Source organism: Streptomyces sp. NPDC002690, from assembly GCF_053592415.1.
In genome coordinates this window covers 1-45,369 of record NZ_JBSFVR010000023.1, presented here as the reverse complement: position 1 = coordinate 45,369, position 45,369 = coordinate 1, and the positions used below count along the sequence as shown (strand labels likewise).

The window sequence follows — 45,369 nt, the reverse complement described above, 5'->3', positions numbered from 1 at the left end:
CCACTGGGGAATCTGGCTCAACCCGCACACGCCCGGCGGCGGCGTGGGCATCCCGTGGCTGGATCTGCGCCGGATCGCCAACGGGCTCGACCGGCCCCCCGGGACCGGCTCCGTCCGAACCGCCCCGAGCCGCGCACCCGGCCGGTGCCGGCGCCACGCTTCCCGAAGACTCCCGCACCGTTCCCCGTCCCGCTTTCCGCCCCGCTTTCCGCCCCGCTTTCCGTCCCGCTTTCCGTCCCGCCTCCCGCACGGCTTCGCGTACCGCCTCCCGCACCGCCGCCGGGCCTCCGGCCACGAGGGGGAGCCGCCGAGCCAGCCCTCTCCGCCAGTTCGTCCAGCGCCTCGGACAGGCCCTTCGCCCCGTTGTGCGCGGCTTCGCGCACGGCCTGCGCCCACGGGTCCGGGAGCCCTGCGGCGGCGTCGTCCGCCACGATCCGTACCGCCTGTTCGACCCGCTGCCGCGCGGTCGTCTGCTCCTCCTCGCGCGGCGGAACCAGGACTTGGCCGATCCGTTCCAGACTTCCGAGCCTGCGCGTCGACTCGTACCAGCGCCAGAGCCGCAGCCACGGCGTGCCGCAGGCCCGGCCCGCGTTCCTGCGCCACTCCCGCTCGGCCGCCTGCCCGGCCGCCGAGGCGCCGACCGCGTCGGCGAGCCGGTCGGTGAAATCCTCCCGCGCCCGCTCGCCCAGCCCTGGCCGCCCCTCGGCGACGTACACCGGGCGCAGCCGCGCTGCGGCGGCGTCCACGTCGGCGGAGAGCCTGCGCTGTGCGGCCGTACGTTCCTGCACGAACTTGCCCAGCAGTTCGCGCAGTTCGCCCACCCCTTCGCCGGTGAGGGCGGACAGGGCGAGCACGGTGGCGCCGGGGTCGCCGTGCTCGCCCACCGCCATGCCGTCCTCGTCGAGCAGCCGACGCAGATCGTCGAGGACCAGGTCGGCGGCTTCGCCGGGCAGCCGGTCGATCTGGTTGAGCACGACGAAGCTGACTTCCGCGTGTCCGGCGAGCGGGCGCAGATAGCGCTCGTGCAGAGCCGCGTCGCCGTACTTCTCCGGGTCCACGACCCAGACCACCGCGTCCACCAGCGCGAGGACCCGGTCCACCTGCTCCCGGTGTCCGACGGCTGCCGAGTCGTGGTCGGGGAGGTCCACCAGGACGAGCCCTTGGAGCGCCGGGTCGGCCGCAGCCGTCCCCGACTGCGGCCTGCGGCGAAGCCGGCCCGGGATCGCCAGCCGGTCGAGGAGGCCGGCCGCCCCGTCCGTCCAACTGCACGCGATCGGGGAGGAGGTGGTCGGGCGCCGGACCCCGGTGTCGGAGATCTGGGCTCCGGCGAGGGCGTTGAACAAGGAGGACTTCCCGCTGCCCGTCGCCCCGGCGAGGGCGACCACGGTGTGCCGGGAGGAGAGCCGCTGCCGCGCGGCGGCTTCTTCGAGTACCCGGCCGGCCTCGGCGAGCGCCCTCTGGTCGAGCCGAGCCCTGGAGAGACCGACCAGCTCGCGCAGCGCTTCGAGCCGCGGCCGGAGCGTTCCGCCGGACGGTACGTACGCCTCCACCTCGGTTCCCGGTTCGTCCACCGGCACGGCCCGTCCGAGGTCGTGGCCCTTGGTCCGGGCGGCCGCGGCCCGGCGCGCGATCAGCCCGTCGTCCCAGTGCGAGGGCACCCCCGAGGGGGTGACGGCGGTGTCCTGCGGATCCGGCTCAGCAGCGGATGCGGATACCGCCGCTTCGTGCGGACCGCCCGGACCTCTCTGCTCGCCTGCCGGTCCGAGTACCCCGCCCCGCTCTCCCGGTGCGTCCACCGGCCCGGGCGCCTCCCCGTTCCGGGCCGTACGAGCGGCTCCCGGGACCTTCGGGTCGCCTGCGACGGCGGCACCACCCGGCCGGACCGTCGGACCGGAAGCCTCCGGGCCGTCGTGGCCGTCGTGGCCGTTGTAGCCGTTGTGGCCGCTGTGGCCGTCATCGGATTCCTCCGGCGCCCTCACCCCGGTGCCCCCGCCGTCCGCGACCATCTCGGCCCGCGCCTGTTCCCGCCCCTGGGCCCTCCGCTCCCGTCCCTGTTCCCCCTGCTCACGGCCAGGATCGCCCTGTTCCCGATCCCGACCCTGATCCACGACGGCAGTCATCGCTGCCTCCTCTCCCTCTGCAGCACGGACAGTGCGGCGATCAGCTCTGCTTGTGGTTCGGGGGCGATGTCGAGCGCGTCGAGCGGGGCGAGCCGCCGCTCCCGCTCCACCCGCAGCACCTGGTCCAGATAGCTGGTGAGCAGGGCCCCGCCCTTGTCCCGCAACCGCAGGGCGCCCTGGGCGCCGATGCGTTCGGCGAGCTGCTCCCCGGCGCTGCGGGCGCGGCGCCCGCCGAGCAGGGCGGCGGCGAGCAGCGCGGCGACGGTCTCCGAGTCCGGCGCGACGCTGCGGTCGAGCCGGCCCACCTCCTCCTCGGCCAGCTCTTCGACGACCCGCCGCCACCGGCGTACCGCCACCGCGATTCGGCCCTCGACGTCCGCCGCGGGACCCCAGCCGCCGCTCTCCTTGCCGGAGTTCTCGAAGCGGAACGCCGCTGCGGCCGGATCACGGCGCCAGGTCGTGCGGATCTTCTCGTCGGCGGCGGCGACGGCGCACTGGATCAGTGCGACCAGGCTCTCCACCAGCGCTTCCAGCACCTCGCAGGCCGAACTGTCGAGCGGGTACCCGCGCCAGCGCGTCCTGGCGTCCCCCGCCAGCACGGCCCCGTTTCCGAGCCGTCGGCGGATGCGCTCGGCCTCCTTCTCGTACGCGTCCTCGACCGCGCCGGTCAGCCTGACGGCCGCCGCGTACTGCTGGGCGACTGCCGCGGCCAGGGCGGGCATCCGTACGTTCAGCGACTCGATGACCCCGGACGCCGTACGCCCCACGGCCTGCTGGCGGGCAGCGGGGTCCTGGACCCGGTGGGTGAGCCAGGCGCGCAGGGGGGCTACGGCCGTGGTGGGCAGCAGCCCACTGGCGCCGCCCGCCGACTCGGGCAGCTCGGGGATGGTGAAGCGCGGCACGTCCCCGAGCCCGGCCCGCGTCATCAGCGCCGCGTACTGGCGGGAAACCTCGCCCACCACCTGGTGCGGCACCCGGTCGAGGACGCTGACCAGCGAGGCGTCGTACTCCTTCGCCGTACGCAGCATGTGCCAGGGCACCGCGTCGGCGTACCGGGACGCAGTCGTCACCATCACCCACACGTCGGCCGCGCAGATGAGTTCGGCGGCGAGGACCCGGTTGCGTTCGACGAGCGAGTCGATGTCAGGGGCGTCGAGCAGCGCGAGCCCGCGCGGCAGGCTCAACGCTGTCTCGATCCGCAGCTCCTGGACCGCCCCTCGGGCCCGCCCGGCACCCGTCTCCTCGATCCCGTCGGCCCCGGGCCCCCGGCCCGGCGGCAGCCAGACCCGGATCAGCTCGGGCAGCACCCGTACGTCCGCGAACCAGTGGTGGTCGTCCGGGTGGCAGACCAGCACCGGCGTCCGCGTCGTCGGCCGCAGCACCCCGGCCTCGCTGACCCGGCAGCCTACGAGCGAGTTGACCAGCGTGGACTTCCCCGCCCCGGTGGACCCGCCGATCACCGCGAGCAGCGGCGCCTCGGGGGCCCTGAGCCGGGGCAGCAGGTAGTCGTCGAGCTGCGCGAGGAGTTCGGCCCTGGTCTGACGGGCCCGTTCCGATCCGGGGAGCGGTAGTGGGAGACGCACGGCAGCGACACGGTCGCGCAGGGCGGAGAGTGCGTCGATGAGCTGAGGCCGTACATCCAAGGTCACCACATGCGAAGAATGCCCGCTTTTGGCGCCTTTTTGAAGCGTATGGCCACCCGTGCGCGGCGGTTCCACTCCGAGGGCAGCGGGGACCCGCACAGCGCGGGCATAACGAGTGCACAACACCCGCGCGATCCGACCCGAAAACCGGTGCGCGATCCGCACCTAGCTGCGATTATCGGTTCGCTTCACCGAACCTACACAAGGTGCCACGCAGGCGAAGCAACCGGGACACCGCGACAAGAGCCCTATCCTTGTCCCGGCACGGCCAGGGACTCCCGCACCACAGGACCCCCGTCCGCCACGGCCCACACCCGGCCCCCGTAGCTCAGTGGATAGAGCAGGCGCCTTCTAAGCGCTTGGCCGCAGGTTCGAGTCCTGCCGGGGGCACTGCCTGAAGCCCTCCCCTCCGGGAGGGCTTTTCGCTGGTCAGGGCGGGTTTCGGTGGGGGCGGCGAAGCCCCGACATCTGCCTTTGTGATCAAGGTCAGACACCGGGGCTGTACGGCTGTCACCGGGTTTTTGCGGGTGGCCGAGTCGAATACGAGTCGAAGTTTTCGGCGAACGGTCAACCAGCGTCCGGCGGCTCCGGGAGGTCCCCCGCCGCTTCGAGTCGCCTCTTGAGATCGGGAAGTTGCCCTTCCACGCATCGCGCATAGGTGGCCAGAAGCACCGGAACACTGTTGCCTGCCCAGTCCGCGACCTGGGCCGGCGGAACGCCGTCATTCAGCCACTTCGTCAGGCGCGTGTGCCGGTTGTCGTACACCCGCCGCCCGGTGGGCGATTCGATGACATGCGGAGCCAACACCGCCTCGCGCGCACTCCGCCAGGCCCGCCGGATCACCGAGCCCGCCAGGACTCCGCCCGTCTCACCCTGGAAGAGAAGATCACCGGGCTGGAGGTCTTCGTCCTCGATGTGCTGCCGCAGGACCCGCGTCAGGGCGGGGTGCCCCGGGACCGTGCGCGTCTCGCCCTCGGCACGGCCCTTAAGGTCGCGTTCCTCGTGAATCTCGCCTGTGTCAGTCCACTGCTTACCCACTTCCGGTGTGGCCGTGTGGATCAGCAGTTCACACCACTGGTCGGCGGCACCGAGCGTAGGCAGCGACACGTCCTTGACCCGCATGGCCACAGCCTCTTCGGGGCGCAGACCGCAGTAGTACAAGGTCGCGAAGAACGCGTGCAGTCGCTTCCCACCGCGAGGCCGACGCCGTATCCAGTCGAGGAGCGCCGCCGCCTGATCGGGGTTCATCAGCGACCGCTTGTCCACGGCGTTCGTAGTCTTGGCGACAGCCGTCGCGTCCTTCCCCTTGGGGAGCGGGTTGGCCCGCAGAACGCGCCGCCGGATCGCGTACTTCATGACGACGTTGAGGATGCGGCGGTGACGCTTGCGGGACCAGGCGGCGGCTTGCTTGCCGTCAAGGCGCGTGTCGACGGCTCGTAGAACCTCATCTACCTTGCCGGGGTCTTCCCAGGTCGAGACGGGCAGCGAGTTCCGCTCCACCCACCGGAGGATGGTCGCCACGTCGTCAGGGGCCGTACCCCGCCGGTTCGTGTTGAACGCCCACTCGCGCAGCGCGGTACGCACCGCCACCGGCTCGAACTGGGCAGGCCGGGTACGCAGAAGCGCGACGGTGGTCGCGGTCAGCGTCTTCGCGAGGTTCTTCCGGCTGTTGCCGCCGAGTTGGGACCAGCGCGCGTCCACGTACTCGACAGCGAAGGCGTACCAGCTCACGGCGGCGGACTTCGAGCGGTGAGAGACGGGCAGGCCCGTCGCGATGACGAACGCCTCGCCCTTGCCCGTCGCCGTGATGAGTCCGGAGCGGAAGCCCTCGGCCAAGGCGACGGTGTCGAACGTCTCGCGCCAGCGCTTCCCTGCCACCTCCCAGCGCACGGTGTGGGTGGTCTTTCGGGTGCCCTTATAAGAGATGATCTTAATGACCTTGACGTCGTACGTTGTCTCCATCAGGCGGCGTCCTCACGGTCGTCAAGCCAGTGGTCGAGGTCGAGCCGCCGAATCCTCAGGTCGCCGTTCGGCAGCTTGATGCAGCGGGGCGCCCGGTGCTTGGCCCGCCAGTCGTAGAAGGTCGAGCGCGAGACGGCCAGTTCGTCACAGACCTCGGCCAGGGTGAGCAGCGCGGCGCGGGACCGGACGGCGGTGGTCATGACTCGCTCCCTTCGCTCCGGAGCGCGTCGCGGGCCGTCTCCCGGTTGAGCTGGAGGTCCCGGGCGATGGTGGCGGCGAGTGCGGCCTCGCCCGGGGTGTGGCCGTGGCCGGCGTACTGCCAGTCGGTCAGGACGAGGACGGTGTGCGGCTCCCGGTCGGAGAGGTCGAGGACGGGTGCTTCCTGAGCGGCGCGGTAGTCGGCGCGAGCCTGACGGAGGGCGCCGAGGGTGGTCGAGTACGTACGCGACTTGGACGAGAAGTGCCCGCGGAAGCCGAGCATGTGCGCCCACGCCCAGATACGTCGGTCCGGGTAGAGCGGGTCCAGATCGCGGCAGGCGACGATGAGGCGTCGGGCGTGGTCCGGGACCCCGTAGCGGTCGAGTTCGGAGAGCTCGCCGATGCGGCGGTCGAGGGTGCCGGTGTTCTCGGCGGCCTTGGTGGCGTACTTGGCCACGTAGGAGGCCACGGCCTGCTCGCTGAGGTCGGAGCCGCCGTCGAAGGCTTTCACCGGGCGCACGTCGAGCTGTCGGCCCCATAGGAAGGTACGGGCAGGCTGGTCGCCGGAAGCGGGGACCGAGACCGAGGTGTACGCATGCGCGGCTGCGGAACGTATCGCCTCGGTCAGGAGCGCGACCGTGGCCCACGCGGGCGGAGGCGTCCCCGGACCGGTCGGCCCGTCGAGGCGCACGACGGCGTGGAAGTGCAGGGCGCCGCGCTTCTGGAACTCGGCGACCTTGCCGTACGAGAGGCGGACGTGGGCGGCGAGTTCGCTTCGCGGCAGGCCGGCGCGGGCGGCGAGTTCGCGGCGGAGCCGGGTGGTGAAGCGCTGCCAGAGCTGTCCGGCGAGGTTGTTGAAGAGCACGGCGCCCGCGTAGTCGTAGGTGTCGGGGTCTAGGGCCGTTCCCAACTCCGGTGCGTTGACCGCATGGTGGGTGCCGCAGCGGCAGGCGCCGTGATCGGGGCGGTTGTGGACCGGGCCAAACGAAGGAGCCGTGAGGGTGGCGAAGACGCGCGGGTGGTCGCGGACGGTTGCCGGGATGTCTCGGCGGTCGTCCCCGGCCAGTCCGGCGCGAATCAGGTGGTAGGTGTCGCCCGCGTAGGTCCATGCGCAGGAGGGGCAGCGGGACGCGCGGCGGTTTCCGCAGGCGAGGCGGAGGCGTCCGCCCGGCTCCCCCGCGGTGGAGTAGTGGTGCAGGCTCTCGCCGGTGGTCTTGTCCTTGTGGAGGACCCAGCCGCTCAGGTGGATCGGGTCGGCGCAGCCGCCGGTGCGGCGGATCTGGTCCTCCCAGCGGGTGTAGTCGTCGGCCGAGGCCACCCGGAGCACGTCGCCGAGAACGATCGGGTCGAGCGGTCGGACAGTTGTGGGCGCATTCTTCGTCGTGGACGGGGCCCGGTGGGGCATGCTGAAGGTTCCTTCCGGTTGCGAGATCGGACGGGTACGGCTCCCGGGCGGCGGATGCTTGGCGGTATCAGAGCCGCCCGGGGCCGGTCAGACGTGGCAGAAAGCGGCTGGTCAGCGCCGCTTGCTGCCGGACGCGAGCAGGGAGCGCAGCACGACGGCGCAGACCGCGACCGAGGCGCTCGTGATGGCGACGGCGAGCAGTAGAGACACGAGTACAGTCCCGACGACCAGGACCACGGCCGTACCGGCGCCGATGAGAGCGAGCACGGCGCCCGGGGTGATCTGGATGACCGGGCGGGCCGGCTGCGGGGCGACGGTGGGCACCGTGGGCAGGGCCTGGGTGCTCGGCACGACGTCGGTCGGCTGGGTGACGGCGGGCGGCGTCACCAACCCAGTGGGCTGGGGCATGGTCGGGACCTTGGGCTGGAACATGAGCGGGTCTCCTTTCGCGGGTTACTTGACGGCGGGGTCGATGACGGAGGCGAAGAGGCTGTCGGCGAGGAGGTAGCCGCCGAGGAGGAACACGCAGACCAGCCACCAGGGCGGGCGGACGAGCTTCACGCCGAGGTAGCCGACGACCACGAGCGCGAACCAGAGGGGGACGTCCATGGGTGGTGACTCCTAGCGGACGGTGCAGCGGTGGGTGCGGGCGGCGAGCTGGGCGGCGGTCCGGCTGGAGTAGTCGGCGGACCAGCCGCAGCGGTCGGCGGTGCAGACGGCGGCGTGCACGGTCCGGCCGTTGCGGTCGCGGTGGGTGCCGATCTGCACGGGGCCGATCCGCATCAGGGAGTGGAAGTTGTCGCGTGCGGGCATGGCGGTCTCTCCTTGCTGGTCAGGCGAGGTGGGCAGCGATGGCGGCGGCGAGGTGGGACGGGACGCCGAGGCGGGAGCGCAGGGTGTCGGTGTCGATCGGAGAGCCGGTGCGGTCGCGGTGCTCGTCGGCGACCTTGCGGGCGTGATCGACCAGCGCGGCGGGGACGGGCGGGACCGGGGAGGGCTGGACGGGAGGGGCGGACGCTTCGTCGTCCGGTACCGGCAGCGGGACGGCGTCAGCCGGGGGCACGGGGTCGGTGTCGGCCGTGTCTTCGACCGCCACCGCGTCCGTGGCGGTGGCCGGCATCATCGGCTCCCGGTCCGTAGCCGAGTGAGCCAGGAGGGTGCCGCCGAGGAAGGCGAGCGCGGGCCATCCGGCGATGCCGAGCCGGAGCGGGGCGGGCGGGTCGGCCAGGTCGAGGAATCCGGCGGTGGCGATGTTGGCGCCGAGCGAGGCAACCAGCGCCACCAGGAACCAGCACCAGGCCAGTCGGGACGGTCCCTCGGCGCGGAGCCGCCGCCAGGCCGCGACAAGGAGGAGGTCGACGCTGACCGGGTAGGCCCACGCCTTCCAGCCGTCCTGCCCGGCTGCGGCGGCCAGGTCGTGCAGGTGGGCGAAGGACAGGGCCCCGGCGATCACGGCTTGGATCAACACCGCGTCGATCCGGAGACGGGGCCGGGCGCCCATCAGAAGCCCTCACACGGGCCGCTGTCGGGGTCGTAGCCCTCCGGGAGCCAGTCGATCGGCGCGACCAGCAGCGACACGGCGAGGGACTGGCTGACGGTCTCCGCGAAGTCGAGGTCGGCGCCGGGGGTCTCGGCGTACAGGGCGGCTTGACCGAGCAGGCGCACGGTGCGGACGAAGTCCTCGCAGTCCGGGCACATGGTGGATCTCCCTCTCTGGGGCAAGGCGGGGGTAGGGACCTGGCGCGAAGGCGGTCGCGCCGACCGGGAAGGGTGGGGAGGAAGGATCAGGCGGTGGGGCGGGAAGGCTCAGGCGGTGGCGGTCGGCGAAGCGACGGCCGACGGCACGGGAGCGGAAGCGGAGACGGCGAGAACGGGACGGAAGGCTGCCAGTTCAGGCAGGTCCGGTGTCCGGTCGGCGTACCGGTTGCAGAGGTTCACGGCCTGGCGCAGCGAGGTGTGCGGTGCGCGAATGCGATGCCACCCGCCGGACGAGTCGCCCGCTATGGCGATGCCCTGCTTGTCGGCCGGTATCTGGATGGCGGCGAGGACGGCGTCCGGGGAGATGTCGCCGAAGGCCATGTTGGCGGAGGTCTCGTCGTTGACGCGGTGGGCGGTGCGGCCGGTGAGCTGGGCGCGGAGCATGGTGATGCCCTTGCCGAGTTCGGAGCCGAACCGCTGCCCGCAGATTTCGAGGTAGATGCCCGCGGCCCTGCCGAGCTGGGCGAGGCGGACGAGGGCGGTGATGATGCGGTCCCGGCGCTTCTCTTCTTCCTTGCTCGCGTACAGGGCGAGTTCGGCGACTTCATCGACCAGGACCACGACCGGGGTGGGGCGCAGGTCGTCGGGCAGGTCCCAGATGTCCGCTGCGATCTCCGCATCCGGTAAGTCGGCGGTGATCCGCTGCTGGACGCGGATGAGTCGGTAGACGTCCGCCATCCGTTCGACAAGGGCGTCGAGGAGTTCGGCGGCGGCGTCCGGGTTGTCGGCCAGCGCGGAGAACCGGCGGGCCAGCGGGAACAGTTCGACCCCGCGCTTGCAGTCGATCCCGACGAGGGCGACGTCCATCGGGGCGAGGCCGGCAACCAAGTTGCGCTGGTAGACGGACTTCCCGGACTCCGTGGCGCCGAGCGTGAGGGCGTGGGGTATCGCCCGGTAGTCGCGGTAGTGCACCGCTCCGTCCTCCCGCAGGGCGACCGGCACACGCATTGGCCGGGTGTCGACCTTGGCCGGCATCTGCACGCGCTTCAGAACGTCGTAGCCGGTCATCCGCACTTCGACAACGCCAGACCGCAGTTCGCGCGAGGTCACGCCGTACATCGAGAACGAGTGGCGGAGCCGGTCCGAGGCGGCGGAGACGTCGAAGGCGTCCTGTCCGGGGCGGAGCTTGAGTCGCAGGACCAGGCCGGTACGGGTCGGCCGCAGCCGGAGGATGCGCGGTGGACGCGGCTCCGGCATCTCCCGGTCGGTGACCCGCGCCAGGGCAAGCCGCCACCGTGCGGGCGGAACGGTGAGCCCGCACGCGTCCATGACCGAGTCGTACCGGACCAGGACCCGCAGGGCGGCCAGGGTGGCCCCGAACGCCAGCCAGTACCAGGCGGGGCGCCGCCATCGCAGGAGGCCCGCGACAGCGACGACGAGCGTCAGGGCGACCATGAAGGTGGTCATGGTCAGGCCGCCTTGGACCCTGCGGAGGCGGCGGCGAGCGAGGTGACCGCGACGGCGCGGAACGCGATGCCGTGCCGCTTCTGGCCGTTGAAGTCGTTCTCCCAGGGCCGGGCAATGAGCCCCGTGAGCGCGACCGGCGAGCCCATCACCAGCTCACCGCTGATCCCGGTCTCCGGGACGGTGACGGACAGGATCTCGACTTCGTCGTTGGCAGCGAACATGACGTCGACCGTCATGAGCTTCGCGCCGGTCTCGGTGTCGGTGGCGATCTCGCCGGTACGGCGGTCCCGCAGCTTGATCTGCGGGGACTTGGCGACCATCACGACCGCGCTGGAAGTGTCGACGGGAATCTGACGCACAGCAGATCACTCCTCTATATGTGCTGGACTCCGCCACTCATGTACATGAGTGACATGAAGAAGAGTGCATCACTCCTATACATGAGTTAACCCGCCGCGAGCAGGAACTCACGACGGGTTGCGAGGAGTTGAGCGCGCGTCAGCTGTCAGCGGGGATGCGGTACTCGAAAACGAACTGGTCAGCGGCCATGAGGGTGTCGCACACCTCCACCACGAGCCCCGCGGCGGTACGAGCCTCACGGATCAGGTGGACCACCGGCGTACCCGGACTGAGAGCGAGCTCCACCGCCTCCGCCTTCGAGGCCGGACGTGCTTGCAGCGTCTCGACGAACTCCGCGAACTCATGCCCGTGGTCTTCGAGTCGGGCGTAGATGCCACCGCCGCCGGGGTTCTCGGCGAACAGCTCCGGGATGTCCTTCACGACGTCCCAAGGGAGGTACGACGTTGCGGTCTCGACCGGAGTGCCGTCCCGGAAGTAGAGGCGGCGACGGGCCAGCACCTGTTCGCCAGCGGGGACGCCCAGCCGCGCAGCGGCATCCTCAGGTGCTTCCATGGGCCCGATGTAGAGGACGCTCACCTTGGCGGTGGCACCGGACTGAGCGGACTCCGCGAGGTAGGCAGCCTTACCGCCCTGCCGGAGCGAGCGCCGGAAACGGTCGGACGAGCGGTGCCGCACCGGTGGCCGGTTCTTCACGATCGAGCCTTTGCCGTGCCGGGTCTCCACCAAGCCGCTCGCCCGCACTTCGACCATGGCCTTGCGGATCGTTCCGCCGGAGACGCCGTAGCGGTCGACCAGCTCGGATTCGCTCGGCACCATGTCCCCGGCCTTGAGAACCCCAGCCCTGATCTGCTGCACGATCTCATCCGCGATCTGCACGTACCGGGGGCCGGAACCGACCCTTCCCGCTGCAGTTCCCATAGTCCTTCTCTGCCTCCTATGCTCCTCTACATGAGTCAATCACAGGAAGCGACCACCCCTCCCCTGCACTCCGTCTCCGTTGCCGGAGTAGTGGTGCGCGAGGACGGGCGACTCCTGGCGATCCGCAGAGCCGACAACGGCACCTGGGAACTCCCCGGCGGCGTCCTCGAACTCAACGAGACCCCCGGGGCCGGCGTAGCCCGCGAGGTCCTGGAGGAGACCGGCATTCATGTCGAGATCGACGAACTCACCGGCGTCTACAAGAACATGACCCGCGGCATCGTCGCCCTGGTCTTCCGCTGCAAGCCGTCGGGCGGGACCGAGCGCACCTCCAGCGAGACCACGGCCGTCTCCTGGCTCACCCCAGGTGAGGTCACCGATCGCATGAGCGAGGCGTACGCAGTACGGCTCCTGGACGCGTTGGACGGGAACGGGCCTCACGTCCGAAGCCACGACGGGAAGAACCTCATCCCAGCGGGATAAGACTTTCTCTACTTCATCAAGGGCCCCGGCTGCGCTCCGCTTCGCCGGGCGCGCTTCCCGGCTCTGGCCGCGCCCGCGCTCCTGCCTCCGGCCCGCTCGGCGCGCCGCCGCCTACGCGCGCCTACGACGGGTAGGCCGGGAGGGATGAACCGAGACCAGAGCCCGCGGCTTCAAGACATGCCTCCGGCGGGGGCGCTCCGGCACCGGGTGGGAGGGGCACCGTTCGCGGGTGCCGGCCGGTGCGTGGTGAGCGTCGTGGTGGCTCCCATCCCGACCACCTCCGACCCAGGCAGAGCCGAGCAGTCGCGGCCCAGGGCGTCAAGGTCGTTCGTACAGTGGCGCGCTCCACCTTGACGCCCTGAACCACGACCGCTCCACGGTGTGTGGGTCGAAGGCGGACGGGATGGGAGCCGGGGAGAGTGGTGAGTTGAGGTATCCACTCCGGCCACTGGCAGTCCTCGGAATATCTGGTGTTCTGCCTGATCAGAGCTGAGACACTGGCGCCATGACAGAGCGCAGGGACGTTGAGATACACCGTCGCCAGTGGGACATCAGGCCAGACCAAAGGGAACTCGATCTTGCTCTCGGCTTCATGGTTCGGGAGGCGGCGATGCTGGAATTCTTCTTACACCAAGCTGTTCGCCGCCTGGTTGGGGGACGGTACGCGCCACTTGTCACAGCCGGAATGCAGGCATCCAACCTCCTGGACACCATCAAGCGAATCAATGATGCCGGAGCGGTGACAGACCACGCCGCTCAGGAAATGGTCGAGATATCTGGCAGGTGCCGAATCTCCTTCAAAGAGCGGAACAAGTATGTACACGGGATTCGTGTCATAGGCGTGGAAAATAGCGAGGTTTGGACAAATAATCGCCGGAATGGCGGCGTTGACCAGCACCCAGTCGAAGCTCAGAAACTGATGGAACTCGGTGCAGACTTCTCCCGATTGAGCTTGGAGGTATCCGACTGGTATCGGCAACACCTCGAAGGACACCCCAGCAGGCGGACCAGAGCAGCGAAACGCGAGGAGCCACCGGGCCGTCTGTAGGCCGTCCGAGGCCGATCCGCAACGCCCAAAAATGACAAATGACCACCAGTCAGCGAAGGAGTGGAACGGCACTGACCAGCAACAACCTCTGGTGGCGAACCCGAGCAGCCACCCAGGGCAAGAAGACGGTGTCGCTCGGGCGTACAGGGCCAGCGGACAGCGGCGCCCCGATGTCGGTGGTTGCCGCTAGCGTTAATCTCCGATGCCAACCCGCATAGGAGCGGCGTAGCGTGCAGTGGTCCCTACTGATATGGCGGCGTGAGGAGACGCGTGGCGGCTTGGTTGATGTTGGCTAAGGACAGCAGTAAGCGGATCGGTGAGGGGTACGACGACAACCCTGCCACCCACTACAGCTGGGACGACACTGTGCCCAACCACGCCACTGTGCAGGTTGGTGACGTGATTGCGCTATGGGATGCCACCGAGCTAGTGGGCCTGTCGGTGATCGAGGACATTCAGCTGGGCCAGGCGGAGAAGAAGACCCCGTACTGCCTCAAGTGTGGGAAGGCCGATGTCGCCGAGCGCAAGAAGAAGATGCCACGCTTCGTGTGCTGGAACGGCGAGTGCAAGCACGAGTCCGACACGGCTGGCTGGAAGGATAAGACGGTCGTCACCTACCGCAGCCGGCACGAAGCAGGTTGGATTTCGGCCCGGGGAACGTTGGTGGCGCCCGAACTACGCGCCCTGTGCGTGAAGCCGAAGTCGCAGAACAGCCTGCGTGAGCTGCGCTCGAACGACTTTCAGCAGGCCCTCACCCACGGCTCCGTGCCTCTGCCGTTGCGCATCATCGACACGGCGCAAGACACCATCCAGGGTGGTCATGGCACCGCCACCATCCGCGTGCGCAAGGGTCAGCCCGCTTTCCGCAAGCAGCTGTTGGAGACGTTTGGCAACGTGTGCGCGTTCACGGGCCCGGCTCCGGTGCAGGTGCTGGAGGCGGCGCACCTGTACAGCTACGCCGCCAATGGAAAGCACCACAAGGGCGGTGGTCTGCTGTTGCGCCGCGACTTGCACCGGCTCTTCGACCTTGGACTGATCGCCGTCAACCCTCAGTCCAAGACACTGCACTTGCACGACGACATCAAGCCTTACCCGGAGTACGCCAAGCTCCACGGCGCTCCGCTCGCGGTCACCGTGACCGCCGATCACATCAAGTGGCTCACTCAGCACTGGGCCATGCATCGCCCCGGCATCGGGCAACCCACGATTCCTCAGCAGATCGGGAACCACACCACGGCCTTGACATAGCGTGGTCGGCAGTCAGAGGCACTCCAGCTCTACAGCAGTGAAGTACAGCAAACGCAGGCGTCCCGGGGGCTCACGGCAGGCACCCTCTGTTCGTCGTACGATCAGGTACGTGACTGCCGCTCGGTAGCCGAACGTGTCCCGGAACCTCTCAAACCCCCACGCGGTCACGCTCTTCAATCGCACTTAAGGATGCCCTCGCGCGTGATCTACGGTGCCATGAACCACACCGTGGATCACGCCAGTGACAACGACCCCAGGCCCGCTGTCAGCAGGGGAGCGAGGTGCTGCGGAGGAACTTGGCGCAAATGCTCACTTGCGTGGATGGCGATCCGTATCGTGATGGCTACACGACCTCGTGCGATGTCGAGCACGGAAGGATACGCAACCCACAGGTTCCAGCCCCACTAAGTTGTGGGGCGCGACGCTGGACTCAATAGCCGAGGGTTTCCACCCATAGGACGTCGAGCGCCAGAATTCACCAAAAGGAGATCAAAGTTGATTTTCGATGCGGTTCAACGCACGATCGGGGAGATCATCCTCATCGGGGAACACGTCGTCCCACGCTACCAGAGGCCGTACGCATGGGATGACGAGAACGTATTGGACCTTTGGAATGACCTAAAAGATAACCCGGAAGGGCACTTCCTTGGCAATATGGTCGTACATCCTTCGGGTAACGATAACTGGGACCTCGTCGATGGCCAGCAGCGCCTCACGACAATCCTAATCGCAATCAGGGCAATTAAGGACGCATACGAAAAGATCGGCGAGAAAGGACGGGCGCAAGGGCTGGACAACTATTTGCAGCGTGTCGACCTGTCCGGTGAACCCGCCTTCCGCCTCAAATATCGAACCGAAAATGGCTTCCTACACCTAAGCCTATTCTCCGACCCTGAATCAACAATCCGGAAGACGAAGCCGAAGAATAACGCAGAGAAGGCACAGTATTCCGCCTATGAAATCTTCGCGAAGAACATCGAGGCAGAGGTAGCACAATCGATAAAGTCCGACATAGAAGCAATCGATGCTGTCCGAGATCGCTTTATTCGCGCAAGCGTCGTCTACGTGCGAGTCGATGAACGCCAAGATGCATTTAGAATCTTTGAGACTCTTAACGATCGAGGCAAGAGCCTCAATCAAGTTGACTTGGTAAAGAATCAGGTAATCTCATCCATTGCAGCAACGGCAGCCCAGGAAGAGGAGCACCTCTGGGGAAGAAGCGTAAGTCAAGTTGAATCCATTTCCTGGTCGAAGGTCAAGGTAGAGGATTTCCTTGGATACTTCTGGAACTCAACTTCGCACCAACAGGACGACGAGATTGTCGCCATAAACAGGGTACGTCGATCCGTTGATGCGTTCATGCACAGTAAAGCAAACGCAGAGGAGGGCGCACGCGACTTCATCCGCCTCTTCAGCGAGACGGCAGACATCTTTAAGGAGTTCGACGAGTGCCTCGCGTCTCCCAATGGGAAGCACTGGGAAGGCTTGGTTCCCGCAGAACGTTGGCGGACCGATCGGTTTGCAGCCATCGACCGCTCGCTGTACGGCTGCCTGGCACCGGGATCAAACCTGCCCTTGAACCTCCTCTTCTCGTTGCTTCGGAACTATATCCATGGAGCCGGCCGTAAGATTACCAATGCTCGACTTGTGGAATTCTTGAAGGCAATCGAGAATCTCCAGTTTCGATGGTCTATTTCCCAACGCCCCTCGACCTCAACAATCCGTCGAGCATACCGACGAGCTGCCTATTCAGTAGATGCCGCGACTACCGCAGGCGACATCTTTAAAGCTCTTGAGCAATTCAAGCGCGATGCAAATTCCCTGATGCCCACCGACGCACAATTCAAAGAAGGACTTAAGAAGCTGACGTACTTCACTCAGCGACCACAAGATCTTCATCGTGTTCGTCACACACTAGAGAAGATCGACGAATTCTGGGGCTCGTCGAAACTCTCACGCAATCAAATTTTGACCCTGGAGCACATCGAGCCCCAGGGTGGCAAGTCAATCAATTCCAACCAGAACCTTTGGGTGGGGAAGCTGGGCAACCTCATGCTCCTACCCATGGAGGTGAACAGCGCACTACCTAGCGACTTTTCAGGTAAGGCACCCAAGCTAGCGGAGTGGGCAAACGACAAAGATCTTGCCCTACGAAAGCAGATAAGCTTGAGTCAATGGAGCAATGCAGCATCGAATGCACGAATGAAGGAACTACTTGATACGGCCGTGTCCGTTTGGCCGAGAGCTCTAACCGTTTAGAGGTACAGCAGTCTCGAATCCAACCCTCAGGCAACTAGAGCGCCGACGATTACCGGCACCAAACGCAGTTCAGCGGCATGAATGAGAGAGCGGGACCACCCCTTGCTGCATTCTAATCATCATCGATAATGGGGAACAACCGGGATAATACTGCGACTAAGCAAGTACCAAGGATGATCAAATCATCCACGAAGCTCAGAGGACACAGCTAGCATCCGGTCAGCTGGCTGACGCAATCTGGGTTAGCGCCACCTTTCCACCCGGTTTACCTCCATTGCGAAAAGCCAACCTGGCTAAGGTGATCAGCGAGGTTCAAGGGGCGGTGAACACTAACCGCCGTGCCTCTTTGAGCTGACCGAGTACGGCTACTGCGTCGACCTCTCCCTGATAGTGAAAGCGGACTAAGGCCAGATCTGGGGCGGAGACCTCTGGCAGGCGAATGCTAGCGATTTTCTTTCGTTTACAAACGAGCACGAGGGTCCCTGACCGTGATCAGTTAGGGACTCTCGCCAACTACCAACACATCTAAAATCTGACCAGCTGGGATCGGCTTTCGCCGATGTGGGCTGCTCCGTTTAGAGAGAGTTGGGTTCACACAGCGCCAGCAAGTGGCCACGGCTGGCAGCCACACGGAGGACGTCTCGCAGCACTTCGGTCAGTTGCTGCGCCAGGCGCTTCACCACCTCCGGACGCGCATCATCATCGGCAAGAGATTCAATTGCTTCCTCTAGCAATTCAAGGGCCACGTCGAATTGGTCCGCTTCGATCTCGTCCGCCAAGCGGGACATGTAGCTGTCGCTGTCGTCGGTACTGAGGTAGCAGGGCTTCCCTTCCGGGCTCGACCACGGGAGAAGACGTAGCTCGATCTGGTCTGTCACGACAGCAATTGCCTTTCAATGGACGCATGGTGGGGAATGAAGACCGCGTCGGTACGGTCTCCAGGGAAGGCCAGGAGCGCGGCTTCCACGACGCGTCCAGCAGAGTCGGTGGCGGTGCGCGTGATCGCGAGGACTGCAGCGGTGGGACTGATCCGCAGCGCCGAGACCTCATCGAGGGTCGGAGGGCGGGCGCAGACCGTCTCGCGGACCTCGGCCGGCGATGAGCTCAAGACGGCGAATCTCTTGGCCGTCTGCTCGTACGAGGGCGCCTCGCCCAAAAGGCCGGCGGGGGCCAGGTCGTGCGGGAGGTATATCCGGGCCAGGCCGAGTGGCGACGCCCCCTCGTGGCTGATGCAGACGAACTCCGTGAGGGAGCTGCCCGTGGGTACGTCCAGCAGGCCAGCCAGAAGCCCCTGTGCTGGAACCGTGGCCGTGCGAACGGTGACTCGGAGCGAGGCGTCCGCGGCGGTCCAAGGGTCGAACGTCCCCCACCCTCCGACATACATGAACCTGCGCAGAGGACGGCAAACGAAGTTGCCTCGGCCGTGGAACTTGTCGATCAGTCCTTCCCCTTGGAGCACGGAGAGAGCGCGCCGCAAGGTTCCCGTGCTCACCGAATACTGCGCGGCCAACGCCGGCTCGGAGGAGAGGCGTTCGCCGGGACCGAGACGGCCGGTCGTGATCTGTTGCCGTAGATCGTCGGCGATTTCGCGATGGCGGAAGGGCATCGTCGGGTCACCGCCTTCTCATCATGCGTACGGCGACGAAACGGGTCCGCAGGTGCATCGTCAGGAGTTCGCCGGAGTCGAGAAGGAGTTGCTTGGCTCCGTGGGGCAACTGGCGGAGATTGGTCACGCGGCAAGCCCGCCCTCCGACTTGGATGATGTCTCCGCACAGGACGGTGGTCGAGGTGATGTCCGCATGTGACGCCAGGAGTCGCCCGGCTCCATGCCCCCTCACCGTTGGGGCTCCGTCTGTGCGGGCCTGCTGGGGGACGCGTGGCAGGGGCAAGTGCACACCTCGTAGACCAAGGGGAGGGCGATGGGTGCGAGCAGCACCGGGGACTCTGTGCAGGCGTCGTGGGTGCCGATCCGGCAGGTGGCCGATCGGTAGGGAGGGGCTTCGATCGACGCGAGAACGCTCCGCAGGCGAGGAGGAGCCATCAGGACGCCCCCGTGAGGGACGACCAGGCCGCGGCGGACAGGTGGGGGGCCACGAATAGCGATCGAGGTTGCGTGCGCTTCTCCCAGGCCGCCAAGACGTACGGGCGGACGAGCGCGGAGTCCTCCCCCGCGAGGGCGTACCGGTGACGCCCGCTGTCGACGTCCGAGTCCTGGTTGGCCCTCGGCGCGTGAGCGGGTGCCGCCGCGGCGGTCCCGCCCGTCGGCCGGGTGGGTGCTTCCGGCCGACGATGCCGCCCCCTGAACGCGTGCCCGCCTCTGGTGATCGAGAGGGCACGGCGGATACGGTTGAACATGCTGTTCAGCTCCTATCGCTGATAGCCCGGTCCCCCGACATAGCCCGTCGTGGGGACCGCTTTGCGTACGACCGCCCAGAGGGTGCGGCCGTTCGAACTGGTGGCGAGGAGGCCGAATCGGTCCGCCTCGCCCACCGCCGCCAGGACCTCGCCCCAGGACTCGGCCGGCAGGGATTCGGGGATCGTCGCTTCGACCGCCGTGTAGCGGGCGTGCTCCTTGACGCGTGGGCGCAGCCCGAGGGCGGACAGCCGAGCAGCAATCGACGCCGCACTTACTCCCGAGCTGGGCACAGGCAGCCTCCGTTAACAGCGATCACTTTGAGTGAAGCTAGTTAACTAGATTAGGGCTAGTGGACTAGATTTTCCATATGCCTGAGCAAGCGCCTTATCTCCGCATCGCCGACGAGCTGCGGCGGCGGATCGCAGAGCACGTCTGGGAGCCAGGAGACCGCCTGCCGTCCCGCGCCCAGATCGGCCAGGAGTACGGCGTGGGCGAGAACGTGGTGCGCCGGGCGCAGGAACTACTGATCTCCCAGGGGCTGCTGGAGGGCCGCGCGGGATCGGGCACCTACGTGGCCGAGCCCCGGGAACGCGTGCGGATGGTTCGCTCCTCGGCGCGCGAACAGCCTGACGGTTCGCCGTTCCGGGCGGACATGAAGGCCGTGGGCAGGCAGAGCGACTGGGAGAGCCGGTCCGATGTGAAGGTCCCGGCGCCGGCGGACATCGCCGCGCGTCTCGGTATCGCCGAGGGTGATCTGTGCGTCCGGACGGTGTACGAGTTCCTGGCGAACGGCCGCCCCGTGCAGCTGTCGACGAGTTGGGAGCCGTACGAACTCACGGTCGGCACGCTCGTCGTACTCCCCGAGGGAGGCCCGCACGCCGGGGTCGGAGTAGTGAACCGGATGGCCGTCATCGGCATCACCGTTGGGCACGCGGTGGAACAGCCGGAGCCGCGCGGGGCAACCGCGGAGGAGGCGTCACTCCTCGGCATCCAGAACGGCGCGTACGTGACGCACATCCGGCGGACGTACTACAGCGACCAGGGCCGGCCCGTCGAGACCGCCGACATCGTGGTGCCGGTCGCGCACTGCGAGATCGTCTACGAGATTCCGATCAATCGGCAGTAGACCCCGACGGGTCGGAGGCCGCGGAGGAGCGGAGCCGATCGTGGGCGCCAGTCGAATGTGTGCCGAAGACCCGTCGCAAGGGCGAGACAGCCACGCTGAGCAGCAGGTCAGACAGCGTGCGGGCCGCAACGCACCAAGCGCCTTCTAAGCGCTTGGCCGCAGGTTCGAGTCCTGCCGGGGGCACTATCGAGAGCCCTCCCCCTCGGGAGGGCTTTTCGCTGGTCAGGGCGGGTTTCAGTGGGGGCGGCGAAGCCCCGGCATCCCCCTCTACGATCAAGGTCGGACACCGGGGCTGTACGGCTGTCACCGGGGTTCTGCGGGTGACCGAGTCGGATACGGGCCAAAATGACTCAATCGGCCATCTCACGAACGGTGCCCTAGGAGGCCCACGAGCCGTCAGGCCACCTCCAGTGGTCAGACAAGGACCCTCGACATACTGCATGCAGGCGACCCACAGCACCTGCGCAGGTGCGTATGAAAATCCGGCAGTTGGGCTGTCAACATGGCGTCGCTGGAGCCGCTTCGCCGGGCGAGCCGGATAAGACCTTCTCTACTGCCCCCTGCGCACGATCGACTGGGAGCTGACAGGCAACCAGAAGGGTCGACGGGCAGCGCGTTTGTAACTAACCCGACCGGTTCACCTGGCCAGAGGCCATTCCCGTGTGGTGGATGTGAGGTTCGAACCCACGGTGGCATCGCTGCTACGACAACTCTCAAGACCGTCTGGGTTCGTTGTACCTGGCCCTCTGACCTTCGCCTCTGCCGCCCACCGACCTCAGTTGACGCCTCCACGGCCTCCAGTAGCTTCGCTACTCCTAGCGAGTCGGCCGCGCGACAGCACTTCAGGGGTCCAATCAGGTTGCAGCCGTCCGTCGCTGTCGATGTCCGGTCGCGGACACCACCGAGACTGACCTGCACACATCTACGGGCAACGGAAGCCAGTTGGGCCGCCACACTGTCCATGCCCCGGTATCCTAAAGCAAGGACAGGATGGCGCTGGGGGGAGAGGAATCACTTTGGCGAAAGAGGAGGCGGATAGGCGTCTTGAAAAATTCAAAGATGCACTCTCGTCAGATTTCAGTGATCGACGAATAGTCGATGCCCATATTTTGCATGGCGCCTGCTTCGCGGTAAGCGAGGATGACCACTACAGCCTGAAAGAAGAGATCGCGAACGAATTCTCATTGAAGGTCCACCAGGACATCTTTGTTGTAGGATCCGCGAAACTGGGGTTCAGCATCTCGCCAACTAAGCGGTATCGCATTTTCGGAGACACATCAGATATTGATGTCGCGATCGTCAGTCACGATTTGTATGAAAAAGTTTGGCACGAGACGCATGAATATATGGAGTCGGGCGCCTATTGGCCGGACAGGCAGCAGTTCGAGAAGTACCTCGCCTGGGGGTGGATTCGCCCAGACAAGCTTCCTCGTGGTGCAAGTTTCGAGTTTACCGAGGCCTGGTGGGAATTTTTCCGATCCATTCAGGTAAGTCGGCGCTACGGTCCATACAAGATCGCTGCAGCGATCTATCACGATATGACTTTCCTTACTAAATACCAGATGAACTCAGTGGCGGCATGCAGGAACATCGCGGGGGACCAGTGAAAAAGATGCAGACTTCGGCCACCAACAAGCGTCTAAGGCTACTCCTGACTGGAATCAGAGATAAGACGCTGGTACCCAATCCACACTTCCAACGACGCCTCGTATGGTCCAATGCGCACAAGGCGGCGTTCCTGGAAACCGTTCTAGACGGTCTGCCCTTCCCTGAAATCTTCCTTTCGGCCGGAGAAGTAAACCCCGACACTGGCGACGGCACCGAACTGATCGTAGACGGTCAGCAACGAATCACCACCCTGTACGAGTACTTCACAGATTCTTCGAGCCTTCGACTTGGTCAGGGCGGAGTTCCTCGCTATCAGGAGCTGAACAGAGACCAAAAGGTCGCATTCCTGGAGTACGAAGTCGTGGTGCGCGATCTGGGCCCTCTCAGCGAGGATGAAACTAGAGAAATTTTTCACAGAATCAACTCAACGAACTATTCCCTAAATGCAATGGAGGTGAACAACTCGCGCTTCGATGGGGCGTTCAAGAAGTTCGCCGAAGAGGTTGCCGCCAGGAGCTTCTTTATTGACCACAGGGTATTTTCGTCGCTTGACGGCCGCCGAATGAACGACATCGGCTACGCCCTCACTCTCGTAATCTCGTGCATTTCGGGATATTTCAACCGGGACGACAGGCACGAAGAGTTCCTTGAGCGCTTCAACGATGATTTCCCTCAACAGCATGTGATTTCCGAAAACCTCACCTTCATTATGAAGTTTATTGAGGAATGCAAGTTCCCAGAACGGTCGCGGACCTGGCAAAAGGCCGACCTTTTGACGCTTCTAGTCGAGCTATACCAGATCATGGTGGTCGAGTCAGCCAAACTCGACCCAGGAGCGGTGTCATCTAGCGTCCAATCGTTCTACGACGAAGTAGATGACGTGACACGGACGGCAGATCCAATGCCTGACGCCGCTGAGTACTACCGTCGGGTTCGGTCCGGAATTAACGACCGAATTAGCAGGATTAACCGAGGCACTGCCTTGCGGGGCAGGATCCTGAGCCATCTGCGCTAGGGAGTCACCGGGCGCCCAAACGACGCTAGAACTGCCTCGGGTGAGAGGGCATTAGTTCGTAGACCTCCGGCGATTTGGGCAGTCTGAGGACCTGCCCGTTAAGGCACGGCGCTGGGACCACGATCTCTGAGGCTCGCCCTCGTCAGTGCCATCTAAAGCCATGGAGGGGTACCGCCCTCCATGGACTAGATTTTCCATATGCCTGAGCAAGCGCCTTATCTCCGCATCGCCGACGAGCTGCGGCGGCGGATCGCAGAGCACGTCTGGGAGCCAGGAGACCGCCTGCCGTCCCGCGCCCAGATCGGCCAGGAGTACGGCGTGGGCGAGAACGTGGTGCGCCGGGCGCAGGAACTACTGATCTCCCAGGGCCTGCTGGAGGGCCGCGCGGGATCGGGCACCTACGTGGCCGAGCCCCGGGAACGCGTGCGGATGGTTCGCTCCTCGGCGCGCGAGCAGCCTGACGGTTCGCCGTTCCGGGCGGACATGAAGGCCGTGGGCAGGCAGAGCGACTGGGAGAGCCGGTCCGACGTGAAGGTCCCGGCGCCGGCGGACATCGCGGCGCGTCTCGGGATCGCCGAGGGTGATCTGTGTGTCCGGACGGTGTACGAGTTCCTGGCGAACGGCCGACCCGTGCAGCTGTCGACGAGTTGGGAGCCGTACGAACTCACGGTCGGCACACTCGTCGTCCTCCCCGAGGGAGGCCCGCACGCCGGGGTCGGAGTGGTGAACCGGATGGCCGTCATCGGCATCACCGTTGGGCACGCGGTGGAACAGCCGGAGCCGCGCGGGGCGACCGCGGAGGAGGCGTCACTCCTCGGCATCCAGAACGGCGCGTACGTGACGCACATCCGGCGGACGTACTACAGCGACCAGGGCCGGCCCGTCGAGACCGCCGACATCGTGGTGCCGGTCGCGCACTGCGAGATCGTTTACGAGATCCCCATCAATCGGCAGTAGCGGCCCGCCGGGTCCGTGGCAACAGGTCGGGCGCCTACCTTCGACGTCGGAAGTACCAGACCGCCACGACCCCGATGAGGATGGCAACGACAAAGGCCCAGACCGTCGTTGTGCCGTGGTAGGACCGATAGGTGCTCAGAGCCAGCATGTTCAGGCGGGTACCCCGAGCACGCGGCTTCAGCCGACGCCCGTCACATGCCTCGTGCCGAATACGAGCCGAAGGCGCTGCACGCCCACCACCATGAGGCGGACAACGCCAGCTGAGGCAGCATGCGCCGCCGGTCCGGCCAAGCACCTTCGAAGCGCTTGGCCGCAGGTTCGAGTCCTGCCGGGGGCACCGCCGAAAGCCCTCCCCATCGGGAGGGCTTTTCGCTGTTCAGGAAGGGTTTCGGTGGAGGCGGCGAAGCCCCGGCACCCCCTCTGCGATCAAGGTCGGACACCGGGGCTGTACGGCTGTCACCGGTTTCTTCCCGGTGACCGAGGACGCCCCTGCCGCGGGGCCCCATCTGCCGAGGAGCGGGCCCACGCGGAGGGACGGTCCGCCCGGGGAGGAGGCCTGCGGCCCCTCGTCCCGGGCGGACCGGGCGTCACCCGCTGGAGCAGACCGTGCCGTTGAGGCGGAAGGCCGTCGGGTCGGGGTTGGGCCCGTCGTTGGCGCCGACGAATCCGAAGGAGGCCGTGGAGCCGCCGTCCGCGGCCAGCGGCCCCGCGCCATCGGGTGCGGTCACCCGCACGTGTGAGCCGGTCTGGGAGAACGTGGCGTTCCAGCCGGAACCTACCGTCTGGGTCCCGGTCGGCCAGTCCCAGTCGACAGTCCAGCCGGTGATCGGCACGTCGGAGAGGTTGCGGACGGTGACCGTGGACACGAAGCCGTTGCCCCAGCTCGTGTCACGGTGGTAGGTCACCGCGCAGGCCGCGTTCGACGGGACGCCGGTGGTGAAGGTCAGCGGGGAGGACGCTCCGGAGAGCCGCCCCGAGGCGTCGGCCGCCAGTAGGTTGACCGTGTGGGTGCTGCCCGGGGGCAGGTTCCGCAGGGTCACGGAGGTGCCGGTGGTCTCACCGATCAGGTAGGTGTGCGCGCCGTCGCGCTCCTGGACCAGGTAGCGGGCGGCGCCCGTCGAACTGCTCCAGGACAGGCGCGCGGTGGTGTCGGTCACCCCTTCCAGCTTCGGGGTGGCCGGGGTTCCGGCGGCCGAGGCTCCCGGACCGGTGCCGGCTCGCGGTTCGAGGGTGATGGTGAGCAGGGCGGACGCCGGCACGGTGACCCGGGACGTGGACGCCTCCCCGGCGGCGAGCGCGGTGATGTCGCTGTCGCCCGGTGCGTAGCGGCTGGCCTTGGGCGCGGTGGCGGCCGGAGTGAAGCCCGCGTATGCGAGGTCCACGGTCCGGGCTTCCGGGTTCTTGTTGACGAGCAGGACGCTCAGCCGCCCGTCGCGACGGAGAACCGCGTGTGCCGAGACGTCCTGCGCGGACGACGCCGCGGCGACCATGGTGTCGCCCTCGGTGCCCAGTTCGCTGGTCATCTTCATGCCGTAGTAGGGGTGGAACGGTGTGTTTGGCGCCGGCTCGCACACGTCGCCGTTGCAGGCGCCGCTGGAGAGCATCCCCATGTCGCCGTAGTCCGTCTCGCCGTCGACGGTCGTGATCTGGCCGACGCCGTTGTGGGTGTTCCACCAGTCGACGTTGAACACGCCGTTCTCCAGGGCCGTCATGAACGCGTCGGCGGCGAAGAGTCCGTTGGGGCGGGCGGTGAGCCGAGCACCACCCGTGTTGGTGTTGATCTCGGTGAGGGCGATACCGATGCCGGGTGAGTCGGCCCCCGCGTACCGGTCGAGCTGGCTGCGCACCTCTCGCAGTTCACCGGGCAGCCTGGCCAGCCTGGCCGAGGCGTCCGCCGCGGTGGTGTCGGATCCACCCGCGTACCAGTGGACGCTCACAAAGTCGATGACGTCGGCCACTTCGGGCAGCACGGTGTTGTTCCAGTCGCCGGGGTCTCCCTCGCCGACCACGCCGTCCGGCCATTCGCCCGGAGCGGTGAGGACCGCGCCGATCTTGACGGTCGGGTCGACGGCCTTCATGGCCGTGGCGTAGGCGCGGACCTGGCGGGCGTACTCCTGGGCGCTCTTGTCCTGGTGGTCGTCCTGCTCCCAGCCGCTGCCGTAATGACCGTTGCCGTAGATCTCGTTGCCGATCTCCCAGTACTTCGCACCGTATTTCTTGGTGACGTTCGCGTACCTGACCCAGCCGGCCGCCTCCTCGGGCGTGCCCGAGCCGTAGTTGGCGATCAGGATGGGCTGTGCACCGGTGGCGGCGACGGTGCCCATGAAGTCGTCGAAACCGGTGCCAGGGGCGACATAGCCCCCGGGCGCGGTGTGCGTCTCCCAGTGGTAGATGTCCGCGTACGACCCACCGGGGTAGCGCATCGCGCCCACGTCGGCCGCCTTCATGAGGTCGGCCACCTCGGGATCGTTCATGTGCGAGTCCCACACGGCGGCGTTGACGCCGCGGGCGGTGTCGGACAGTCGGCCGAGCGCCGCCTGGGCGTTGACCTGGACATCCACGTCCGCGACGTCGGTCGCCGAAAACGCGGCGGGCGCGGCGGGCGCGACGCCGACCAGCGACGTCAGCAGGGCCGAGGCCACGGCCAGAACGGCCGCGCCGCGCGCGAGGGGGCGTAAGCCGGTGGCGGCCGGGCGGACGGTTCCGTGCGGTGCTGGCATGAGAGTCCTCACTGGGTGGTCCGTCGTCACGAGCGGGTCGGTGGATGTCGGGCGGTGCCGTCGAGCAGGCGTACGACCGGCGTGGTGGCGAAGTGCCGTCCGGGCAGCGGAAGGTTCCGCGCGGGCGGCGCGGAAGGCGGAACGTGAGTGCGGTGCGGCGGGCGCGTGCGGGTCGGCGGCCGGCTCCCGCCGATGGGAGCGCTCCCATATTGGGAGCGGGGTGACGCCCTGTCAACGCCCGTGCACCAACCTGATTTCGGACGCCTTGCGCAGAGTCGGCCAGGTGGCCGCACCCCGTCCCGATGACCCACGGACGACTTGCCCGTGCCGCGCGTTCCGGGGCGGACAACCCGTTCGGCGATCGCACAGTTTCAGCCACCCGGCGCAGAAGTGGCGCGTTCGCACATTGCCGCTTCGTTTCACAGCGCGGCAATCTGAAGCGCGGGAGCGCTCCCATGGCGCCTCGCGCCGCCGCTCATGGCCGACGCTCCCCCACGGAAAGAAGACATCATGGCTTGTCAGGTGCATGCAATACGGCGGTTCGCGCGCCCACGTCGCGGACTGCTCTCGCGTCTACGTCCCACGTCGGGTGGGCGTTCCCGCTGGGGCGTCGCCCTCGCCGGTGTGACCGCCTTGCTCGCCGCCGCCCTCACACCGCTCGCCGCGTCCCCGGCGGAGGCCGCCCCCAAGTACGCCTACGGCGAGGCGTTGCAGAAGTCGCTCTTCTTCTACGAGGCCCAGCGCTCCGGCCGTCTGCCCGCCGACAACCGGGTCTCCTGGCGCGGCGACTCGGGTCTGGACGACGGCAAGGACGTCGGCCTGGACCTGACCGGCGGTTGGTACGACGCCGGCGACCACGTCAAGTTCGGTCTGCCCATGGCGTACAGCGCCACCGTCCTGGCCTGGGGCGGCGTCGAGCAGAAGGCCGCGTACACCGCGTCCGGGCAGCTGAAGTACCTCAAGGACAGTCTGCGCTTCGTCAACGACTACTTCGTCAGGGCGCACCCGTCCGCGAACGTGCTGTACGGACAGGTGGGCAACGGCGCAGACGACCACAAGTGGTGGGGTCCGGCCGAGGTGATGCCGATGGCCCGGCCCGCCTACCGGATCGACGCCTCCTGCCCCGGTACGGACCTCGCCGGGCAGACGGCCGCCGCGATGGCCTCCTCCTCGATGCTGTTCGCCGACGACGACCCGGCCTACGCGGCGAAGCTGGTCACCCACGCGAAGCAGCTGTACGCGTTCGCCGACACCTACCGGGGCAAGTACAGCGACTGCATCACCGACGCGAAGTCGTACTACAACTCCTGGAGCGGGTACCAGGACGAGCTGGTGTGGGGTGCTGTCTGGCTCTACCGGGCCACCGGTGACGCCACCTATCTCGCCAAGGCCGAGCAGTACTACGACGGCCTCTCCACCGAGCCGCAGACCACCACCCGCTCCTACCGGTGGACACTCTCCTGGGACGACACCTCCTACGGCTCGTACGTGCTGCTCGCCAAGATCACCGGGAAGCAGAAGTACATCGACGACGCCAACCGGTGGCTGGACTGGTGGACGTCCGGGGTGGACGGCGCGAAGGTCCGCTACTCCCCCGGAGGCGAGGCCGTGCTGGACTCGTGGGGCTCCCTGCGGTACGCGGCCAACACGGCGTTCGCCGCGCTCTCCTACAGCGACTGGCTGACGGGCGACGCGACCCGCAAGGCGCGCTACCACGACTTCGCGGTGCGCCAGATCGACTACGCGCTCGGTGACAATCCCCGCGGTGCGAGCTACGTCGTCGGCTTCGGCAACACCCCTCCCACCAAGCCGCACCACCGCACCTCGCACGGCTCGTGGACCGACCAGATCACCAGCCCGGCCGAGAGCCGCCACACCCTCTACGGTGCCCTCGTCGGCGGACCGAGCGCAGCCGACGACGCCTACACCGACGACCGGCAGAACTACACCAACAACGAGGTCGCCACCGACTACAACGCGGCGTTCACCGGCGCACTCGCCCGCCTGTACGCCGAGTACGGCGGTGCCCCGCTCACCGCCTTCCCGCCGACCGAGCAGCCGGACGGGCCGCAGGTGCTCGCGCAGGCGTCGGTGAACGCCTCCGGGAGCAACTTCACCGAGATCAAGGCGTACCTGGTGAACAAGTCGGCCTGGCCCGCCCGATCGCTGGCGAAGGCCTCCCTGCGGTATTACTTCACCCTGGAACCCGGCGTCTCGCCGACGAACATCACGGTCACCACCAACTACAACCAGTGCGGTACGGCGAGCGGCCCCACGCGGTACGCGGGCGACGTGTACTACGTGAGCGTGGACTGCTCGAACACGGTGATCGCGCCGGCCGGGCAGTCGGCGTACCGCAAGGAGGTCCAGTTCCGCATCAGTTCCTCGGGCGCCTGGGACCCGTCGAACGACTGGTCCCTCCAGGGCCTGCCCACCACACCGGGCGCCACCCCGGCGGACGCGCCGAACCTGGTGCTGCTGGACGGGGACGCACGCCAGTGGGGAGCGCTGCCGGACGGGTCCGGTCCGACGCCCACCCCGACGCCGACTCCCACTCCTACGCCCACGCCGACCCCCACTCCTACGCCCACACCCACACCGACCCCCACACCGACTCCGACGCCCACGCCGGCGCCGGGCGCCGGTTGCGCCGTCGCCTACAAGGTCGGCTCCTCCTGGGGCGGAGGCTTCACCGCCGACGTCACCATCCGCAACACCGGCACCACGGCGGTGAACGGATGGCGTCTCGTCTGGAGTTTCGCCGGCGACGAGAAGGTCACCAGCGCGTGGAACGCGACCGCCACTCAGACCGGTGCAGCCGTGACGGCCACCGACGCCGGCCACAACAAGGCCGTCTCGCCGGGCGGTTCGGTGTCCTTCGGATTCCAGGGAACCGGGGTGCCGGGCGCCGCGCCGACCGGCTTCGCCCTGAACGGCGTTCCCTGCACCTGAGAAGGTGATCGGTCGCGGCGTGGGCGGCGCCGCGACCCTGAACATGTAGGTGATGGACCACCCCATGGGGCCCGCCGCCAGGTGGAGGCGACGGGCAGGGAGCGCGGTCGCCCATGGCTGCATCGGTGTACCGCGACCGGCGTCACCGCTGGTGCCTCCCGGGACGGCGTGCCACCTGCCGTTACGTTCCTGGCATCCAACACCGGGAGAGGCCATGCGGGTCAGTCGTCGTTCGCTGCTGAGACTGGGGAGTGCGGGTACGGTCGCCGCCGGGCTCGGGGCCATGGGGCCCGGGGCCGCCGCCTCGGGCAGGGACGGAAGTCCAGGGACCAACGGCTCGGCTCCCCAAGGGGCGAGCGTCGAAGGAGCCGCACCCGTGTCCGTCGGTCCCGTGACGCAGCCCGGGTCCGCGGCGGCCCGGGCGAAGGCCGTCGAGCTGGTCGCGCGGATGACGACGGAGGAGAAGATCGCCCTGCTGCACGGGGTGAACGTCAAGGCGGAGGTCGCCCGGCCCGGGTTCATCGGCAAGGTGCCGGGCAACGAGCGCCTCAAGATCCCCGCGACGATCCTGGCCGACGGGCCGAGCGGGGTGGGCAACGGGTCGACGGGGGTGACCCAGTGGCCGTGCTCCAAGGCGCTGGCGGCGGCCTGGGACCCCGCGTTGGCCGAGACGTACGGGCGGGCGTACGGCGGTGAGCAGGCGGCCAAGGGGCACAACGTGGCGCTCGGGCCGTGCGTCAACATCCTGCGGACGCCCCGGTGGGGGCGGTCCTTCGAGACGTTCACCGAGGACCCGCACCTCAACGCGGCGCTGGCGGCGCCCGTCGTACGGGGCATCCAGTCGCGCCACGTCATCGCGACGGTAAAGCACTTCGCGGCGAACAACCAGGAGACGCTGCGGCACTCCATCGACGTGGTGGTGTCCTCGCGCGCGCTGCACGAGATCTACTTCCCGGCGTTCCGGGCCGCCGTCCAACAGGGCGGTGTGGGCGCGGTGATGACGGCGTACAACAAGGTCAACGGGGTCTGGACGCACGAGAATCGCACCCTGGTCCAGGACGTGCTGCGGGACGGCTGGGGCTTCGACGGGATGGTGATGTCGGACTGGGGCGGAACCCACAGCACGGTGCGGACGGCCGAGGCGGGTTCCACCACCGAGATGCCGGGCTCGACGTACTTCGGCACGGCGCTCGCCTCGGCGGTCGCGCGGGGGGCGGTCACCGGGGAGGTGCTCGACACGATGGCCGTGCAGGTGCTGACGGCGATGTACCGGGTCGGGCTGTTCGACCACCCGCTCCCCGACCCGCTGACGCTGCTGGACACGGTCGTCTGCACCGACGAGAACCGGTCGCTGGCCCGCCGGATCGGGGTCCAGGGCAGCGTGCTGCTGAAGAACGCGGGCGGGGTGCTGCCGTTGTCCGCTCCCCGGTCCGTGGCGGTGATCGGGGACGCCGCCGGAGCGGGGTACCGGTCGCACGGCGGTGGTTCGGGGAGCGTGAACCCGTACGGCGGGGTGGTGACCCCGCTCGCCGGGATCACCGCCCGCGCCGCGATCGCCCCGACGCCCGTCCCGGTGACGTACGCCCGCGGCACCCTTGGAGTCGGCGCTCTGCCCGCCGTCCCCGCCGACGCGCTCGGCGCGGGCTTGCGGGCGGTCTATTACGCCTCGGCCGACCTCACCGGCACGGTCCTCGCCACCACGACCACCGACCGCCTCGACTGGACGGTCGCACCGGCCCCGGTGAGCGGCCGGACCGGTGCTTGGTCGGCGCGGTACAGCGGTACGTACACGGCGTCGGTCGCCGGGCGTTACCGGTTCTCGCTGAGCGGCGGCGGCGCGGTGGTGCTCACGGTCGACGGGACGGTGGTGGCGGAGTACGCGACCGGCGCCGAGGTGGTGCAGAACGGTTTCGTGACCCTGGCGGAGGGCCCGCACTCCATCGAGGTCACCTACCGCCACACCTCCGGCACCGCGAGCCTGCGGGTGGGGCACCAGCCGGGGCAGGACCGGCTGATCGCCGAGGCGGCGGCCACCGCCGCGGCGGCCGAGGTCGCGGTGGTGGTCGTGGTGGACGTGACGGCCGAGAGCATGGACCGCTCCACGCTGGGCCTCGCGGCGGACCAGGACGAACTGATCGCCGCGGTCGCCGCCGCCAACCCCCGTACCGTCGTGGTGCTCAACACCTCGGGCGCCGTGCTGATGCCGTGGCTGCCGGAGGTCCCGACGGTGATCGCCAACTGGTACGGGGGCCAGGAGCAGGGCAACGCGGTCGCCGCGATGCTCTTCGGCGACGCCGAGCCCGGCGGCCGGCTGCCGGAGACCTTCCCGGCGACGGAGACGCAGGGGCCGGCCAAGCGGCCGGTGGAGTTCCCGGGCGACGGCAAGCAGGTCTACTACGACGAGGGGCTGGCGGTCGGGTACCGCTGGTACGCGCGGTCGGGCGAGCAGCCGCTCTTCCCGTTCGGCCACGGCCTGTCGTACACCACCTTCGCGCTCTCCGGGCTGAAGGTCGCCCGGGCCGGTTCGGGCCACCGGGCGACCGTGCGGGTCCGTAACACCGGGGCCCGCGCGGGCAGCGAGGTCGTGCAGCTCTACGTCACCTTCCCCGCGGCGGCGGGTGAACCCCCCTCGCAGCTCAAGGCGTTCACCAAGGTGACGCTGGAGCCGGGCGCTTCCGCGACCGTCGTCCTGGACGTCCCCCGGGAGGCGCTGGCCGTGTGGCGGTCGGTGGAGGACGGCTGGACCCTGCTGCCGGGGTCGTACGAGTTCGCGGTGGGGCGCTCCTCGGCGGACCTGCCGTTGCGTACGCAGGTGCGGGTCGCCACCCGGTAGGGCGGGGTTCGGGCTCTTCGGTCACCTGGGCGGGGCGGGGCGCGATAGGCTGCGCGCCCCTCCGGCCCGGTGACCGAGGGTTCACGAGGGGTTACGGAGGGGCACAAGTCTCCCGTACGACCGCGCAGACGAAGTTGCACCGAGGGAGCACCACCATGGCAACCCCCTTGACCGCCGACACCCTGCTGAAGGCCCTCCGCGACGAGGGACTGAAGGTGGTGGAGTACAAGAGCTGGCGCACGAACAACCGTGACCACAAGGGCCCCTGGGGCCCCGTCAACGGCGTGATGATCCATCACACCGTCACTTCCGGCACCCCGAACTCGGTGGAGCTGTGCTATTCGGGCCGCTCCGATCTCCCCGGGCCGCTCTGCCACGGGGTCATCGACAAGGAGGGCACCGTCCACCTGGTCGGCAACGGCCGCGCCAACCACGCCGGACTCGGCGACGGGGACGTGCTGCGCGCGGTGATCGCCGAGGCGGCGGCACTGCCCGCCGACAACGAGGCCGACACGGACGGCAACGCCCGTTTCTACGGCTTCGAGTGCGTCAACCTCGGCGACGGCCAGGACCCCTGGCCGGCCGCCCAGTTGCTGGCGATCGAACGGGCGGCGGCGGCGATCTGCCGTACCCACAAGTGGTCCGAGCGCTCGGTCATCGGGCACCTGGAGTGGCAGCCGGGGAAGGTGGACCCGCGAGGCTTCCCGATGACCGCGATGCGCGACCGGATCGGCGTCCGGCTGGGAGCCGCTCCGGACGGGCCGCTGCCGGAGCCGTACGAGCCGTTCCCCGGGGCCGGGTTCTTCACGACGGGCCGCAACAGTCCGATCATCACCGCCATGGGCAAGCGGCTGGTGGCGGAGGGCTGCGACCTGTACGCGGTCGGCCCCGGGCCCACCTGGTCGGCGTCCGACCGGGCGTCGTACGCCGCCTGGCAGCGCAAGCTCGGGTACGTCGGCGACGCGGCCGACGGCGTACCGGGTGAGGACAGTTGGGCGAAGCTCAAGGTTCCGAACGTGTGAGGCGGTGACGCGGCGGGGCGGGACGGCCGGTGATCTCGGCCGTCCCGCCCCGCCGGGCCCCGGCAGGTTCCGTGCTCAGTCGATCTCGCCCTCGGACGGTGCGGTCGGCAGATCGTCCGCCGCGCCCTTCAGTACGGCGGCCTGGCTGATGGCATCGGCCAGCCTGGCCACCGAGCCGTCCTCGGTCTCCGCCGCCAGCTTGCGCGCCCGAGAGGCGAGTTCACCGAGCCCCGGGGTGCCGGGGAGGGTTCCGCCGCGCAGGATGTCGGCGAAGTAGGCCGCCGTCGCCGCCACTTGGAGGCGATCGTCGGAGGCGCCCCAGAGCCCTTGGTCGATGGCGTCGGTCTCCACCGAGCCGGTCACCTCCCGCGCTTTCCGGGTCGCCGGGTCGAGCCAGCGCACCGTGGCGGTGGCGACGTGGCCTGACGCTCCCTTGCGCAGGCGTACGGCGTAGAGCGCGGTCACCGTGTGGCCGGGGCCGACCTCGCCGCCGTCCACGTCGTCGTCGCGGAAGTCCTCGTCGGCGACGGCCCGGTTCTCGTACCCGATGAGCTTGAACTGCTGGACCGTCTTCCGGTCGAACGCGACCTGCGCCTTGGCGTCACGGGCGCGCAGCTCGACGTGGGCGGGGAGCTGGTCGACGAAGACCTTGCGGGCCTGGGCCTCGTCGGCGACGTAGGTGGTGTCGCCGTCGCCCTTGTCGGCGAGCCGCTCCATCAGCGCGTCGCCGTAGTCGCTGCCGACACCGACCCCGAAGAGGGTGATGCCGTACTCGCTCCGTGAGCTGCCGATCCGCTCCAGGATCGCGTCGGCGTCCGTCTCCCCGGTGTTGGCGAGGGCGTCGGAGAGCAGCACGACCCGGTTGGTGGCGCCCTCGCGGATGCCTTCCACGGCTTCGTCGTAGCCGCGTTCCACCCCGGCGGCGACGTTGGTGGCGCTTTGCGTGTGCAGCGATTCGACGGCCTCGCGGATCTTGGTGCGGTGGCCGCGCAGTCCGGTCATCGGGACCACGGTCTCGGCTTCGTCGCTGAAGGTGACCAGGGCCACCGAGTCGTCGTCGCGCAGCTGCTCGGTGAGGTACGCGAGCGAGGTGCGCACCAGGTCCAGGCGGCCGGTCTCGGCCATCGACCCCGAGATGTCCACGACGAAGGTGAGGGCGGCCGGCGGCCTCGGGGCGGTGTCGTCGGCCGCCTCGGTGGCCAGTCCCACTCGCAGCAGCGACCAGTCGTCCGCCCCTCCCCCGGTGCGCGCGCCGTCGACGCTGACGGAGAACCCGTTGCCGCTCGGGCGTTCGTACCCCTGCTTGAAGCTGTTGACGAACTCCTCGGGCCGGACGGTCTCCGGCTTGGGGAGCTGCCCGTCGCCGAGGACGCGACGGGCGTAGCCGTAGCTCGCGGTGTCCACGTCGAGCGCGAAGGTGGAGAGGTAGTCGGGTGCGGCCTCGTCCCCCTTCTCCTGCCTGCCCGCCTCGTCCGGCGCGGTGGCCGCGGGGGCGGGTACGGGTCCGCCCCGCTCGTCCGCGGCGAAGCCGTCGGACGAGTGGCCGCCCGATCCGCCCGCCGAGCATCCGGCGAGCAGTGCGGCGCTCACCAGCAGCGCGGCGAGCGCCGCGCCCGCCCGCGCCGGGCCGGCCGGGTGTCTCGATGTGCCGTGGTTCATCTCTGGCCCCCTGTCGTCGACATCTGTGAATGTGACGCGCGAGGGGCCCGGCGGGAGCCGTCGAACCGGTTGCGGATGAGTCTCGATGCGGTGACGGAGAGCAGCCGCAGGGGGCCGGGCGGCGGAACATCAGGTTCCGGGCACGGTGTCCCTACGAAGCGGTGTCCGCGCCGTGGTCCGGGGCCGTCGGGCGATCGCCTCGGCCCGCCGAGCCCGCGTCCGCGGACCCTGGGCCCGGCGCGTCGTAGGTGGCGCGGGCGGCGCGTACCTCCTCCATGTGCTCCTCCGCCCAGCCCTTGATCGCGCGCATGACCGGCAGCAGCGAACGGCCGAGCGGGGTCAGCTCGTACGCGACGCGGACCGGGACGGCCGGGGTCACGGTCCGCGACACCAGCCCGTCGCGTTCCAGATTCCGCAGAGTCTGGGTGAGCATCTTCTGGCTCACGCTCGCCAGTCGGCGCTGCAGTTCGGTGTACCGCCGCGGGCCGTCGGCGAGTGCGTTGACGGCGAGGCTGACCCACTTGTCGGAGATGCGGTCCAGCAGCTGTCGGGCAGGGCATTCGGCGAGGTACGCGTCGTAGACGATGCTCGCTTCGTTCCGGCGCTGGGCGGCCGTGCGGGTGGGCATGGCTCTCCTTTCGGTGCCGTACGCACCACGAAGTGCGTACTTCCTGAGGGAGAGTAGGGCTTCCTACGGTGGGCGGCATGATGACCGAAGAGAAGATGCGTGCGGTGGTCGCCCACGGTTACGGCGGACCCGAGGTGCTCGGGTCCGTGACGGTTGTGCTGCCGGAGCCCGGCCCCGGGCAGGTGCGCGTCCGTGTCGAAGCGGCGACCGTCAATCCGGTGGATCTGGTGACCCGTTCAGGAGAGCTCGTCGGGGCCGGACTGATGACCGCCCGCGAGCACACGGGCATCGGATGGGACGTCGCGGGCGTCGTCGACCGGCTCGGGACGGGGGTGACGGCGTTCGCGCCGGGGCAGCGGGTGATCGGGCTGCGCGACCTGCTCGACGTGTCTCTGGGCGCCTACGCCGAATACCTCGTCCTGGACGCGACCGCGATCGCGCCCGCGCCGGCCGACGCCTCCGCCGCGGCCGCGGCGACGCTGCCGTTGAACGGACTCACCGCCCTCCAGTCCCTCGGTCTGCTCGGCCTCTCCGCGGGCGACACGGTGCTGGTGACCGGGGCCTCCGGGGCGGTCGGGGGTTTCGCCGTCGAGCTGGCGGTCCGGCGCGGCCTGCGCGTCGTCGCCCAGGCCGGTCCCGCCGACGAGGGGTTCGTTCGAAGCCTCGGCGCCGAACGGGTCGTCGGCCGGGACGCGTCCGACCTCGCGGCCGAGGTCCGGCGCCTGGTGCCGGGCGGGGTCGACGGTGCGCTCGACACGGCGGGACTGGGAATCCGCGCCCTGGCCGCTGTCCGCGGCGGCGGCGCCTACGCCACGGTGGTCGGCGGTTCGGCCCCGCTCCCGTTGCGCGGCATCCGGGTCCACCAGCAGTGGATCCGTGCTGACGGGGCCGCTTTGGCCGAGCTCGCCACCATGGGGCTGACGCTGCGGGTCGCCGAGACCCTCCCGCTCGAACGCGCCGCCGAGGCGCACGACCGGCTCGCGGCGGGCGGGATACGCGGCCGGCTGGTGCTCGTTCCCTGACGCGACCCGGCCGCGCCGCTTCCCCGAACGTCCCGGCCGTGGCCCCTACGACACGATGTCCTTCCGGCTGAACCCCCGGAAGGCCAGGGCGAAGAGGATCAGGGCGTACGTCACCGACACGGCCGAGCCCTTGACCATGCCGCCCCACTCCAGTTGGGGCTGGAGGGCGTCCGCCCAGGCGAACTGCCAGTGCGCGGGCAGGAAGTCGCGCCAGTGACCCAGCGCGGTGACCGCGTCCAGGACGTTGCCGACGATGGTCAGGCCGACCGCGCCGCCCACCGCGCCGAGCGGCGCGTCCGTCTTCGTCGACAGCCAGAACGCGAGCGCGGCGGTGACGAGTTGGGAGACGAAGACGAAGCCGACAACCACGGCGAGCCGGGGCAGGGCGGCGGACTGGGCGAGTTCGCCGCCGGTCGGCAGCTGGAGGGGTCCCCAGCCGTAGGCCACCGCCCCGGCCACCAGCGCGACCAGCGGGAGCAGCACCATCGCGGCCAGGCTGAAGCCGAGGGCGACGACGAGCTTGCTCCACAGCAGCCGGACGCGCGGTACGGGTGCGGCGAGGAGGTAGCGCAGCGAGGACCAGCTCGCCTCGGAGGCCACGGTGTCGCCGCAGAACAGGGCGACCGGCACCACCAGCAGGAAGCCCGCCGAGACGAACAGGTTGACGGCGGCGAAGTTGGCCGCCGAGGCGGTGGCGGTGTCCATCAGGTTGATCCGGTCGGCCGAGCCGCCCCGGGAGCCGGGAGTGCCTCCGATCGCGAAGGCGATGATCAGGATGAACGGGAGTGCCGCCAGCACTCCGCCCATCAGCAGGGTGCGGCGGCGGCGCAGTTGCCGCATCGCCTCGACGCGCAGCGGGAGGGTGCGGCGGGGGTGGTAGCCGGGCGCCCCGGGGGTCCGGGTGGAGCCGGGGCCGGTGAGGACGTCACTCATGCGGAGCCTCCGGAGATCAAGGTGAGGAACGCGTCCTCCAGGCGGCGGTGCGGTCCGACTCCGGTGAGCGGCACGTCGAGCCGGACGAGTTCGGTGATCAGCTCGGAGGTGGTGGCGCCGTCGAGCCGGACCAGCAGCCCTCGCCGGTCCTCGGTCGGGACGGCCGAGGCGACGCCCGCGAGGGCCTCGATCTTGCGGAGCACCGGTTCGGTGATCCCGTCGGCGGTGGTGACGAGCAGCATGTCGCCGGAGCCGGTGATCTCGGCGACCGGGCCCGCCTGGACGAGTCGGCCCCGGTCCATGACCACGAGGTGGGTGCAGGACTGTTCGACCTCGGAGAGGAGGTGGCTGGAGACGATGACGGTCCGGCCGCCGGCCGCGTACCGGATCATCACGTCCCGCATCTCGCGGATCTGGGGCGGGTCGAGGCCGTTGGTCGGTTCGTCGAGGATGAGCAGGTCCGGCATGCCGAGCATGGCCTGGGCGATGGCGAGGCGCTGGCGCATGCCCTGCGAGTAGGTGCGTACGGCCCGGGCGAGGGCGTCGCCGAGCCCGGCGATCTCCAGGGCCTCGTCCATGTGGGAGTCCTCGGCGGGGCGGCCGGTGGCCTGCCAGTACAGCTCCAGGTTGGCGCGGCCGGTCAGGTGCGGCAGGAAGCCGGCGCCCTCGACGAACGCTCCGACCCGGGAGAGCACCGGGGCGCCGGGGCGGATGGCCTCTCCGAAGACGCGGATCTCGCCCGCGTCGGGGGTGATGAGGCCCATCAGCATCCGCAGGGTGGTGGTCTTCCCGGCACCGTTGGGGCCGAGGAGCCCGAGCACCTGCCCTTGTTCGACGCGGAAGCCGAGGTCCTTGACCGCGTAGCGGTCGGCGGCGCCCGCGTACTTCTTGGCGAGGCCGGTGATCTGGAGCGGTACGCCCGCGAGTGCGGGGTCCGGGGCGGGTGTCGTGGTGCGGCGCCGCGCGGTGAGCAGCAGTGCGGCGGCCACCAGGAGGGCGGCTGCGGGAAGTCCCCAGGTCCACCAGGGGAGTCCGGCGGACGCGGCGGTCAGTCCGGCGTCGGTGGGCAGGGAGAGCGGGCCGTCGACGGAGACGGTGTACGTGTTCGGCTCGGCCGGGGAGGCGTAGCCGAGGTCCGTCGCGGAGAGGACCAGGCGGAGCCGGTGCCCGGCGTCGAAGGCGTGGTCGACGGCGGGCAGGGTCAGTTCGAGGGGCCTGCCCTGCTGGTCGGGGGTGATCCGGAAGGGGGCGACGAGCTGCGAGGGAAGTTCCTGGCGTTTGCCGTCCGGGGAGACGTCGTAGACCTTGCCGAAGAGGACGGCGTCGCCGGTGCGGGCCTTGACGGTGACCTTCACGGTGGGGGTGCCGGTGACGCGCACCGAGGAGGTCAGCGGCGCGCTGTCGAAGGTGGCGTGCTGCCCGGGGAAGTCCAGCGAGAGGCCGACGCCGAGGGAGGAGAGCTGGGAGAGTCCGGCGCCGAGGCCGGGGACGGCGGAGATCGCGGGCGGGCTTCCCCCGGCCGGGTTGCGGACGGTCTGGGTGTCGCCCCGGAGGGGAAACTCCTGGGTCCCGCCCCGCAGTCCGGGGTAGCTGTCGGCGTCGGCGCCCCGGGTGAGGGCGGCCCCGTCGGTGGAGTCGACACCGCCGGTGCGGGTGACGCGGAAGGCGGGGCCGGTATCGGCGCCCCGGTCGTCCTTGAGGTAGCGGTCGAACCAGGCGCCGACGCGGCTCTGGACGCGGGCGTCCTCGGTGTCGCCGCCGTCGTGGCCGCCGGCGATCCAGTCGACGGAGACCGGTGCGCCGTTGGCCGCGACGGCCTTCGCCATGGCGTCGGCCTGGCCGAGCGGGAAGAGGGAGTCGGTCTGGCCCTGGACGATGAGGGCGGGCACGTCGATACGGTCGGCGACGGCGGAGGGGGAACGTTCCGTCAGCAGGGCGCGCGCCTCGGCGTCCGGTACGCCGCTCGCCGCGACGCGTTCGTACATCGCGCAGAGTTTCTTCTCGAACTTCTCGCAGCCGCCGCCGCTGCTGACGAAGATCCCGGCCCAGAGCTTCTTGAACACGCCGTCCGGGAAGAGGGCGTCGGCGAGGTTCCAGTAGGTGATGACGGGTGCGACGGCGTCCACGCGGTCGTCGTACCCGGCGGCGAGGAGGGAGACCGCACCGCCGTACGAGGCACCGGTGACGCCGACGCGCGGGTCGCCCTCGCCGTCGAGCAGGACTTCCGGGCGGGCGGCGAGCCAGTCGATGAGGCGGGAGACGTCCGCGACCTCGGCGTCCGGGTCGTTGAGGCCGATCTCGCCGCCGGACTTGCCGAATCCGCGCGCGGACCAGGTGAGGACCGCGTACCCGTCCGCCGCGAGCTTCTCGGCCTCGGCGCGGACGTCGTCCTTGCTGCCGCCGAAGCCGTGGCCGAGGAGCACGGCGGGTCGTCGCCCGCCGCCTTCGGCGGTGAAGTACGAGGTGTCCAGGGCGACCCGGTCGCCGCTGATCGTCCGGTCCTGGCGGTGCACGGCGGGTTTTCCGTCGTCGGCCACGGCGGTCCAGGTGCCGGCGCCGGCGAGCACGACGAGTGCGGCGACGGCCGCCGCCCATCGGCCGCGCGCGCGGGGCCACCGGAGCCGTCGTGCGGTAGAGGTCTCCATGTCACGACCCTAAGGGGGTACGGGACGGGTCCCGCAGCCCTCAGGGGCGGAACCCTCCGGCCTCCTTGAGAGGTACGGCCCCGGGGCGCGTACTGCGGACGCGGTACGCACCGCCGCGCCGCCACCGCGCGCCGGGGCCCGTGGGGCTCAGCCGCCGAGGGGATCCTGCCGGGGCGGAACGGCGGTCTCCAGGAAGAAGCTGTCGATGCTCTGGACGGTGTGCACGAAGTCGTCCAGGTTGACCGGCTTGGTCACGTAGGCGTTGGCGTGCTGCGTGTAGGCGTCCTGGACGTCGTCGGGCGCGGCCGAGGTGGTGAGGACCACGATCGGGATGCTGGAGAGCTCGTCGTCGTTCTTGAGCACGCCGAGCAGCTCACGGCCGTTCATGCGGGGCATGTTGAGGTCGAGCACGATCAGGTCGGGGCGGTCCTTCTCCGGGTCGCGGAGGTACTCCAGGGCGGACACCCCGTCGTCCACCCGGTTGATGCCCCGCGCCATCCCCCGCTCGATCAGGGCCTCCTCGATGAGCATGGCGTCGGCCACGTCGTCCTCCACGAGCAGGACGGTGTAGGTGCGCCGGGGTGCAAGGCCGTTCATGTGGGGGCTCCGGTGATCGTTCGGAAGGGGGCGGGAGGACGGTCGAGCGGTGAAGACCAGACCGGGCCAGCGTTTGCGGGCGCCCTGCCGGCTGACGCCCCAGGCGCTGCCCAGCTGCGGGTAGCCGGCTCCCCCGTCGGCGGCGGCGCGGGCCGCGTCGGCGGCGCACTCGTCCACCGCCCGGCTGAGGAGGGCCAGCGCGCGCAGCGCGGCCAGTGGATCGGTCCAGTTCTCGTCCGCCGGGGGTTCGCCGTCGTCCGGCATGTCTCCGACAGGGACGACGGCGTCCGGCTCCAGCGCGAGGCGCTGTGCCAGGTCCGCGACCGCGCGGCGCGCCAGGTCGGCGAGCTCGGCGGTCCCGGGACGTGCCGAGGTCTCCACTGTCATGGGCGAACCGTAGTCGGAGCGGACGGCCCGCGACAACCTGCGTTGTCAGCGAGGTAGGGTGACCCGCGCTCCGGTGGGTAACCGGAGCAACGAATCATCACCGTTCCCCCGCCAGAGAGAGGCAGCCACCGTGCAGAGCGCCGAAGAGGGTTCGCGGCCGGCCGATCTCCGTCAGGCGCCGGTGCGGCCCGGCTGGAGCACCAGCCGCTGGCTGGCCACGGGCACCACGGTGGCCCTGGTGGTGCTGCTCGCACTCGGCAGCTGCGGCGCCTGGGCCCTGGCCCGGTCCACGGCGGTCAACCAGCGTCTCGCGGACCGCTGGTCCCCCGCGCTGATCTCCTCGGTACGCATGGAGGCGGCGCTGGTCAACCAGGAGACGGGAATCCGCGGTTACGGCCTGGCCGGCGACGAGGAGTTCCTCGCCCCCTACCGCGACGGTCTGACCCAGCAGAAGACCGCCATGGACGAGCTGAAGAACCTCACGTCCGGGGACACCCGGTCCTCCGCCGATCTGGCCGAGGTGGACGAGCTCGCCGAGGCGTGGCACGCGTCGGTCGCCCGGCCCATCGCCGCCGCGGCGGACCCCACCGCCCTGGCCCAGGAGCGCGCGGAGAGCGGACGGACCCAGTTCGACGCGCTGCGCACCGCCCTGCGGGTCCAGCAGCAGCACATCTCCGCGGAGCGCGACCAGGCACGTACCGACCTGGCCTCCGTGCGCACCATGCGGAACACGGTCTTCACCGTCATCGCCGCCGTGGTGCTGGCGGTGATGGCCCTGGGCTTCGCGGGCCTGCGGCTGGGAGTACAGCGGCCGTTGGACCGGCTGCGGGCGGACGTCCGCAAGGTCGCCTCCGGGGACTACGCCCACGCGCTCGTCCCCACCGGCCCGGCCGACATCCAGGTCCTCGCCACCGACGTGGACGCCATGCGGCGCCGTCTCGCGGAGGACCTCGAACTCAAGGACCGGGCCCGGGCCGCGCTCGACGCCCAGACCGTCGAACTGCGCCGCTCCAACGAGGAGCTGGAGCAGTTCGCGTACGTCGCCTCGCACGATCTCCAGGAGCCCCTGCGCAAGGTGGCCAGCTTCTGCCAGTTGCTGGAGCGGCGGTACGCGGAGCAGTTGGACGACCGCGCCCGGCAGTACATCTCCTTCGCCGTCGACGGCGCCAACCGCATGCAGCTCCTCATCAACGACCTGCTGACCTTCTCCCGGGTCGGCCGGCTGCACACCGACGAACGGCAGGTCGATCTGACGGATCTGGTGCGCCGGACCGTCGGCGATCTCGACGTCGCCGTGCAGCAGACCGGGGCCACCGTCACGTACGAGGACCTGCCCACGGTCCACGGGCAGCCGACCCAACTCGGCCTGGTCCTGCAGAACCTCGTCTCCAACGCGATCAAGTTCCGCGCGCCCGACACCGCGCCCGAGATCCGTATCGCCGCCCGCCGGATACCGAATCCGGGTCGCGAGGGCAGCGAGGAGGCGCGACGGCCCTTCTGGGAGATCTCGGTGGCCGACAACGGCATCGGTATCGCGCCCGAGTACGCGGAGCGGGTCTTCGTCATCTTCCAGCGGCTGCACACCCGGGAGAGCTACGAGGGCAACGGCATCGGCCTGGCGCTCTGCAAGAAGATCGTCGAGCACCACGGCGGATCGATCGCCGTGGACACCGAGTACACCTCGGGCACGCGTTTCGTCTTCACCCTGCCGGGGGTGGCGGAGGAGGACGGGGAGCCGGAGGGACACTCCGAGCAGTAGCTCCCGCTCCGACCCCTACTCGGGCGATGCGGCCTCACCCCGACACCCGCTCGCCGCTGACCAGGGCGTTCCCGGCCGAAAACCGTGGCCCGCCGCCGCCCCTCCCTCACCGCCGGACGGACCTCCCGCGACCTACGTCACGCGGGCCGGGGCCGGGGCGTGCCGTCCGGTGCCGCGTACGGCGTCTCCCGGGGCAGCAGGGCACCCGCCGCGTCGAGGTCTCCGGCGCGCACCAGGTGGTGGATCTCCCGGGCGAGCGGGGTGACGTCGGTGACGGAGACGGTCCACTCGTCCGCGTACCGCGCCGACGCCTCGCCGGACAGGCCGAGCTGGAGCGAGCGGTACGGGAGAGGGTTCAGCCGCAGGTCCCGCTCGGGGTCCCACTGGACGCGGGCGGGGGCGCGGCGGAGGCTGCGGCTCCAGGCGGCGCGGTCGGGGTGGAGTCCGCGTACGTAGTGGGAGAGTTCGGCGTTCTCCAGGGCCCAGGCGAAGCCCTCGCGGGTGATCTCGACGGCGAGGACCGTCTCCTGGCCCTCCTTGAGCGCCCAGCCGCAGCGGTACATCATCCAGAGGAAGCTCGGCTTGATCCAGGTCATCCGGTCGCGCTTCCAGGCCGGTGGGAAGCGGTCGTCGCGGGCGGCGGGGATGCCGATTTCCGGCCGGTACGCCTGGTAGACAGTGACGGTGGTGTCGGTGTGCCGGGCTCGTACCTCGTACTGCGGTGTGCTCATCGGATCAGTCTCGGCGACCGGCCCGGACCCCCGCACCGGCTTTTTCCCGGTGCGGCGGCCGGTGCCGACGGTGGATCAGCGCTCGGTGGCGTCGTCCCCGGGGTCACCGGAGGGGCCGCTCTCGGCCTGCAGCGCGAGATCGCGGAGTACGTCGGTGGAGGAGACATCGGTCTGGCCGGAGTCGTGGACCCGCGCCAGCATCGTGTAGGCGAGGGTGAACGCCCCGACCAACTGCTCGACGGCGCCGCCCACCTCGCGGCCGATCAGGGCGGCCATCTCCTCGACGGTGGCGTCCCCGGGGATCGCGATGCGCGGCATCGTCTCGTTCAGCAGGGCGGTGACGACACTGCCCTCCATGTCGACGTCGTCGCGCTCCACGTCCTCTTCGAGGAGCCGCTGGATCTCGCCGGCCTCGGTGAGGATGCCGATCACTCGCTTCAGGACTTCCCTCTGCTCCATCCCGCGAGCATAGAGGCTGCCCGCCACCCCCTGACGGGTGTGCGACGTATCCAGGAACACCCCTGGGCCGCGCCCGGGTTGCCCCGGGCCGCCGGAACCGGCACGTTTCCGGCGGTCCGCGCACTGGAACACGGCCTTGCCCTCGAACGATTCAGCGAGCCCGTCGGGAAAATACAGACCCCCATTCGATTTGACCGAAAAACGCCGTTACGTTCCTGCACCTTCTTCACAGGGCGCACACAAGGTGTCACCGAACGGGGCGCGGAGCGCACTTGGCCGACCACCCCCTTGCGACACAAGGGTCGATGCATTGGGCACCATTTGGCAGGGTCGCGACGATCGCGTCGAGTGCGAGCTACATCCGTTCATAACGGAAATGTCTGCACTGTGTAACCGCGCTCTGGAGCGACTTCCGGCCATCGGCGAATCCCGACAGAGTCTGTGCTCCCGGCAGCGAACGCCGGGGCCGAGCACCGCCCGGACCGCAGGGTCCGGGCCTGTACCGAGGGGTCCCATGTCCCGCACCGCACGACGGATCACCGCTACTGTCCTCGCCTCCGGCGCCCTGCTGGCGGCAGCCGCCCTGCCGGCCTCCGCGGACGGCCACGACCGCGGACACGACCGCGTCCAGCCCGCCCCGCGCTCCTCCGTCGTCCTGGGCACGATCCAGTACGACAGCCCGGGCCGCGACAACCGCTCCAACCGTTCGCTGAACGACGAGTGGGTGACCGTCACCAACACGTCCCGTCAGGCCGTGAACCTGCGCGGCTGGACCCTCACCGACGAGAGCCGTCGCACCTACCGCTTCGACCTGCGCCTCGCGGGCCGTTCGTCGGTGCGCGTCCACACCGGTGTGGGTCGTGACAGCCGCACGGACGTCTACCAGGACCGCAACAACTACGTCTGGGACAACAGCGACACCGCCACGCTGCGCGACTCCCGCGGCCGGAAGATCGACGAGAAGTCGTGGGGCCGGCACGGTGGCCGCGACGACAACCGCGGTCACGGCCGCGACAACCGCCGCTGAGGGCACCGGAGGGGCCAGGCCCCACCGGGTGACGAGGTGGCACGGCACGGCCCGGGCAGGCGCGCGCTGACCGGGCACGGCCGAGTGGAGACGATCGGACGGCGCCCCGCGGCTGGATTGCCGC

At 69.1% G+C, this 45,369-nt stretch carries 38 protein-coding genes and 1 tRNA gene; 15 read left to right on the top strand and 24 right to left on the bottom strand.

The window, feature by feature from the left end; all coding sequences use genetic code 11:
• Positions 1 to 17: 17 nt before the first annotated feature.
• Positions 18 to 2,120 carry a GTPase gene (locus tag ACWD3D_RS05790; protein ID WP_451459662.1) on the bottom strand — a complete coding sequence of 701 codons (2,103 nt, stop codon included), beginning with the start codon at positions 2,118 to 2,120 and terminating at the stop codon, positions 18 to 20.
• On the bottom strand, positions 2,117 to 3,763 hold the full coding sequence (locus ACWD3D_RS05785; protein WP_451459665.1) for an ATP-binding protein: 1,647 nt from the start codon (positions 3,761 to 3,763) through the stop codon (positions 2,117 to 2,119). Before ACWD3D_RS05785 ends, ACWD3D_RS05790 begins: the two co-directional genes overlap by 4 nt.
• Positions 3,764 to 4,080: 317 nt before the next feature.
• Here ACWD3D_RS05785 and ACWD3D_RS05780 point away from each other — a divergent pair.
• Positions 4,081 to 4,153, top strand: a tRNA-Arg gene (locus tag ACWD3D_RS05780).
• A gap of 177 nt (positions 4,154 to 4,330) precedes the next feature.
• On the opposite strand, the gene ACWD3D_RS05775 is transcribed toward ACWD3D_RS05780, so the two are convergent.
• From ACWD3D_RS05775 to ACWD3D_RS05725, 11 genes are all read right to left on the bottom strand, one after another.
• Positions 4,331 to 5,725, bottom strand: a complete 1,395-nt coding sequence (locus ACWD3D_RS05775; RefSeq protein WP_451459661.1) for a tyrosine-type recombinase/integrase — start codon at positions 5,723 to 5,725, stop codon at positions 4,331 to 4,333.
• Positions 5,725 to 5,925 carry a helix-turn-helix transcriptional regulator gene (locus ACWD3D_RS05770; RefSeq protein WP_451459660.1) on the bottom strand — a complete coding sequence of 67 codons (201 nt, stop codon included), beginning with the start codon at positions 5,923 to 5,925 and terminating at the stop codon, positions 5,725 to 5,727. Before ACWD3D_RS05770 ends, ACWD3D_RS05775 begins: the two co-directional genes overlap by 1 nt.
• A complete protein-coding gene (gene repSA / locus ACWD3D_RS05765) occupies positions 5,922 to 7,328 on the bottom strand; it encodes a replication initiator protein RepSA (RefSeq protein ID WP_451459659.1) in 1,407 nt (468 codons plus the stop codon). Before repSA ends, ACWD3D_RS05770 begins: the two co-directional genes overlap by 4 nt.
• A 111-nt stretch (positions 7,329 to 7,439) precedes the next feature.
• On the bottom strand, positions 7,440 to 7,760 hold the full coding sequence (locus ACWD3D_RS05760; protein ID WP_451459658.1) for a SpdD-like protein: 321 nt from the start codon (positions 7,758 to 7,760) through the stop codon (positions 7,440 to 7,442).
• 21 nt (positions 7,761 to 7,781) lie between these two features.
• The gene (locus ACWD3D_RS05755; RefSeq protein WP_266704398.1) at positions 7,782 to 7,937 is read right to left on the bottom strand and encodes a hypothetical protein; all 156 of its coding nucleotides are present in this window, start codon (positions 7,935 to 7,937) and stop codon (positions 7,782 to 7,784) included.
• Between the two features lie 12 nt (positions 7,938 to 7,949).
• A complete protein-coding gene (locus ACWD3D_RS05750) occupies positions 7,950 to 8,141 on the bottom strand; it encodes a mobile element transfer protein (protein ID WP_328721630.1) in 192 nt (63 codons plus the stop codon).
• Positions 8,142 to 8,160: 19 nt separating this feature from the next.
• Positions 8,161 to 8,829 carry a DUF2637 domain-containing protein gene (locus ACWD3D_RS05745; RefSeq protein ID WP_451459657.1) on the bottom strand — a complete coding sequence of 223 codons (669 nt, stop codon included), beginning with the start codon at positions 8,827 to 8,829 and terminating at the stop codon, positions 8,161 to 8,163.
• The gene (locus ACWD3D_RS05740) at positions 8,829 to 9,026 is read right to left on the bottom strand and encodes a hypothetical protein (RefSeq protein WP_387366135.1); all 198 of its coding nucleotides are present in this window, start codon (positions 9,024 to 9,026) and stop codon (positions 8,829 to 8,831) included. Before ACWD3D_RS05740 ends, ACWD3D_RS05745 begins: the two co-directional genes overlap by 1 nt.
• A gap of 108 nt (positions 9,027 to 9,134) precedes the next feature.
• Positions 9,135 to 10,493, bottom strand: coding sequence for an FtsK/SpoIIIE domain-containing protein (locus ACWD3D_RS05735; protein ID WP_451459656.1), 1,359 nt, complete (start codon positions 10,491 to 10,493; stop codon positions 9,135 to 9,137).
• A 2-nt stretch (positions 10,494 to 10,495) separates the two neighbouring features.
• Positions 10,496 to 10,852: an SCO3933 family regulatory protein gene (locus ACWD3D_RS05730; protein ID WP_387366129.1), complete on the bottom strand. Its 357-nt coding sequence runs from the start codon at positions 10,850 to 10,852 to the stop codon at positions 10,496 to 10,498.
• Positions 10,853 to 10,991: 139 nt separating this feature from the next.
• Positions 10,992 to 11,771 carry a GntR family transcriptional regulator gene (locus tag ACWD3D_RS05725; RefSeq protein ID WP_451459655.1) on the bottom strand — a complete coding sequence of 260 codons (780 nt, stop codon included), beginning with the start codon at positions 11,769 to 11,771 and terminating at the stop codon, positions 10,992 to 10,994.
• A gap of 18 nt (positions 11,772 to 11,789) precedes the next feature.
• Between ACWD3D_RS05725 and ACWD3D_RS05720 the strand changes: the two genes are divergently transcribed.
• The 4 genes from ACWD3D_RS05720 (at position 11,790) to ACWD3D_RS05705 (ending at position 16,809) form a co-directional block, all read left to right on the top strand.
• A complete protein-coding gene (locus ACWD3D_RS05720; protein ID WP_451459654.1) occupies positions 11,790 to 12,254 on the top strand; it encodes an NUDIX hydrolase in 465 nt (154 codons plus the stop codon).
• Positions 12,255 to 12,759: 505 nt separating this feature from the next.
• Entirely contained in the window at positions 12,760 to 13,302 is a 543-nt protein-coding gene (locus ACWD3D_RS05715) for a hypothetical protein (RefSeq protein ID WP_451459653.1), read from the top strand.
• Positions 13,303 to 13,572: 270 nt separating this feature from the next.
• Positions 13,573 to 14,550: an HNH endonuclease gene (locus tag ACWD3D_RS05710; protein ID WP_451459652.1), complete on the top strand. Its 978-nt coding sequence runs from the start codon at positions 13,573 to 13,575 to the stop codon at positions 14,548 to 14,550.
• A 495-nt stretch (positions 14,551 to 15,045) separates the two neighbouring features.
• Positions 15,046 to 16,809, top strand: coding sequence for a DUF262 domain-containing protein (locus ACWD3D_RS05705; RefSeq protein WP_451459651.1), 1,764 nt, complete (start codon positions 15,046 to 15,048; stop codon positions 16,807 to 16,809).
• Between the two features lie 575 nt (positions 16,810 to 17,384).
• On the opposite strand, the gene ACWD3D_RS05700 is transcribed toward ACWD3D_RS05705, so the two are convergent.
• The 3 genes from ACWD3D_RS05700 to ACWD3D_RS05690 all read right to left on the bottom strand — a co-directional run bounded on the left by ACWD3D_RS05700 (position 17,385) and on the right by ACWD3D_RS05690 (position 19,455).
• Positions 17,385 to 17,687 carry a hypothetical protein gene (locus ACWD3D_RS05700; protein ID WP_451459650.1) on the bottom strand — a complete coding sequence of 101 codons (303 nt, stop codon included), beginning with the start codon at positions 17,685 to 17,687 and terminating at the stop codon, positions 17,385 to 17,387.
• Positions 17,684 to 18,415, bottom strand: a complete 732-nt coding sequence (locus ACWD3D_RS05695) for a GntR family transcriptional regulator (RefSeq protein WP_451459649.1) — start codon at positions 18,413 to 18,415, stop codon at positions 17,684 to 17,686. The genes ACWD3D_RS05700 and ACWD3D_RS05695 overlap by 4 nt, the downstream gene beginning before the upstream one ends.
• A 761-nt stretch (positions 18,416 to 19,176) precedes the next feature.
• Positions 19,177 to 19,455, bottom strand: coding sequence for a hypothetical protein (locus ACWD3D_RS05690; protein WP_451459648.1), 279 nt, complete (start codon positions 19,453 to 19,455; stop codon positions 19,177 to 19,179).
• A gap of 77 nt (positions 19,456 to 19,532) precedes the next feature.
• Between ACWD3D_RS05690 and ACWD3D_RS05685 the strand changes: the two genes are divergently transcribed.
• The 4 genes from ACWD3D_RS05685 (at position 19,533) to ACWD3D_RS05670 (ending at position 23,871) form a co-directional block, all read left to right on the top strand.
• Positions 19,533 to 20,291 carry a GntR family transcriptional regulator gene (locus ACWD3D_RS05685; protein WP_451459646.1) on the top strand — a complete coding sequence of 253 codons (759 nt, stop codon included), beginning with the start codon at positions 19,533 to 19,535 and terminating at the stop codon, positions 20,289 to 20,291.
• 1,016 nt (positions 20,292 to 21,307) lie between these two features.
• Positions 21,308 to 21,898: a hypothetical protein gene (locus ACWD3D_RS05680; RefSeq protein WP_451459647.1), complete on the top strand. Its 591-nt coding sequence runs from the start codon at positions 21,308 to 21,310 to the stop codon at positions 21,896 to 21,898.
• A gap of 5 nt (positions 21,899 to 21,903) precedes the next feature.
• Positions 21,904 to 22,914, top strand: a complete 1,011-nt coding sequence (locus ACWD3D_RS05675) for a DUF262 domain-containing protein (protein ID WP_451459664.1) — start codon at positions 21,904 to 21,906, stop codon at positions 22,912 to 22,914.
• A gap of 198 nt (positions 22,915 to 23,112) precedes the next feature.
• The gene (locus ACWD3D_RS05670) at positions 23,113 to 23,871 is read left to right on the top strand and encodes a GntR family transcriptional regulator (RefSeq protein WP_451459646.1); all 759 of its coding nucleotides are present in this window, start codon (positions 23,113 to 23,115) and stop codon (positions 23,869 to 23,871) included.
• A gap of 587 nt (positions 23,872 to 24,458) precedes the next feature.
• Here ACWD3D_RS05670 and ACWD3D_RS05665 read toward each other — a convergent pair.
• Positions 24,459 to 26,591 (bottom strand): cellulose binding domain-containing protein, encoded by a 2,133-nt coding sequence (locus ACWD3D_RS05665; protein WP_451459645.1) that lies wholly within the window; start codon positions 26,589 to 26,591, stop codon positions 24,459 to 24,461.
• A 624-nt stretch (positions 26,592 to 27,215) separates the two neighbouring features.
• On the opposite strand from ACWD3D_RS05665, the gene ACWD3D_RS05660 reads away from it, so the two are divergent.
• From ACWD3D_RS05660 to ACWD3D_RS05650, 3 genes are all read left to right on the top strand, one after another.
• Positions 27,216 to 29,543 carry a glycoside hydrolase family 9 protein gene (locus ACWD3D_RS05660; protein WP_451459644.1) on the top strand — a complete coding sequence of 776 codons (2,328 nt, stop codon included), beginning with the start codon at positions 27,216 to 27,218 and terminating at the stop codon, positions 29,541 to 29,543.
• Between the two features lie 376 nt (positions 29,544 to 29,919).
• Positions 29,920 to 32,376, top strand: coding sequence for a glycoside hydrolase family 3 C-terminal domain-containing protein (locus ACWD3D_RS05655; protein ID WP_451459643.1), 2,457 nt, complete (start codon positions 29,920 to 29,922; stop codon positions 32,374 to 32,376).
• 155 nt (positions 32,377 to 32,531) lie between these two features.
• Positions 32,532 to 33,398: a peptidoglycan-binding protein gene (locus ACWD3D_RS05650; RefSeq protein WP_451459642.1), complete on the top strand. Its 867-nt coding sequence runs from the start codon at positions 32,532 to 32,534 to the stop codon at positions 33,396 to 33,398.
• 75 nt (positions 33,399 to 33,473) lie between these two features.
• On the opposite strand, the gene ACWD3D_RS05645 is transcribed toward ACWD3D_RS05650, so the two are convergent.
• Both ACWD3D_RS05645 and ACWD3D_RS05640 read right to left on the bottom strand, forming a co-directional pair.
• The gene (locus ACWD3D_RS05645) at positions 33,474 to 35,057 is read right to left on the bottom strand and encodes a YfbK domain-containing protein (RefSeq protein WP_451459641.1); all 1,584 of its coding nucleotides are present in this window, start codon (positions 35,055 to 35,057) and stop codon (positions 33,474 to 33,476) included.
• A gap of 151 nt (positions 35,058 to 35,208) precedes the next feature.
• Entirely contained in the window at positions 35,209 to 35,685 is a 477-nt protein-coding gene (locus ACWD3D_RS05640) for a winged helix-turn-helix transcriptional regulator (protein ID WP_451459640.1), read from the bottom strand.
• Between the two features lie 80 nt (positions 35,686 to 35,765).
• Between ACWD3D_RS05640 and ACWD3D_RS05635 the strand changes: the two genes are divergently transcribed.
• Entirely contained in the window at positions 35,766 to 36,707 is a 942-nt protein-coding gene (locus ACWD3D_RS05635; RefSeq protein WP_451459663.1) for an NADP-dependent oxidoreductase, read from the top strand.
• A 45-nt stretch (positions 36,708 to 36,752) separates the two neighbouring features.
• Here the strand turns inward: ACWD3D_RS05635 and ACWD3D_RS05630 are convergent, their stop codons facing one another.
• From ACWD3D_RS05630 to ACWD3D_RS05620, 3 genes are all read right to left on the bottom strand, one after another.
• The gene (locus ACWD3D_RS05630) at positions 36,753 to 37,640 is read right to left on the bottom strand and encodes an ABC transporter permease (protein ID WP_451459639.1); all 888 of its coding nucleotides are present in this window, start codon (positions 37,638 to 37,640) and stop codon (positions 36,753 to 36,755) included.
• Positions 37,637 to 40,285, bottom strand: coding sequence for an alpha/beta fold hydrolase (locus ACWD3D_RS05625; RefSeq protein ID WP_451459638.1), 2,649 nt, complete (start codon positions 40,283 to 40,285; stop codon positions 37,637 to 37,639). The genes ACWD3D_RS05630 and ACWD3D_RS05625 overlap by 4 nt, the downstream gene beginning before the upstream one ends.
• A 147-nt stretch (positions 40,286 to 40,432) precedes the next feature.
• Entirely contained in the window at positions 40,433 to 41,269 is an 837-nt protein-coding gene (locus ACWD3D_RS05620; protein WP_451459637.1) for a response regulator, read from the bottom strand.
• 130 nt (positions 41,270 to 41,399) lie between these two features.
• Here ACWD3D_RS05620 and ACWD3D_RS05615 point away from each other — a divergent pair, with 130 nt between their 5' ends.
• A complete protein-coding gene (locus ACWD3D_RS05615) occupies positions 41,400 to 43,028 on the top strand; it encodes a sensor histidine kinase (protein ID WP_451459636.1) in 1,629 nt (542 codons plus the stop codon).
• A 137-nt stretch (positions 43,029 to 43,165) separates the two neighbouring features.
• Here ACWD3D_RS05615 and ACWD3D_RS05610 read toward each other — a convergent pair whose 3' ends face one another.
• Together ACWD3D_RS05610 and ACWD3D_RS05605 are read right to left on the bottom strand one after the other, a co-directional pair.
• Positions 43,166 to 43,759, bottom strand: a complete 594-nt coding sequence (locus ACWD3D_RS05610) for a DUF4291 domain-containing protein (RefSeq protein WP_451459635.1) — start codon at positions 43,757 to 43,759, stop codon at positions 43,166 to 43,168.
• Positions 43,760 to 43,834: 75 nt separating this feature from the next.
• Entirely contained in the window at positions 43,835 to 44,218 is a 384-nt protein-coding gene (locus ACWD3D_RS05605; RefSeq protein WP_451011052.1) for a hypothetical protein, read from the bottom strand.
• 514 nt (positions 44,219 to 44,732) lie between these two features.
• Between ACWD3D_RS05605 and ACWD3D_RS05600 the strand changes: the two genes are divergently transcribed.
• Positions 44,733 to 45,245, top strand: coding sequence for a lamin tail domain-containing protein (locus ACWD3D_RS05600; protein WP_451459634.1), 513 nt, complete (start codon positions 44,733 to 44,735; stop codon positions 45,243 to 45,245).
• Positions 45,246 to 45,369: the final 124 nt, after the last annotated feature.

Coding starts and splice junctions, on each gene's coding strand:
- ACWD3D_RS05790 (WP_451459662.1), bottom strand. CDS start 2,120: ATGACTGCCGTCGTGGATCAGGGTCGGGATCGGGAACAGGGCGATCCT.
- ACWD3D_RS05775 (WP_451459661.1), bottom strand. CDS start 5,725: ATGGAGACAACGTACGACGTCAAGGTCATTAAGATCATCTCTTATAAG.
- ACWD3D_RS05770 (WP_451459660.1), bottom strand. CDS start 5,925: ATGACCACCGCCGTCCGGTCCCGCGCCGCGCTGCTCACCCTGGCCGAG.
- repSA (WP_451459659.1), bottom strand. CDS start 7,328: ATGCCCCACCGGGCCCCGTCCACGACGAAGAATGCGCCCACAACTGTC.
- ACWD3D_RS05760 (WP_451459658.1), bottom strand. CDS start 7,760: ATGTTCCAGCCCAAGGTCCCGACCATGCCCCAGCCCACTGGGTTGGTG.
- ACWD3D_RS05755 (WP_266704398.1), bottom strand. CDS start 7,937: ATGGACGTCCCCCTCTGGTTCGCGCTCGTGGTCGTCGGCTACCTCGGC.
- ACWD3D_RS05750 (WP_328721630.1), bottom strand. CDS start 8,141: ATGCCCGCACGCGACAACTTCCACTCCCTGATGCGGATCGGCCCCGTG.
- ACWD3D_RS05745 (WP_451459657.1), bottom strand. CDS start 8,829: ATGGGCGCCCGGCCCCGTCTCCGGATCGACGCGGTGTTGATCCAAGCC.
- ACWD3D_RS05740 (WP_387366135.1), bottom strand. CDS start 9,026: ATGTGCCCGGACTGCGAGGACTTCGTCCGCACCGTGCGCCTGCTCGGT.
- ACWD3D_RS05735 (WP_451459656.1), bottom strand. CDS start 10,493: ATGACCACCTTCATGGTCGCCCTGACGCTCGTCGTCGCTGTCGCGGGC.
- ACWD3D_RS05725 (WP_451459655.1), bottom strand. CDS start 11,771: ATGGGAACTGCAGCGGGAAGGGTCGGTTCCGGCCCCCGGTACGTGCAG.
- ACWD3D_RS05720 (WP_451459654.1), top strand. CDS start 11,790: ATGCTCCTCTACATGAGTCAATCACAGGAAGCGACCACCCCTCCCCTG.
- ACWD3D_RS05715 (WP_451459653.1), top strand. CDS start 12,760: ATGACAGAGCGCAGGGACGTTGAGATACACCGTCGCCAGTGGGACATC.
- ACWD3D_RS05695 (WP_451459649.1), bottom strand. CDS start 18,415: ATGCCCTTCCGCCATCGCGAAATCGCCGACGATCTACGGCAACAGATC.
- ACWD3D_RS05685 (WP_451459646.1), top strand. CDS start 19,533: ATGCCTGAGCAAGCGCCTTATCTCCGCATCGCCGACGAGCTGCGGCGG.
- ACWD3D_RS05675 (WP_451459664.1), top strand. CDS start 21,904: ATGCAGACTTCGGCCACCAACAAGCGTCTAAGGCTACTCCTGACTGGA.
- ACWD3D_RS05670 (WP_451459646.1), top strand. CDS start 23,113: ATGCCTGAGCAAGCGCCTTATCTCCGCATCGCCGACGAGCTGCGGCGG.
- ACWD3D_RS05665 (WP_451459645.1), bottom strand. CDS start 26,591: ATGCCAGCACCGCACGGAACCGTCCGCCCGGCCGCCACCGGCTTACGC.
- ACWD3D_RS05650 (WP_451459642.1), top strand. CDS start 32,532: ATGGCAACCCCCTTGACCGCCGACACCCTGCTGAAGGCCCTCCGCGAC.
- ACWD3D_RS05645 (WP_451459641.1), bottom strand. CDS start 35,057: ATGAACCACGGCACATCGAGACACCCGGCCGGCCCGGCGCGGGCGGGC.
- ACWD3D_RS05640 (WP_451459640.1), bottom strand. CDS start 35,685: ATGCCCACCCGCACGGCCGCCCAGCGCCGGAACGAAGCGAGCATCGTC.
- ACWD3D_RS05635 (WP_451459663.1), top strand. CDS start 35,766: ATGACCGAAGAGAAGATGCGTGCGGTGGTCGCCCACGGTTACGGCGGA.
- ACWD3D_RS05630 (WP_451459639.1), bottom strand. CDS start 37,640: ATGAGTGACGTCCTCACCGGCCCCGGCTCCACCCGGACCCCCGGGGCG.
- ACWD3D_RS05625 (WP_451459638.1), bottom strand. CDS start 40,285: ATGGAGACCTCTACCGCACGACGGCTCCGGTGGCCCCGCGCGCGCGGC.
- ACWD3D_RS05620 (WP_451459637.1), bottom strand. CDS start 41,269: ATGACAGTGGAGACCTCGGCACGTCCCGGGACCGCCGAGCTCGCCGAC.
- ACWD3D_RS05610 (WP_451459635.1), bottom strand. CDS start 43,759: ATGAGCACACCGCAGTACGAGGTACGAGCCCGGCACACCGACACCACC.
- ACWD3D_RS05605 (WP_451011052.1), bottom strand. CDS start 44,218: ATGGAGCAGAGGGAAGTCCTGAAGCGAGTGATCGGCATCCTCACCGAG.
- ACWD3D_RS05600 (WP_451459634.1), top strand. CDS start 44,733: ATGTCCCGCACCGCACGACGGATCACCGCTACTGTCCTCGCCTCCGGC.